At 35.4% G+C, this 57,671-nt stretch carries 37 protein-coding genes and 1 pseudogene (2 of these 38 cut by a window edge); 22 read left to right on the top strand and 16 right to left on the bottom strand.

Going from position 1 to position 57,671, the window contains the following annotated elements; all coding sequences use genetic code 11:
• Both B5X55_RS03265 and B5X55_RS03260 read left to right on the top strand, forming a co-directional pair.
• Positions 1-38, top strand: partial view of a LysE family transporter gene (locus B5X55_RS03265; protein WP_079511179.1) — the 3' end only. 589 nt of this gene lie to the left of the window's left edge; only the last 38 of its 627 coding nucleotides appear in the window; the start codon falls outside the window, past its left edge; it ends in the stop codon at positions 36-38.
• 13 nt (positions 39-51) lie between these two features.
• Entirely contained in the window at positions 52-396 is a 345-nt protein-coding gene (locus B5X55_RS03260; protein WP_079511178.1) for an MGMT family protein, read from the top strand.
• 2 nt (positions 397-398) lie between these two features.
• Here B5X55_RS03260 and B5X55_RS03255 read toward each other — a convergent pair whose 3' ends face one another.
• Together B5X55_RS03255 and B5X55_RS03250 are read right to left on the bottom strand one after the other, a co-directional pair.
• Positions 399-1,610: a sensor histidine kinase gene (locus B5X55_RS03255; protein WP_234999653.1), complete on the bottom strand. Its 1,212-nt coding sequence runs from the start codon at positions 1,608-1,610 to the stop codon at positions 399-401.
• Positions 1,611-1,744: 134 nt separating this feature from the next.
• Positions 1,745-3,109, bottom strand: a complete 1,365-nt coding sequence (locus B5X55_RS03250; RefSeq protein WP_079511176.1) for a sigma-54-dependent transcriptional regulator — start codon at positions 3,107-3,109, stop codon at positions 1,745-1,747.
• 201 nt (positions 3,110-3,310) lie between these two features.
• On the opposite strand from B5X55_RS03250, the gene B5X55_RS03245 reads away from it, so the two are divergent.
• From B5X55_RS03245 to B5X55_RS03205, 9 genes are all read left to right on the top strand, one after another.
• Entirely contained in the window at positions 3,311-4,660 is a 1,350-nt protein-coding gene (locus B5X55_RS03245) for a TolC family protein (protein WP_079511175.1), read from the top strand.
• A gap of 84 nt (positions 4,661-4,744) precedes the next feature.
• Positions 4,745-5,995: an efflux RND transporter periplasmic adaptor subunit gene (locus tag B5X55_RS03240; RefSeq protein ID WP_079511174.1), complete on the top strand. Its 1,251-nt coding sequence runs from the start codon at positions 4,745-4,747 to the stop codon at positions 5,993-5,995.
• A 64-nt stretch (positions 5,996-6,059) separates the two neighbouring features.
• Complete coding sequence (locus tag B5X55_RS03235; RefSeq protein ID WP_079511173.1) at positions 6,060-6,755, top strand: ABC transporter ATP-binding protein; 696 nt, start codon at positions 6,060-6,062, stop codon at positions 6,753-6,755.
• 94 nt (positions 6,756-6,849) lie between these two features.
• Positions 6,850-9,198, top strand: coding sequence for an ABC transporter permease (locus tag B5X55_RS03230; RefSeq protein ID WP_079511172.1), 2,349 nt, complete (start codon positions 6,850-6,852; stop codon positions 9,196-9,198).
• Positions 9,199-9,256: 58 nt separating this feature from the next.
• Positions 9,257-11,692 (top strand): ABC transporter permease, encoded by a 2,436-nt coding sequence (locus B5X55_RS03225; protein WP_079511171.1) that lies wholly within the window; start codon positions 9,257-9,259, stop codon positions 11,690-11,692.
• Between the two features lie 57 nt (positions 11,693-11,749).
• Positions 11,750-14,182, top strand: coding sequence for an ABC transporter permease (locus tag B5X55_RS03220; RefSeq protein ID WP_079511170.1), 2,433 nt, complete (start codon positions 11,750-11,752; stop codon positions 14,180-14,182).
• A gap of 76 nt (positions 14,183-14,258) precedes the next feature.
• Positions 14,259-16,658 carry an ABC transporter permease gene (locus B5X55_RS03215; protein WP_079511169.1) on the top strand — a complete coding sequence of 800 codons (2,400 nt, stop codon included), beginning with the start codon at positions 14,259-14,261 and terminating at the stop codon, positions 16,656-16,658.
• 12 nt (positions 16,659-16,670) lie between these two features.
• On the top strand, positions 16,671-19,121 hold the full coding sequence (locus B5X55_RS03210) for an ABC transporter permease (protein ID WP_079511168.1): 2,451 nt from the start codon (positions 16,671-16,673) through the stop codon (positions 19,119-19,121).
• 38 nt (positions 19,122-19,159) lie between these two features.
• Entirely contained in the window at positions 19,160-19,825 is a 666-nt protein-coding gene (locus tag B5X55_RS03205; protein WP_079511167.1) for an ABC transporter ATP-binding protein, read from the top strand.
• Between the two features lie 124 nt (positions 19,826-19,949).
• Here B5X55_RS03205 and B5X55_RS03200 read toward each other — a convergent pair whose 3' ends face one another.
• Entirely contained in the window at positions 19,950-21,623 is a 1,674-nt protein-coding gene (locus tag B5X55_RS03200; protein WP_079511166.1) for an amidase, read from the bottom strand.
• A 196-nt stretch (positions 21,624-21,819) separates the two neighbouring features.
• On the opposite strand from B5X55_RS03200, the gene B5X55_RS03195 reads away from it, so the two are divergent.
• From B5X55_RS03195 to B5X55_RS03180, 4 genes are all read left to right on the top strand, one after another.
• Complete coding sequence (locus tag B5X55_RS03195) at positions 21,820-22,965, top strand: Mrp/NBP35 family ATP-binding protein (protein WP_079511165.1); 1,146 nt, start codon at positions 21,820-21,822, stop codon at positions 22,963-22,965.
• A 2-nt stretch (positions 22,966-22,967) separates the two neighbouring features.
• Positions 22,968-23,213: a NifU family protein gene (locus tag B5X55_RS03190; protein ID WP_079511164.1), complete on the top strand. Its 246-nt coding sequence runs from the start codon at positions 22,968-22,970 to the stop codon at positions 23,211-23,213.
• A 71-nt stretch (positions 23,214-23,284) separates the two neighbouring features.
• A complete protein-coding gene (locus B5X55_RS03185) occupies positions 23,285-24,343 on the top strand; it encodes an NAD(P)/FAD-dependent oxidoreductase (RefSeq protein WP_079511163.1) in 1,059 nt (352 codons plus the stop codon).
• A gap of 71 nt (positions 24,344-24,414) precedes the next feature.
• Positions 24,415-24,747 (top strand): 2Fe-2S iron-sulfur cluster-binding family protein, encoded by a 333-nt coding sequence (locus B5X55_RS03180; protein WP_079511162.1) that lies wholly within the window; start codon positions 24,415-24,417, stop codon positions 24,745-24,747.
• Positions 24,748-25,203: 456 nt separating this feature from the next.
• Here B5X55_RS03180 and B5X55_RS03170 read toward each other — a convergent pair whose 3' ends face one another.
• Positions 25,204-26,940 (bottom strand): ABC transporter ATP-binding protein, encoded by a 1,737-nt coding sequence (locus B5X55_RS03170; RefSeq protein ID WP_079511160.1) that lies wholly within the window; start codon positions 26,938-26,940, stop codon positions 25,204-25,206.
• Between the two features lie 129 nt (positions 26,941-27,069).
• Between B5X55_RS03170 and B5X55_RS03165 the strand changes: the two genes are divergently transcribed.
• Genes B5X55_RS03165 through B5X55_RS03150 form a run of 4 tightly spaced genes read left to right on the top strand, consistent with a single transcriptional unit; the run spans position 27,070 to position 34,961 of the window.
• Positions 27,070-28,113, top strand: a complete 1,044-nt coding sequence (locus B5X55_RS03165) for a TPM domain-containing protein (RefSeq protein ID WP_079511159.1) — start codon at positions 27,070-27,072, stop codon at positions 28,111-28,113.
• A gap of 48 nt (positions 28,114-28,161) precedes the next feature.
• Positions 28,162-30,342, top strand: a complete 2,181-nt coding sequence (locus B5X55_RS03160; protein WP_079511158.1) for an acylase — start codon at positions 28,162-28,164, stop codon at positions 30,340-30,342.
• A gap of 59 nt (positions 30,343-30,401) precedes the next feature.
• A complete protein-coding gene (locus B5X55_RS03155) occupies positions 30,402-31,289 on the top strand; it encodes an ABC transporter ATP-binding protein (RefSeq protein ID WP_079511157.1) in 888 nt (295 codons plus the stop codon).
• Positions 31,290-31,319: 30 nt separating this feature from the next.
• Entirely contained in the window at positions 31,320-34,961 is a 3,642-nt protein-coding gene (locus B5X55_RS03150) for an ABC transporter permease/M1 family aminopeptidase (RefSeq protein ID WP_079511156.1), read from the top strand.
• Between the two features lie 247 nt (positions 34,962-35,208).
• On the opposite strand, the gene B5X55_RS03145 is transcribed toward B5X55_RS03150, so the two are convergent.
• The 7 genes and pseudogenes from B5X55_RS03145 to B5X55_RS03115 form a co-directional block, all read right to left on the bottom strand.
• Positions 35,209-35,856 (bottom strand): hypothetical protein, encoded by a 648-nt coding sequence (locus B5X55_RS03145; protein ID WP_079511155.1) that lies wholly within the window; start codon positions 35,854-35,856, stop codon positions 35,209-35,211.
• 105 nt (positions 35,857-35,961) lie between these two features.
• Positions 35,962-37,029, bottom strand: coding sequence for a dipeptidase (locus B5X55_RS03140; protein WP_079511154.1), 1,068 nt, complete (start codon positions 37,027-37,029; stop codon positions 35,962-35,964).
• Between the two features lie 2 nt (positions 37,030-37,031).
• Positions 37,032-38,144, bottom strand: coding sequence for a D-TA family PLP-dependent enzyme (locus tag B5X55_RS03135; protein WP_079511153.1), 1,113 nt, complete (start codon positions 38,142-38,144; stop codon positions 37,032-37,034).
• A gap of 6 nt (positions 38,145-38,150) precedes the next feature.
• Entirely contained in the window at positions 38,151-38,618 is a 468-nt protein-coding gene (locus tag B5X55_RS03130; protein ID WP_079511152.1) for a RidA family protein, read from the bottom strand.
• Between the two features lie 11 nt (positions 38,619-38,629).
• The gene (locus B5X55_RS03125) at positions 38,630-39,946 is read right to left on the bottom strand and encodes a gluconate:H+ symporter (protein ID WP_079511151.1); all 1,317 of its coding nucleotides are present in this window, start codon (positions 39,944-39,946) and stop codon (positions 38,630-38,632) included.
• 103 nt (positions 39,947-40,049) lie between these two features.
• Positions 40,050-40,738 (bottom strand): annotated as a pseudogene (gene aqpZ / locus B5X55_RS03120) (aquaporin Z).
• Between the two features lie 217 nt (positions 40,739-40,955).
• Complete coding sequence (locus tag B5X55_RS03115; protein ID WP_079511150.1) at positions 40,956-41,855, bottom strand: metallophosphoesterase family protein; 900 nt, start codon at positions 41,853-41,855, stop codon at positions 40,956-40,958.
• A 112-nt stretch (positions 41,856-41,967) separates the two neighbouring features.
• On the opposite strand from B5X55_RS03115, the gene B5X55_RS03110 reads away from it, so the two are divergent.
• Complete coding sequence (locus B5X55_RS03110; protein WP_079511149.1) at positions 41,968-44,340, top strand: GAF domain-containing protein; 2,373 nt, start codon at positions 41,968-41,970, stop codon at positions 44,338-44,340.
• Here B5X55_RS03110 and B5X55_RS03105 read toward each other — a convergent pair.
• Entirely contained in the window at positions 44,329-45,546 is a 1,218-nt protein-coding gene (locus B5X55_RS03105; protein WP_079511148.1) for a Pycsar system effector family protein, read from the bottom strand. The genes B5X55_RS03110 and B5X55_RS03105 overlap by 12 nt on opposite strands.
• A gap of 57 nt (positions 45,547-45,603) precedes the next feature.
• On the opposite strand from B5X55_RS03105, the gene B5X55_RS03100 reads away from it, so the two are divergent.
• Positions 45,604-49,320, top strand: coding sequence for a metallophosphoesterase (locus B5X55_RS03100; RefSeq protein WP_079511147.1), 3,717 nt, complete (start codon positions 45,604-45,606; stop codon positions 49,318-49,320).
• 9 nt (positions 49,321-49,329) lie between these two features.
• Here the strand turns inward: B5X55_RS03100 and B5X55_RS03095 are convergent, their stop codons facing one another.
• Positions 49,330-50,181, bottom strand: coding sequence for a YjiK family protein (locus B5X55_RS03095; protein ID WP_079511146.1), 852 nt, complete (start codon positions 50,179-50,181; stop codon positions 49,330-49,332).
• Positions 50,182-50,248: 67 nt separating this feature from the next.
• Positions 50,249-51,619 carry a vanadium-dependent haloperoxidase gene (locus B5X55_RS03090; RefSeq protein WP_079511145.1) on the bottom strand — a complete coding sequence of 457 codons (1,371 nt, stop codon included), beginning with the start codon at positions 51,617-51,619 and terminating at the stop codon, positions 50,249-50,251.
• A gap of 213 nt (positions 51,620-51,832) precedes the next feature.
• Between B5X55_RS03090 and B5X55_RS03085 the strand changes: the two genes are divergently transcribed.
• Positions 51,833-53,485, top strand: coding sequence for a solute:sodium symporter family transporter (locus tag B5X55_RS03085; protein WP_079511144.1), 1,653 nt, complete (start codon positions 51,833-51,835; stop codon positions 53,483-53,485).
• Between the two features lie 37 nt (positions 53,486-53,522).
• On the opposite strand, the gene B5X55_RS03080 is transcribed toward B5X55_RS03085, so the two are convergent.
• Complete coding sequence (locus B5X55_RS03080; protein WP_079511143.1) at positions 53,523-54,422, bottom strand: GyrI-like domain-containing protein; 900 nt, start codon at positions 54,420-54,422, stop codon at positions 53,523-53,525.
• Between the two features lie 79 nt (positions 54,423-54,501).
• A protein-coding gene (locus B5X55_RS03075; protein WP_079511142.1) for a VCBS repeat-containing protein crosses the window boundary here: on the bottom strand, positions 54,502-57,671 show its 3' portion. Its footprint extends 85 nt past the window's final position; the window shows 3,170 of its 3,255 coding nt (coding positions 86-3,255); its start codon lies off the right edge, out of view — the gene reads right to left on this strand; the stop codon is at positions 54,502-54,504.

Raw genomic sequence — 57,671 nt, 5'->3', positions numbered from 1 at the left:
TCTTGTTTATTATTACATGCTTTAGATTATTTAATTAAAGCTGAAGTAAACATGAAACCTGAAAATGAAAATTTCTTTGAAAAAGTGTATCAAGTAGCTCGATTGATACCTGAGGGTCGAGTAACTTCTTATGGGGCAATCGCAAAATATTTAGGTGCTGCTCGAAGTGCACGAATGGTGGGTTGGGCAATGAACGCTTCGCATAATATGGAAGATATACCAGCACATAGAGTGGTTAATAAAGCCGGACTTCTTACCGGAAAACATCATTTTGACGGCACCAATCTTATGCAACAGCTATTAGAAGGTGAGGGTGTTATTATAAAAAATCTTCAAATAGTAAACCTTGAAAAATATTTTTGGGACCCTTTTATTGAACTACAAGCAGATATGTAGTTTTATTCAAAGGTTAAGGTAAAGGTGGTCATTTCATTAGAAATTACCCGAATAGAACCACCATGCAGCCGCATAATTTGTTTGCTAAGGCTTAAGCCTATTCCTGTCCCTGTGTTTTTGGTGGTGAAAAAAGGAACAAAAATTTCATCTAAAAGTTCAGGTGAAATTCCAGGGCCATTGTCGGTAACCGTAATATATTTTTTTTCTTGCTGGTCAATACCTGCCTTTATGATGATGCTACCCTCGTCTTGTTCTTCAATAGCTTGCTGTGCGTTTTTACCTAAATTCAATAATATTTGGGTTAGCTGTTTCTCATCAATATAAAGCTCTAAATCTTCTGGCTCACAAATAACCTCTAAAGTAATATTGTGAACATTGGTATACTCTTGTATAAGTAACCTCACTTTTTCTAGAATTTTTTTAGCAGGAATCAATTCCCTATCAGGTTCAGGAACACTTAAAAAAGTTCGGTACGACTGTACAAAACTCATTAAATCATTACCCTGTTCTTTTATCACCTCTAAACCTTTAGCAGAATTTTTAATCTGTATTTCACCAAACTCTTCTGGCGTTGATAGTTGATTTCCCTTCTTAAAATATTTTAGAATAGATTCTGATATAGAGGTAATGGGCGTTATTGTGTTCATGATTTCATGGGTGAGAACACGTATCAATTTCACCCAAGAATCCGTTTCTTTATCATCCAATTCCTTTTGTATATCGTGCACAATTACCAGCAAAAGTTTCTTTCCTTCAATGGTAATGGGCGTACATTTTAAGGTAAGCTCTTTTTTACCCCGTTCGTTACCTAATGAATATAAAGTGCTTTGAAAAGGTTCTAGAGATTCAAAAAGCCCATATAGAATAGGGTCAATTTGTTTTAGCTGTTTAATATGATTTAGAGGTCTATAATTTAAGAGATTCTGTACCGTAGGATTAGCATAAAGTATATGACCTTTTTCATTTACGGTAAAAATACCAATATCTGCCTGCCTTAGAATTTCTTGGTAATACTGTTCTTGTGCTTGCTTTTTTAAGTGAATATCTTGAATCATACTGTTCAACATATTCAAGCTATGATTAAGTTCCTCCATCGATTTCACACTTAGCTTTTCAGGAAAACGTAAGGTGAAATCTTCATTTTTAATGGCATCAAAGAAATAAGCAATCTTTCTGTTGGTTTGGTTTACATAAAATACTAAGCTATATGACAATCCAAAAAATACTAAACTAAAAATTCCGCAAAGAATATAGTGTTCTTTAAAAAAGAGGAAAGCCACTAGAAGAGCACAAATTGCAATTAGAACTATTCTAAAAATAAGTTGGTAGTATATATTTTTGCTGACCATTACTTACCTGATTTTTTTAATTTATTATAGAGTGTCTGTCTAGAAATTCCTAATTGTTCTGCTGCCGCACTATAATTACCTTCATTTTCATTCAATGCTTTTGTAATCATAATCAACTCCATTTCCTCTAAAGTTTTTGGTCCGTCTTCAACAGAAAAAGATGTTTTGGTTTCCAAAAGAAAATCCATGGGTTTTAGCACGTTCGCTTCTGAAAGAATTACAGCACGTTCCATAGTATGTAATAACTCTCTAACGTTGCCTGGCCAAGCATATTCCATTAATTTTTCTTGTGCAGATTGATTAATTTTCAAACTCGATTTACCGTATTTATGTGCAAATTTTTTCAAGAAGAAGTCAGATAAAGTTAAAACATCTCCATCTCGGTCTCTTAGTGCTGGCACTTCTATTTGAATAGTGTTGATTCTGTATAAAAGATCTTCTCGAAATAAGCCATCTGCTACCATTTGATCCAAATTACAATTGGTGGCACATATAAGCCTAATATCTACAGCGATTGTTTTGTTGGAGCCTACACGAACGACGACCCTGTTTTGAATAACAGATAATAACTTCGCTTGCATTTGTAAAGAGAGGTTTCCTATTTCATCTAAAAATAAAGTACCTCCGTTGGCTGCTTCAAACTTACCCGCTCGATCCTCTTTTGCATCGGTAAAGGATCCCTTTACATGTCCGAAAAGTTCACTTTCAAATAAATTTTCAGAAATAGAACCCATATCCACAGATATAAAGACTTCATTATTTCGAGCAGATGATTTGTGTAGTTCTCTCGCGATTAACTCTTTTCCAGTGCCATTTTCACCAGTAACCAAAATATTGACATCGGTTTTAGCAACTTTTTGAACAAGACTTAGCACACTGTTAAGGGCTTTTGAATTCCCAATGATATAATTTTTATTCTGATTAATAACCTGCTTAAGATTGTTCTCTTTCTGTTTTAAGTGTTGTACTTCTTTCTGTGATTTACGAAGTTCATAGGCCGATTTTACTGTAGTTAACAGGCGTTCATTATTCCAAGGCTTTAAAACGAAATCTGTAGCACCTTCTTTCAACGCTTCTACAGCAAGCTCTATAGCACCGTAGGCAGTCATCATAATTACCGATATATGTGGTGCTTTCTTTTTAATTTCTCGTAACCAATAAAGACCCTCATTGCCAGTATTGACACCTGCCGAAAAATTCATATCTAATAATATGATATCTATTTCTGCGAGATTGGGAAATGAGGAAAGTAGATTTGGATTTGAAATAGTTTGAACACTCTTATATTCGAACTGCAATAATATTTCTAAAGCGCTTAGTACACTTTTGGTATCATCAACTACTAAGATTTTGGCTTCGTTCATTTTAGAAATCAATTAACTTATTTAAAACTACATATAGAAGATTGTATTTTCACTGTAGTGTCAAAATATTTTACAATATCTGTACAACATTTTTACAGTCATTAGAAATAATTTAATAGTATTTTTATTTATAAGACTGATTATCAATATCTTATGGTTATGGCACGCATATAGTATATAGAATGGCATACCAATATAGAAATGAATCAAAAAATTAAAATAACAACCATTTTACTCTTCTCCATTTGGGGTTCTATTATTGCCCAAGAAACTTGGACATTAGATGAGTGTGTGTCCTTTGCTTTAGAGCATAATTTACAGCTTAATGATTTTGAATATACAGACCAATCTAATAGAGAGACGTACAGACAATCGATTCGCAATTTATTGCCTTCGGTGAACGCCAATGCCAATTATAATATCAGTTTTGGTAGAGCAGAAGATCCGAATACAGGTACATTCGTTAATCAAGATTTTTATTCGAATAACTATTCTCTTGAATCGTCGATTGATTTATTTCAAGGATTTCAGAAAATTAATTCCATTAAAGCATCAAAGTTTTTATATCAGGCTACACAAGAAGAAGTGTTGCAGCAAAAATATTTGTTGGCATTTAGGGTGATGCAAGCTTTTTATGACATCCAGTTTTTTAAAGGCTTAGTTGAAATTTCAAACGAGCAATTGAATGTTTCTCAATCGAACTATGATTTAGTAGGAAAGCAGATAGAATTGGGCTTAAAGGCAGGCGCTGATTTATATGAAGCTGAGTCTCTGTTATTGACAGATAAGTTGAATGTAACGCAGAGTAAGAATCAATTAGCTGCAGCTAAGCTAGCCTTAATACAAGAAATGAATTTAGAGAATGTTTCCGATATTTTAATACAGGAAGATTTGGCAGAAATCACCAATGATTTAGACCATGAAGAGATTGCATCCGACTCTATATATAGTGAAGCACGTGAATTTTTACCTATGATTAAAGCTCAAGAATTGAGAGCTAAAGCAGCCAAAAAGCAGGTAGCAGTTTCAAGAGGCAGACTTTATCCATCACTATCATTATTTGCAGGTATTGGCACAGGTTATTTTGAAACTACAAGAGATACCTTGGGCAATACATTACCTTTTAGAGAGCAGTTTAGAGATAACACTTCACAATATGTAGGTATAAATATAAATGTTCCTATTAGTAATGGCTGGTCTGCAAGATCTAGAGTAAAGCAATCTAAAATAGAACGTCTAAGAGCAGAGAATAATTTAAAGACACAAGAACAAGTACTTTTTCAGGCTATTCAGCAATTGGTGCAAGATTATAATTCACTTTTAGTAGAATTGGTACAAAGTAACCAAAAAATGGAGGCTCAAAACTTAGCATTCACGATTGCTCAAAAACGCTATGAAAAAGGGATGATAAATGCGCTGGAATTATTCACAGCAAAAAATTTATTCGCAAGTGCACAGAATGAAAATTTACAAGTTAAACTGCGTTCAGAAATCAATAAAAGTACTTTAGATTTTTACAGAGGATTACCCGTTTTTAATATAGGCTCTTAGACTATAAAAAGGAATGTAAAGTTCTAGGAAAAAATAGAATAACATAATACGAATTACCAACAACTATCAAAGAACAACGAAATAATGGATATAAAACTAGAAAAGAAAAAAGGACTTAAACCCAAGCATTACGGGTACATCGCAATTGGTATTTTAGTACTATTTGTAGGGTATCAACTTTTATTCTCAAGTTCTGTTTCAACCTTTAGAACAGAAAAAGATAAGTTGTCAATTGCAGAAGTATCGGCTGGTAAATTTGATGACTATATTACTATTAATGGTAATGTAGCTCCCATCGCTACTATTTATATGGATGCTTATGAAGGTGGTCGTGTGAGCGAAAAACTAATAGAAGAAGGTGCAATTGTCAAAAAAGGAGACATCATTCTAAAATTAGAAAACATGAACCTATATGAACAGATTCTAGCGAGCGAAAGTAATTTGGCATTGAAACAAAACGATCTAAGGTCTACAAAAATGAATTTTGATTCAAGACAGGTAGAAGGTAGAAGATCATTGGCAACGGCATCAACAGATTTACAGCGACTTAAAAGAAACTATGAGCAGAACAAAGCGTTGTATGATGATGAACTAATATCAAAAGAAGCGTATCAACTGTCAAAAGAAAATTACGAATTATCTCAAAAGCAGCATGAAATCATTAAGGTGCAAACCATACAAGATGATGAATTACGCGAAACTTCTCTTAAAGGATTAGATACTGATTTAGACCGTATGCAGAAAACTTTGGGTATGGTGTACCAACGTTTAGATCATTTAAATGTTCGTGCCCCGGCAGATGGCCAATTGGGCTTTTTAGATGCTGAAATAGGTCAGAATATTGCACAAGGGCAGCGAATAGGACAGATAAATGTGTTAACCGATTATAAAATTGAAGCTGATATTGACGAGCATTATATAGATCGTGTAAAAAGAGATTTGGTTGCAGTATTGGAGCGTAACGGCACTGAATTTCCGTTACGATTAAGAAAAGTCTATCCAGAAGTTAGAAATGGCCGTTTTAAAGTTGATTTGGTATTTACAGATAACAAACCAGAAACGATACGTTCAGGTCAGAGTTATAACATCAAATTACAATTAGGTGAATCTAATGACGCATTATTATTACCAAAAGGAAGCTTTTTTCAAAGTACTGGCGGACAATGGATTTTTGTAGTAGGACCTGATGGAGGAGAGGCGATAAAAAGAAATATAAGAATCGGTAAACAAAATTCTAGATACTACGAAGTATTAGAAGGTTTACAAGCCGGAGAAAAAGTAATTACCAGTAACTATGATAATTTCGGTGAGGCTGAAAGAATCATATTAAAATAGAAATAAACTGTCACATCTAGCATAGTTGAGGTGTCTTTTAAATAACAATTAAAATCAATCGAAAATGATAACCATTACGAATCTTAAAAAAAGTTTTAGAACAGAAGAAGTAGAAACATTGGCATTGAACAATGTCAACTTAAAAGTAGAGGATGGTGAATTTGTCGCTATAATGGGGCCTTCAGGCTGTGGTAAATCAACACTTTTGAATATCATAGGTATGTTAGATAACCCTACCGATGGCAGTTATAATTTTGCCGGAAATGAGGTAGGTGGTTTAAAAGAAAGCCAACGTACACAATTGCGTAAAGGAAATCTTGGCTTCGTATTTCAAAGCTTTAATCTAATAGATGAACTTACCGTATTTGAAAATGTAGAGCTGCCGTTAATCTATTTGAAAATGGGCAAGGCAGAGCGTAAAGAAAAGGTAATGAAAGTACTTGAACGTATGAAAATTGCACATAGAGAAAAACATTTTCCACAGCAATTATCAGGTGGTCAACAGCAACGTGTTGCCATTTCAAGAGCAGTTGTTACGAATCCGAAATTAATATTAGCCGATGAGCCTACGGGTAATTTAGATTCTAAAAATGGTTTGGAAGTAATGAACTTATTAACAGAATTAAACCAGGAAGGAACCACAATAGTAATGGTAACACACTCAGACCACGATTCTCATTTTGCTCATAGAATAGTTAATCTTTTCGATGGACAAATAGTTACCGAAAGTCAAAATAGGGCTATCGGCGCAATGATTTAATAGGTAGAGTTTATTCATCAATCAACACCAAACCAACCAAACTTATCCCTTAATCACGGATTTTATTTTAGAAATCAATCAAAAAACGAGCACCATGTTCAAAAACTATATCAAAATCGCTTGGCGAAATCTTTGGAAGAATAAAGGATATAGCCTGCTAAATATTTTTGGCCTGGCCATTGGTATTACCTGTGCCGCAATGATTTTACTTTGGGTAGAGGATGAGGTAAGTTTTGATAGTAATTTTTCGAAGCAAGATGTAGTTTATTATGTGCCTACCAACCAACAATATGATGGAGAATGGAGAACATTTTTTCAAGCAACACCTGGGCCGTTAGCACAAGTATTAAAAGACGAAGTTCCCGGTGTCATAGGTGCGGCTAGAACCAAAGGGGAAGATTTAATGTTTCAAGTAGATGATAAATCTATTAGTAAGCAAGGTCGATATGCCGACCCTGATTTTTTAAACATGTTCAGTCTTTCGTTTGTTGAAGGTAGTTTAGAGACGGCTTTCAAAGATGTAGATGCCATTATTATTTCACAGAAAACGGCCACACAACTTTACGGAGAAAATGGTTCGGCGATTGGTAAGGTTATTAAAGTAAATAATGATACAAACTATACCATTTCTGGGGTTTTTGAAGATTTGCCCAATAATGCAACTTATAATTTTGATTGGGTTGCTCCATTTGAGCGATACGCGGTAGGTAAAGATTGGATGCTAGAGTATGGTTCCCTTTTCTCAGATACATTTGTTGAGCTTTCGCCAGAGACAGATTTTAACTCTGTAAATGATAAGGTAAAAAAAATACTCCCTCAAAAAACTGAAGATGCTGAGGTCTATGCATTTCTACATTCGATGAAAGATTGGCATTTAAGGTCAACCTTTGAAGGTGGTAAAAAAGTTGGAGGGCAAATTATATATGTAAGACTCTTTAGTCTCATTGCCATCATTATATTATTGATTGCCTGCGTAAATTTTATGAATCTTGCTACGGCAAGAAGCGAAAAGAGAGCCAATGAAGTCGGAGTTCGAAAAGTATTAGGTTCTGGTAGAAAAGGACTGATATCTCAGTTTATGGCAGAAGCAGTGATTACTGCAGCTTTTTCGGCAGTGTTGAGCGTAGTACTATTGAAGCTTCTTATTCCGAAATTCAACCTACTCATTGATAAACAATTAGATTTTAGTTTAGTGAACCCGGTACATATTTTAACCTTATTGGGTATAATGTTGTTTTGTGGCCTTATTGCTGGTTGGTATCCAGCATTCTATTTATCTTCTTTTAAGCCTGTAGAAGTGCTAAAGGGTGCGCCCAGAGCAAAGGGTAGTGCATCATTAATTCGAAAAGGACTGGTAGCTACCCAATTCGTGGTTTCCATTGTATTTATCATCAGTACCATAATTGTCTATCAACAAGTTCAGCATGTTAAAGGAAGAGATTTAGGGTATGATAAAGAAAATCTGGTCAAGATACCTGTTAAGGGAGATATGATTAAAAATTTCAATCCTATAGAGCAAGAAATGATTGCATCGGGTATGATTGAAAGTGTAGGATTGAATAATTCAGATATTTTATCAGGGGGCAATAATACATCAGGTTTAGAATGGCAGGGTGGTGTAGATACAGAAAATGTGCTAGTATCCACGAGGTATATAAGTTCAAATTTCTTTGATACAGCCGGAATGAAAATTCTTGAGGGTAGAGGTTTTAGTACGAATCCTGCACAAGACAGTACAAATCTAATAGTAAGTGAGTCTTTTGCAAAATTAATGGGAACCGGCAGCGCAATTGGAAAAACAATTGAGAATGACTATGCTGTAATCGGTGTAGTCAAAGACTATTTATATGACGATATGTATGGGTCTAGTGATCCAGTAATATTTTTCAATTACCATGGCGAAGCACGTTTTCTATATGTGAAAGCAAAGGTAGGAATGGCAACCACTACTGCATTGTCAGCTATGGAAACGGTATTAAAAAAGTATAACCCAGCTTTTCCTTTCGAATATGAGTTTGTAGATGACGCTTATAATGCCAAGTTCACAAGTGAAAAATTAATAGGTAGTCTTTCTCAAATCTTTGCCTTGCTTGCCATTCTTATTTCTTGCTTAGGTTTATTTGGGTTGTCAGCATTTACTGCAGACCAGCGCCGAAAAGAGATTGGCGTACGAAAGGTTTTAGGTTCTAGTATATCAAGTATTGTAGGCTTGTTGTCAAAAGATTTTATGAACCTGGTTTTGATAGCCATTTTAATTGCCAGCCCAATTGCATGGTTATTAATGCAAAATTGGCTTGAAGGTTATGCATACCGTATTTCTATAAACGCTTGGACTTTTGTTATAGCTGGTACAATTGCTATAGCCATTGCATTGTTAACCATAAGCTTTCAAGCTTTAAAAGCAGCTAAAGCTAACCCTGTAAAAAGTTTACGTACCGAATGAAGTAAAAAAATATAAGGTGAATTTCACCGCATCAATCAATCATCAAAAAACGAGAATCATGTTTAAAAACTATATTAAAATCGCTTGGAGAAGTCTAAAAAAGCAACCTTTTTTTACATTTCTAAATACATTCGGTCTAGCTATTGGTATGGCTGGGGCACTACTTATAGCATTGTACATCTATGATGAAATGAGTTATGATAAAATGTTCGCTGATGCCAATAGCATTCATAGAATACATGCAGATATTAAATTTGGAGGCGATGCACGTGAATTTGCCGTAACTCCAGCACCTATGGCAGAAGCATTAAAAAATGATTTTTCTGAAATTGAATTGGTCACTAGGTTTAGAACACGGGGTAGTGCATTGGTTCGCAAAGCAGATGATCAAGCTAATGTAAAAGAAGAGCAGACCACTTTTGTAGACGCTAGCTTTTTTGAAATGTTTGGTTTAGAATTATTGGCAGGCGATGTAAAAACTGCATTAAAAAATCCAAATACGTTAGTACTAACTAAAACGGCTGCTGAAAAACATTTTGAAATCGGCAATGCCGTAGGACAAAATTTAGTTCTTAATAATGAGGAAACGTATACCGTAGTCGGGGTTATTGATGATTTTCCGCAGAATTCTTTCTTGAGAGACCATTCTGTTTTTGAATCAATGGAAGGGAATGGTGATGCCAAAGAGATTAATTGGGGCAGTAATAACTATCAGACTTTTATTAAGCTAATACCCACGGTCAATGCTGCTGATATACAAGAACAATTACGTGGATTTTTAGGTAAATATGTGATTCCTGGTGTACAACAGTATATGCCAGGTATAACTGAAGAACAGTTAAAAAAATCTGGCAGCTACTTGGTTTATAGCACGATGCCATTGACCGATATTCATTTGAAATCGCATAGAGTGGCCGAGATTAGTGCTAACAATGATATTCAAAGTATTTATATTCTGTCATTTATAGCAGTTTTTCTAATTGTCTTGGCCAGTGTTAATTTTATGAACCTTTCTACGGCGCACTCTCTAAAACGAGCTAAAGAAGTTGGGGTACGAAAAACATTAGGTTCTAATAAAATAGATTTGGTGCGGCAGTTTTTGGTAGAGTCTGGGTTAATATCTTTTCTGTCCTTACTACTCGCCCTTATTTTTGCCGTTATTGCATTACCTTTTTTTAATACACTAGCGAATAAGGACGTTTCCATACCATTTACTAGTCCGGTTTTTTGGGTCACACTTTTAGGTTCGGTAGTAATTTTAGGTTTATTTTCAGGAAGTTATCCCGCATTTTTCATGTCAAGATTTATGCCTATTAAAGTGTTAAAAGGGGGTGGCGGAAGTAGTGTTGGTGGTGGAACGATAAGAAATTCCCTAGTTGTTTTTCAGTTCGCCATTTCAGTCTTTTTAATCGTGAGTACTTTGGTTGTTTACCAACAATTAAAGTATATACAAGGTAAGGATCTAGGATTCTCCAAAGACCAGGTCTTGATTATTAATGATGTATATACAGCAGGTGACAAGGTCACCTCCTTTAAAGAACAGGTAAAACAATTGGGCTTTGTAAAAGACGCTACATTAAGTAGTTTTTTTCCAACACCATCTAGCCGAAGTGATTCTACTTTTAGTCCTGAAGAAGGAGGAACTGATCAAGAAAATGCGGTAAGCATGCAGACATGGGCAGTTGACTATGATTATGTTTCTACGATGGATTTTGAACTGGTAGCTGGCCGTGATTTTGATAAAAATTTTGGAAATGATTCTACTACAATTATTGTCAATGAAGCGGCGGTAAGAATAATGAAATTAAGTCCGAAAGAAGCCATCGGTAAAAGGTACACACCCGGTTTTGATTCAAATAATCCAGAATATTTTACCATAATAGGGGTTGTTAAAGACTTTCATATCGCTTCTTTGAAAGAAGATATAGATGCAGTAAGTCTTCATTTAGGAGACAGAGCATATGCTTTAGCTGTAAAAATACAGCCAGGTGATTTCACTAACGCCATTGCACGAATAGAAGGTGTTTGGAATACCATAGTGCCTGGTGAACCATTTGATTACTATTTTATGGAGGATGCCTTTAATAACACGTATCAAAGTGAGCGAAGGTTAGGTAATATTTTCATCATTTTCACAGTCCTTTCCCTGTTAATTGCCTGTTTGGGTCTCTTTGGTTTGGCTGCATTTAACGCAGAAAAGCGAATTAAAGAAATTGGGGTGCGCAAGGTTTTGGGTGCCAGTGTAAGTCAAATATCTATGAGGCTTACGATAGATTTCTTAAAGCTGGTAGGTATTGCCATATTAATTTCTTTACCATTGGGTTGGTATGTCATGAATAAGTGGTTAGAAGATTTTACATATCGTATAAACATTCCTTGGTGGGTTTTTCTACTGGCTGCATTCTTGGCGGTTTTAATTTCTGTGCTAACGGTAAGCTATCAAAGTATAAAAGCCGCTATAGTAAACCCTGTTAAAAGTTTACGTTCAGAATGAAATAAAATTTGAGGTGAATTTCATCTGGTCATCAATCAATCATCAAAAACGAGAATCATGTTTAAGAATCACATTAAAATCGCATGGAGAAGCTTAAAGAAGCAAGCCTTTTTTACCTTCTTGAATACATTTGGCCTTGCAATAGGTATGGCCGGTGCTCTAATAATTTCATTATACATTTATGATGAGCTGAGTTATGATAAAATGTTTGCCGATGCAGACCGTATTCATAGAATAGATGCCGATATAAAATTTGGAGGTGCAGAAATTAAAGCTGCAGAATCTGCCCCGCCAATGGCAGGAGCCTTGAAAAGAGATTACTCACAAGTAGAGTCTACGGTGCGTTTTAGAACTTTGGGTAGCATGTACGTGAAAAAAGTAGGTGGAGAAACAAGTTCTAAAGAAAATAAAGTAACCTATGCCGATTCAACTTTCTTTGAATTCTTCGGTATTGATTTATTGGTGGGGAATTCAAAAACAGCTTTAACAGGAACAAACTCTTTAGTGCTAACAAAAACAGCCGCAGAAAAATATTTCGGATCAACAGATGTTCTAGGACAAGACTTACTTCTAAATAATTCCGATACCTATACGGTAACAGGGGTAATAGAAGATATGCCCAAAAACTCTTATTTTAATGAGTACAGTGTTTTTTTGGCAATGGCAGGGAATGTTGCATCTAGAGAAGAATTATGGGGCAGTAATAACTATTTTACATTCATAAAATTAATACCAGAAGCAAGGGTTGAAGATTTTCAAGCACCGTTACAAGGCATGCTAGAAAGATATATGTTGCCATGGGCACAAAAGTATTTTCCGGGAATGACGGCAGAATCCTTTGCGGCATCAGGTAATTATATACGCTACCACACCATGGCGTTGACAGATATTCATTTACATTCCGATAGAAACTCGGAAATGAATGCAACCAGCAGCATACAAAATATTTATATACTTTCATTCATTGGGCTATTTTTAATTATTCTGGCAAGTGTCAATTTCATGAACCTGTCTACGGCACATTCATTAAAAAGAGCCAAAGAAGTGGGTGTGCGAAAAACTTTGGGTTCTAATAAATTGAATTTGATTTTTCAATTTTTGACAGAATCTGGCTTAATAGCTTTTATTTCATTGATAGCGGCGTTGTTGATCACAATGATCACACTGCCATTTTTTAACGGATTTACCGGAAAGGTCATTACAATTCCATTTACACAGCCTTTGTTCTGGCTAATACTATTGGCTGCTACTATTGTGTTGGGTCTTTTTTCTGGATGCTATCCTGCCTTTTTCATGTCTAGATTTACTCCCGTTAAAACTCTTAAAGGCGGAGCATCAGAAAGTGTAGGCAATGGCAGGGTAAGAAATGCCTTGGTGATATTTCAATTTTCAATTTCCGTTTTTCTTATAGTAAGTACGCTGGTGGTATTTCAGCAATTAAATTATATACAGAGTAAAGATTTAGGCTTTACAAAAGACCAAGTGTTGCTGATTAATGAGATTAGTCCGTTGGGGTCTAAAACAAATGCATTTAAAGAGGAAATTCTTAAAATGGGCAATGTTGAAAATGTCACCTTAAGTGATTTTTATCCTACTCCATCATGGCGATCGGATAGTTCCTTCTTTCAAGAAGGTGCTAGCAGTCAAGAAAGTGCAATTCAAATGCAGACCTGGGGTGTAGACACGGATTATTTAAAAACGTTACAGATGAATATTGTAGCTGGGCGCGATTTCAACAAACAGTATGCTACAGATTCAACAGCGGTAATTATAAATGAAGCCACCTTGCCAATTTTGAACGTTACTGCCGAAGAAGCTTTGGGTATGAGAATTTCAGAGGAAATAGAATTGGAGAATCCTACCTACTACACCGTTATCGGGGTGGTAAAGGATTTTCATTTTAAATCGCTTCGGGAAAATATAGGTGCATTAGGATTGCATGTAAACAAAACTGCTGAAAATATGGCGGTAAGATTAAGTGGCGGGGACTATTCAAATTCAATTGCGGAGATCGAAAACAAATGGAACGAAATGGCACCCGGTCAACCATTTGATTATCAGTTTATGGATGAGGCTTTTAATACCACCTACGAAGCGGAACTAAAGCTGAGTCAAATATTTTTCATTTTTACTATTCTATCCATTTTCATTGCTTGTTTGGGATTATTTGGATTAGCTGCCTTCAATGCTGAAAAGCGAACCAAAGAAATTGGCGTTAGAAAAGTGTTGGGAGCTACTGTAAGTCAGATTTCGTATCGACTTACGGTAGACTTTCTAAAATTGGTAGGGATAGCAATATTGGTTTCTTTGCCATTGGGTTGGTTTGCCATGAATAAATGGTTAGAAGATTTTTCATACCGAATAGATATGGGTGTTGGTGTATTTGTACTTGCAGCCGTTTTGTCAATTGTGGTAGCTATTGTAACGGTAAGTTATCAAAGCATAAAAGCGGCAATTGTAAACCCGGTTAAAAGTTTACGTTCAGAATGAAACATTTAAATATTAAATCACTCTTTATACTAGAATGAATTAATAAGAAATATCAATCAATCAAATAACGAGAATCATGTTCAAGAACTATTTAAAAATCGCTTGGCGAAATCTTTGGAAGAACAAAGGGTATACCATTATAAATGTGGGCGGTCTCGCTTTGGGTATGGCGGTTACGCTGATTATAGGACTTTGGATTTTAGATGAGCTTTCCTATAACAGTTATTTCAAGAATAAGGATAAAATAGCCCAAGTCTTTCAATCTCAGACATTCAATGGAGAAACAGGAACCGGACCAGCGATTCCTAGACCTTTAGAAAAAGGCTTGCGCGATGGATACAGCGATAACTTTAAACATTTGATTATGTGTTCTTGGACAAATAATCATTACTTAAAATATGGAGACAAGAGTATATCTAGGCCAGGTAATTATATGCAGCAAGTAGGGCCAGAGCTTTTTGGTCTAGAAATTATAAAAGGGGAGAAAGACGGACTTCGAGAAATCAACTCCATCATGTTATCTGAATCTACGGCCAATGCCTTATTTGGAAACGAAGATCCAATCGGTAAAACGGTTACCGTAAGTAACGAGCACAAGTTAAATGTAAGTTCGGTTTATAAGGATATTCCCGTAAATAATTCCTTCAACGACACTGACTTTATAATTCCTTGGGAAAAATATTTGGCGAATAACGAATGGATAAGAAATGCAGAAGACCAATGGGGCAACAATTCTTTTCAAATGTTTGTGCAAATTTCCGACAATACATCTTTCGAGAAAATCACCAATACTATTAAAGATGTAAAGAAAAATCTTAATCCCGATTCATCTGAATTTAATCCCCAGCTTTTTCTTTTTCCAATGGAAGACTGGTACCTACGTAGTAGTTTTGAGAATGGTAAGCAAAACGGGGGACGCATAAAATATGTTTGGCTTTTCGGTATAATCGGTGCATTTGTTCTGCTTTTGGCGTGTATTAATTTTATGAACTTAAGTACAGCTAGGTCAGAAAAACGCGGTAAAGAAGTTGGTATTCGAAAATCAATAGGATCACAAAGAGGACAATTGATCTATCAATTTTTAAGTGAATCTTTCTTAGTAGTTCTTTTTGCTTTTTTCTTAGCAATGTTATTGGTGGTATTATCTTTAAACGGATTTAATGAATTGTCAAAAAAGGAAATTACTTTCCCTTGGGATAATGGTATATTTTGGTTGATTTCTTTGGCATTTATTTTATTCACTTCATTGTTAGCAGGTAGTTATCCCGCTCTTTATCTATCTTCATTTAAACCGGTAGACGTTTTAAAGGGAACTTTTAAGTCAGGTAAATATGCTGGCTTGCCAAGAAAAATATTAGTTGTGGTACAGTTTACTGTTTCGGTAGCTTTCATTATAGGTACAGTAATAGTGATGCAACAAATAAATCATGCCAAGAATCGTCCTGTAGGGTATGACAAAGAGGGGTTGATACAGATACCCACGTTTAGTCAAGATTTTGTAGGTAAATATGATTTGATGCGTTCTGAATTTTTAGGGTCAAATGCAGTGGTAGAAATGTCTACTTCTAGTAGTCCTACTACGCAAATTTGGTCAAACAGAAGTGGCTTTACTTGGGAAGGTAAGCCAGAAGGATTTCAAGAAGATTTGGCATGGACAGAGGTTTCATCAGAGTACGCAAAATCATTGAACCTTAAAATTTTAGAAGGTAGAGATTTTTCTAGAGAATTTGCAACAGATTCTTTAGGTGTATTGATTAATGAATCTGCAAAGAAATATTTGGGATTGGAAAATCCGGTAGGTATGTTATTGAAAGATGATAATGATGAAGACCCAGGACCACCTTTGAAAATTATTGGAGTAGTACAAGATATGATAACCCAATCACCTTACGAACCTGTAAAACAAGGTGTTTATGTATATGATAGGCAAAATAACGCTAGCTATTATAATTTGAGATTAAACCCAAATGAGAGTGCCAGTAAAAACATTGTTACAATCGAGAGGGTTTTTAAAGAGCATTTTCCAGATATACCGTTTGAGTATGAATTTATAGATAGTGAATATGGCCAAAAATTTGCTTCAGAAGAACGAATCGGTACGCTTTCAGGTGTTTTTACAGCACTTGCCATATTAATTAGTTGTTTAGGACTATTTGGACTTACCTCATTTGTGGCAGAACAACGAAAGAAAGAAATAGGCGTAAGAAAGGTATTGGGAGCATCAATTTTTAATGTATGGAATATGCTATCAAAAGACTTTTTAAAGCTAGTAATCATCTCTTGTTTTATAGCAGTGCCCATAGCATACTTCATTATGAACGGATGGTTACAGGAGTATCCTTACCGGGTAATCCTAAAATGGTGGATATTCGCCTTGGCCATGGTTGGTGCGATGTTGGTGACAATTTTAACTGTTAGTTTTCAGGCAATTAAAGCAGCAAAAGCTAATCCTGTAAAGAGTTTGAGAACAGAGTAAAACTAAACTAATATGCTACGTAATTATTTAAAAACTGCTTTTCGTAATGTTTGGAAAAACAAGGTGTTTTCATTGATAAACATCTTGGGTCTTTCCATTGGTCTAAGTGCTGCTTTTGTAATTGGGGCTATGGTTTTTTATGACCTTTCTTTTGATAAGTTTCACCCAGATGGCGATAGAATCTATAGAGTTACTACAGCTTTTAAAAGTCCGGATGGTGATTTTTACAATGCAGGGGTAACGGTACCTCTGGCGCAAGCACTCGTGGATCTTAACATGGAAGAATTGGAAACGGTAGCGCCATTTTTCACCACGTATCCTTTACATGTTGAAAATCAGGAAACAGGCGATCGATTTAAAAATCCTGAATTTGTAATCTATACCGAGCCATCCTATTTTAAGACTTTTGAATATAATTGGTTAGCAGGAAATAAGGAAAGTGCGTTGGAGGAACCTAATAAGGTAGTTTTATCTGAAGAACGTGCTAGAAAATATTTCCCTAATAAAGAGTTAGAGGGCATTTTAGGGAAGTCTGTAATGTATAATGATACAATACCAGCAACAGTATCTGGCATTGTAGCCAATTTTAATAAAAGAACAGATATTGTTTTTGAAGAATTTATCTCTTTAAAAACTGCAGCGACTCAAGATATGACCAATGCTGTAAACGAAGCAAATTGGAACAACACCAACTCTGCCTCTCAATTATTCATTAAACTTTCACAGAATGCAGACCCTATAAAAGTTCAGGAAACACTTGCCCAAATTGCAATAGAACATGATGAGCCAGAAATGGTTGCCATTGGTAGAAGTAATACATATGCCATACAGCCGCTTACTGATATTCATTTGAATCCTGATTATGGCACGTTCGATTTTAATGATAGTCGAACAACAATGTCAGCGCTAAAAAGTTTATTGTTTTTGGCTGCCATCTTAGTTCTTCTAGGATGTATAAATTTCATCAATTTAAATACTGCCCAAGCTATACAACGAGCAAAGGAAATTGGTATTAGAAAAACCTTAGGCAGTTCAAGAAAACAATTGATATTTCAGTTCTTAGGAGAAACATTTATATTGACTTTGGCTGCCGCTATTCTTTCTTTTTTTCTTTCGAAATGGTTACTCATATTATTTTCTGATTTTATTCCAACAGGACTCACCTTTGAGCTTTTTTGGAATCCTTGGATTATGGTAGGTATAGCTGTATTGCTAATTTTAGTAACGGTTTTATCAGGTTTTTATCCTGCTTTGGTCATGTCGAAATACAAACCAGTTTCAGTGCTTAAGCAGCAGATTCTACCCAATTCTAATAAAGGCTCTTTAAGAAAGTATTTAACCGTATTTCAATTTGTAATTGCTCAAGTATTTATAATAGCTACGCTGATGGTAGGTAAGCAGTTGAACTATATTATGAAAAAGGACATGGGCTTTAAGACAGAGGCCATTGCGTATTTACGAACTCCTTGGCGAGACACATCAGCTATTAAACGAGCAAGGTTTGTACGTCAAATGGAAGAATTGCCAGGAATTAAACAGGTTGTTCTTTCTGGAAATCCACCAGCATCATTTTCAACAATGAGTATGGGCGCTTTGTTTGTAGATGGAGAAAAGGAAGTAAATTCAGATTTACAATTAATGTATGGTAATGCTAACTATTTTGATTTATACAATTTAAAATTAGTTGCAGGTCGAATGCCTTTAAATGATTCAATAAGAGAATTTGTAGTCAACAAATCGTATTTAAAAGTAATTGGAATTGAGAACCCTGGAGATGTAGTTGGTAAAATTTTAAAGAATGACAATGAGAATTTACCCATTGTTGGTGTGATGGAAGATTTTAACCAACACTCCCTAAAATATGGAGTAGCTCCAATGGCATTTACAGGAGGTTCTTACAGTGGAAAATGGACGCAATTTAGAACCATTCATTTTAAATTGAATAGTTTGGATACTGTTGATTGGCCAACTACTATTTCTCGTGTAGAAACCATATGGAAAGACCTATATCCAGAATCTGATTTTGAGTATAGTTTTATGGATGATACCGTAAAAAAGTTTTATGAAAGTGAGCAAAAAACCTCTATTCTTTTACAATGGGCTACTGGTCTTGCGATTCTTATAAGTTGTTTAGGATTGTTTGGGTTGGTTATACATACTACAGAGCGTAGAACAAAGGAAATAGGAATTCGTAAAATACTTGGTGCAAACCTATTTCAATTAAATTTTTTACTATCGAAAGATTTTTTAAAATTAGTGTTGATAGCTTTTTTAATCGCTACTCCTATCGCATGGTATGGGCTTAATAATTGGTTAGAGGGTTTTGCTAACAAAACGACTTTAAGTTGGTGGATCTTTGCCTTAAGTGGTTTGTCAATGATTGTGATTTCACTTTTAACAATGACGATTAAAACTATAAACTCTGCTAATACAAACCCAGTAAAAAGTTTACGAACAGAGTAATAGCTCAAATTTTAACGAACAACCAAAAACTAAAAATAATGTTACTACAATTAAATAATATTTTCAAATGGGTACAACAAGGCGGTCAGCGCATATTCTTACTTAAAGATGTTAATCTTGAAGTAGAAGAAGGAGAGTTTATTTCCATAATGGGGCCATCAGGTTCGGGGAAATCAACATTACTTAATGTAATTGGCATGTTAGATACTTTTAATGAAGGAGAGTATGAATTTTTGAGTGAATCGGTTCATACCTTAAAAGAGAAATACCGTTCTAATTTGTACAAAGAATATATTGGTTTTGTTTTTCAATCCTATCATTTATTAGATGAGCTTACAGTAGAAGAAAATTTAGAAATGCCCTTATTGTATAAAAAAGTAAAGGGCTCGGAACGAAAAGCGTTGGTTGCAGATATGCTAGATAGGTTCAATATTGTTGGGAAGAAAGATTTGTTTCCAACTCAATTGAGCGGTGGTCAGCAACAGTTAGTCGGCGTAGCTCGAGCACTGATAGGAAAACCTAAGTTGATTTTAGCAGATGAACCTACAGGGAATCTAAACTCTCAACAGAGTGAGGAAATTATGCAACTTTTTCAAAAATTGAATAAAGAAGATGGCGTTACCATTATTCAAGTTACACATTCAGAAAAGAATGCAGAATATGGCTCAAGAATCATCAACCTTTTAGATGGTAGGAAGATTTGATTTTTAGTAATGGCTGAATGTCAGTTCTAGTGATTTGTCTCCAATTTTTTATTGGATAAAAATTGTATCGAGAACATTTGTTTGGTAAATAACATAAATCTAGATTGCCCACTATTCAATAAAACTAATCAGTATATCCTTCAGGGTGCATTTCATCAAAATCGGTATTTTCCTGAAAAGCTTTTGCCAATAAAAGAATACTGGCCTCATCATATAGATTGCCAACAAGAGTAATACTGGTTGGGTGTTTTTCTTTATCCAATCCCGTAGGAATAGAAATCACGGGGTGACCAGTAAGGTTTGTAATAATCAATTGTCTATTACCGAAAGTTGGAGAAATAAGAATGTCATAATCTTTCATGATTACTTCCATTTTTTCAATAAGAACTTGTCGATGTCTATTGGCCTGTAAATATTCTACAGCTGGTATAAAACGTGCTTGGCGTAATGAATTGGCTCTTGAACTTTGGTCTTGCTCTACCATTTTATCAACATTTCTGGAGCGAACTAAGTCGTCAAAGAATGCACCTGCTTCTGCTCTTAAAATCACATCAAAACTTGAGTAGGGCACATCTTCTGGTAATTCAACTTCATTTAGTGTTATTCCCATTTTCTTAAAAGTTTCCAATGCTTTTTCCAAATTGGCTTTGCTTAGCGAAGTATCTTTTTCAATGTCCTTTTTTAGATAGGCTACCCGAAGAGATTTGTAATCTTTTTTCGGTTCAAAACCATCAGGGTAATCAGTTGTCGTACCATCTTTTAAGTCCTTTCCGGTAATAATGCTATAAACTATCGCGCAATCTTCTGCACTTCTTGCCATAGGGCCAACTTTATCCATAGACCAACTCAAACTCATTACCCCATGTCTACTTACTCTTCCGTAGGTGGGCCGTAAACCTGTAATTCCGTTTCTAGTACTTGGCGAGGTTATAGAGCCTAATGTTTCTGTTCCAAGCGCAAAAGGTACTAACCCGGCAGAGGTGGCAGATCCAGAACCCGCAGAAGACCCTGTCGCTCCTTGTGCAGTATCCCACGGATTTTTTGTTTTTCCATCGAACCAAACATCACCACGTGCCAAAGAACCAGAAACCAGTTTAGCAATTAAAACGCCACCGGCATTTTGTAATTTTTCAACTACGGTTGCAGTCATTTCAATTTGTTGGTTTCGATAAGGTTCAGCACCCCAAGTAGTTTTGTATCCTTCAACCGCCATTAAATCTTTAACTCCGTAAGGTATACCATGTAAAATGCCTCGGTAATTACCGGTGGCGAGTTCATTATCTAATTTCTTTGCCTGGTCCAAAGCCATTTGTTCGGTAATGGTAATGGTACATTGTAAAACAGGATTATATTTTTTTAAACGTTCTATGAAAAATTCAGTCAATTTTAAAGAACTTATTTTTTTATTCTTAATTAATGAAGCAAGTTGAGGGATGGAATAAAAAGCTAAATCAGCTTCTTTTTCTGGTAATTGTACATTTTCCGGAATTTCCCAATCTGGAAATCCAGCTTGGGGTTTTGGTGAAAAATTTGTTGGTAAAGGATTGAATTGAATCGCTGGAAAAACGTCATTGTCCAACGTATATTTTCGTAAAGAATCGAAGCCTTCTTTATTACGTTTTAGATAAGGGTAAAGTGTGTCGATATATTTTTTGTCAAAATCGAGGCCTAATAATTTTTGTGACCGAACAACATCTTTTTTAGAAAACTCAGATTTTGAACTTGAGCAAGCTAAGGTCATTATTACGATTGAACTTAAAACTAATAGTTGAATTGTTTTTTTGGTTGGTAGGGACATGGTTGATACAATTTTTAATAGTGTTCTAAATTACGATTTTTGTTTAGTATCTATTCTTGTCTGAATTATAATTAAACAAGAAATGATTTTCTAGTAATAAGAGGTTCTATTTATAATGACATCTTCATTTTCAATACACGAACTTCATAATCTCCCATCTAAGGATTATCTTTGTTGTTTAGAATGAATTTATATAATGAAGATAGATAAAAAGGACATTTTGAAGGCTTTGGAACATATTACGGTTCCTGGTGAGGGTCAGAATATGGTAGATAGTGGTGCAGTTACCAATATTCAAATTTTTGGCGATGAGGTTGAAATTGATATTACCATTAAAAATCCTAGTCTACAAGCCCGAAAAAAGACAGAGGTCGAGATTTTAAAAATAATCCATAAAGAGGTTTATGCGAAAGCGAAAATTAAGATTAACGTAAAAGTAGAAGCTCCAGATACTAAGCCTAATAAAGTTAATGAAATAAAGGGGAAAGCTATTCCTGGTATTTCTAATATAATCGCGGTAGCTTCTGGTAAAGGTGGGGTTGGTAAATCAACTGTTACGGCAAACCTAGCGGTTACTTTGTCTAAAATGGGCTTTAAGGTAGGCTTATTAGATGCCGATATTTATGGTCCGTCAATGCCGATTATGTTTGATGTGCCAAATGAAAAACCCCTTGCTGTAAATATAGCTGGTAAATCTAAAATGAAACCTGTTGAAAGTTACGGGGTAAAACTATTATCAATAGGCTTTTTCACGCAAAGAGATCAAGCGGTGATTTGGAGAGGGCCAATGGCTTCTAAAGCACTAAATCAAATGATATTTGATGCACATTGGGGCGATTTAGATTTTATGTTAATCGATTTACCACCAGGTACGGGCGATATACATTTAAGTATTATGCAAGCTTTGCCAATTACCGGGGCAGTTGTGGTAAGTACACCACAAGAAGTTGCTCTTGCAGACGCTAGAAAGGGAGTAGCAATGTTTCAACAAGATTCTATAAATGTGCCGGTTTTAGGTATCATAGAAAATATGGCCTATTTTACACCAGCAGAGTTGCCAGAAAATAAATACTATATATTTGGTAAAGAAGGAGCGAAACATCTTGCAGAAGATTTAAAAGTACCTTTTCTTGGTGAAATACCTTTGGTTCAAAGTATACGAGAGGCAGGAGATGTAGGTAGACCTGCGGCATTACAAAGTGGCACACCGGTGGAGGCTGCTTTTGAAGAAATCACCAGGCAAGTAGTAAGTGAGGTTGTTGGAAGAAATAAGACACTGCCCCCGACCGAAGCAATAAAGATTACAACAATGGCAGGATGTTCTGCCGTTAAGAAAAAATAGATATGACTTCGGAAGAACTAATATTAAATGTTGAAAAAGCATTAGAGGAAATCAGACCTTTTTTACAAAGTGATGGAGGGGATATTACGTTGATTTCTATCGATGATGATAATTCTGTAAAAGTCAGATTGGAAGGCGCCTGTGTAGGATGTAGTGTTAATCAAATGACTCTTAAGAGTGGTGTGGAAATGACTATAAAAAAATACGCTCCGCAAATAGAGAAAGTGATTAATGTAGCAGGTATATAACCTGATGAATATCATTATTTTTAACTCAATAGATTGATAATTTTGAAGGGTTTTAAAAATAAATTTTTTTAATGATTAAGACCGATATACTAATAATTGGCGCGGGACCTACGGGTCTTTTCGCAGTTTTTGAAGCAGGACTATTAAAATTAAAATGCCATTTAATTGATGCGCTACCTCAAGCAGGTGGGCAGTGTTCTGAAATCTATCCTAAAAAACCTATTTACGATATTCCTGGTTTTCCAGAAGTCTTGGCAGGCGATTTGGTAGATAATCTTATGGAACAGATTAAGCCATTTCAACCCGGTTTTACCTTGGGTGAGCGTGCTGAAACTATTAAGAAATTAACCGATGGTTCTTTTGTGGTTACCACCAATAAAGGTACTGAGCACCATGCTCCAATAGTAGCAATTGCAGGTGGTTTAGGGAGTTTTGAACCCCGTAAACCATTATTGGAAAATTTGGCAAAATTTGAAGATAATGGCGTTGCTTATATGATTAAGGATCCTGAGGTGTATCGCGATAAAAAAGTAGTGATTGCAGGCGGAGGTGATTCTGCTCTCGATTGGAGTATTTTCTTAGCTAATGTTGCATCAGAAGTAACCTTGGTACATAGAAGAAATGAATTTAGAGGGGCATTAGATTCTGTTGAAAAAGTTCAAGAATTAAAAAATCAAGGGAAGATCAATCTAGTGACCCCAGGAGAAATTATAGGGTTAAATGGTATCAATTCACTGGAGTCTGTTTTAATTCGTAAGACTACTGATGCCAAAGAAGATATCACTTTAGCTGTAGATGCATTTATTCCTTTATTCGGACTTTCTCCTAAACTAGGGCCTATTGGTGACTGGGGTTTGGAGATAGAGAAAAATGCAATCAAAGTTGATACATTTGATTATCAAACCAATATACCCGGTATTTATGCAATTGGAGATGTCAACACATATCCGGGTAAATTAAAATTAATACTATGTGGCTTTCATGAAGCAACATTAATGTGCCAAAGTGCTTTTCAAAAAATATTCCCAGATAAGAAATATGTTATGAAGTATACTACCGTAGGTGGTGTCAGTGGTTTTGATGGAAGTAAAAAAGAAGCGCCTAAAGCAGTTGTAAAGGCAATAGAATAAAATAGTATGAAATGTCATTCTGAGCTAAGTCGAGCGACTTAGGAGATGGAAATTAAAAAATTGTTACTTAAATGACAGATGTAAAATTAAAAATCATAGATAGAGACGGAGTGTTACATGAAATAGACGCCCCGACCGATATGAACATGAACTTGATGGAGGTTGTTCGTTCTTATGAACTAGCTCCTGAAGGCACCATAGGTATCTGTGGCGGTATGGCAATGTGTGCTTCTTGTCAATGTTATATAAAGTCTAATCATGAACTACCAGAAATGTCTGATGATGAAGAAGCAATGCTTTCTGAAGCATTTAATGTAAAAGATAATTCAAGATTAGGATGCCAACTACATATTTCTGAAGATATGGATGGCTTAGAGGTAGAATTAGCTCCAGAAGAAGCTTAATACGCTTCATTGCGAGGAGCATTGTAGCAACGAAATAATCTGTTTAATTCGTGTTTAAAACTGCCAGTTAGACGTGCTGCGCTAACTAAGAAAATAAGAATTTTTACTCCGTCCTTGCGAGAAGTAACCTAGAAACCACTTTATAGAATGAAAGTTGCAAATAGGGTTGTATCGATTTTAATAATTACCATGAATCTTTACTTTTTCCCTTATACGATTATCATTATTAAAAATATTGAAGGTCCAATTGAATATGGATATTCAATTATTCCTATCACTATTTCAATTAATATTTTACTAATTACTGCCGTACTTACATTTAAACATAGGTTTAGTGAAAGTTTATTGTTGCTTGTAATTAATGGTTTAGGTTTAATCTGGGTATTGTTTGTGCTATGGCTATTATTGACTGTTCCATTAATGGATTGAGAAAATAGAATTTAACCATTAACCAAATTAAATTCTCGCTTGATATGTAAATAAATTATGGTACCTGCCCTCTGTAGCAATTAATTCATCATGCGTACCTTGCTCTGCAATGCGTCCGTTTTCTATGACTAAAATCTGATTTGCTTTTCTAATGGTACTCAAACGGTGAGCAATTACAAAAGTAGTTCTCCCTTTAGTAAGTTCTGCCAAACTTTTCTGAATCAGCGCTTCACTTTCTGTATCAAGGTTAGAAGTAGCTTCATCCAATATTAAAATTCTTGGGTTGGCCAAAACAGCTCGGGCAATTGCGATACGTTGTCGTTGTCCACCAGATAATTTAACGCCGCGTTCACCAATTAATGTTTCTAATCCGTCTTCAAACCGGTCTGTAAATTCATTTACATAAGCAGCATTTACTGCTGCGGTCAATTCTTCTTCGGTAGCATCTGGTCTAGGAAAAAGAATGTTCTGGCGAATTGTACCTTCAAAAAGAAATTCATCTTGTAAAACAACACCTAAATGTTTTCTGAAACTACCTAAGTTAACCTTTGCAATGTCTTCTCCATCAACGGTTATCATACCCGACTGCGGATTCAAAAAAGTAGCCGCCAAACCTGCAATGGTACTTTTTCCAGATCCGGAACTCCCTACAAGGGCTATGACTTCGCCAGATTTAGCTTCAAAACTAATATTGTGAAGCACTTCTTTATCCTCTTCATAAGCAAAAGAAACATCATCGAAAATAATATTGCCTTCCAAGTTTTTTAAGAATTTGGTTCGGTTCTCTTCATCAGACTCCGGGGTCATATTCATCAATTCTTCTGTACGGTCTAAACCGGCTAGGGCTTCGGTCAGTTGACTTCCAATATTACTCATTTGAACAATTGGAGCTACCATTAGCCCCAACAAAAATGTGAAGGTCAAGAAATTACCAATGGTCAATTCATCCATCATAATTTTATAACCACCTATACCCATAATACCCGTTGTTGCTAATCCCAATAAAAAAGTAGAGGAGCTAGTCATAAATGCGGTGGCTGTCAAACTCTTTTTTACATTTAAAAAAAGCCGCTCCACACCTTCCTCAAAGATTTTATTTTCTTGCTCCTCAGCGTTAAAACCCTTAATAACTCTAACGCCACCTAAAGTTTCGGTCAACCTGCCTGTTACCTCGGCATTGATTTTACCTCTATTTCTAAATATGGGGCGAATTATTTTAAAAGCTTTTAATGCAATCAAGGCAAAAATAGCGAGGGGCACTAAAGTGAAAATGGTCATTGTCCAACTAATACGTAAAAGTAAAATCAGCGAAACTACCGCTGTAATAGTACCACCTACCAATTGAACTAATCCTGTGCCAATTAGGTTTCTAACTCCTTCTACGTCGCTCATGATACGGGAAACCAAAGCTCCAGATTTTGTGTTATCGAAAAAACGAATAGGAAGGGAAAGCACTTTTTTCTGTACCTGAGCCCTTAATTCAGAAATTAAATATTGTGCTTGAACACTTAATATTTTGGTCAATAAAAATGAAGTTACCGATTGAACTAATATGGCTATTGCTACAGCACCAACCAATAATTTTAATAGTTCAATGTTTTTATTAGGAATAATATCATCCATTAAGTATTTAAGGGATAGAGGAGCAACAAAGCTCGCTGCTTTGCTAATAACTATTAATAGAAGACCTATAAATACTAGCTTTCGCCTGGGCCAAATTATTGTTTTGAATGCAGAAAGTATAGTTACTTTATTTTCGGACATGAAAAGTTGATTTTAAAAGTCTGCAAGTTACTTTAAATCTAAAGATTTGATGGTTTCTTAGCAAGGTTTTGAAATTGATGCCGAGTCTAGATAAAGGTTTTTATATTTGATAAACCCGACTATTTATTTATGCTCAAAAAAATACACGTACTTCTTTTATTATTTGCGTCCCTATTAGCTCATGCACAGCAACAATATTATGAGTTACATGAGTTTGTGACGGATAGTGCCCAAATATTTAATAATAATCAAGTTCAAGATTTAAACGAAAGACTTGTAGATTTTGAACAGAAAACTACAAATCAGATTGTAATTGTTACAATTGAGCAGTTAGGTTTTGAAACTATTGAAACCTATGCGAATGGCATTTTTAATCAAAATGGTATTGGTCAAAAAGATAAGGATAATGGCTTACTAATAGTATTCTCAGAATTAGACAGGGAAGTCCGTATTGAGGTTGGGTATGGTTTGGAGCCCTACATAACCGATGCCGTTTCTTCTAGAATTATTCGAAATACCATGATTCCCAATTTTAAGGAGGAACGCTATTTTGAAGGAATTAATGAGGCTATAAATCAAATTATTGAATTTTTAAATAATCCTGAGGCGCTCGCAGAATTCAAACAAGAAATTGAAGAGAGTGAACGTAAAGATGATATGATTGGCTTTGCTTTTTTGTGCCTTTTTCTATTAGTTTTTATTGTAGTAGGTGGTTTCTTCTTTTTCAGAAGTTATAGAAATATCATTGAGGTTTTTAGAGGTATTTTTATTGGAAAGCTTGGGGTGCTACCTGGGCTGTTTATGCTTATTAGCGGCTCTTTGTCCTCATTATTCGGTCTTCTTTTTATGATAATACCGTTAGCAGTGGCTTATAGTGTCTACGCATCAGACCATAACATAATGACTAACATTGTTGACCGCCCAATTGAATTGTTATGGGTGTTGGTACCATTTTTCGTGATTGCAGCATTCATTGCTTTCGTAAAGATTAGAATAATGGGTGAGGAAAATTTGAATATTTCATGGATTAAAAATGATAAAACCTATTATAGAAAAACTTTTTCATCATCGGGATCACACTCATTTGGCTCAGGTTCCTCTGGCGGAAGCTCAAGCTCATTTTCTGGTGGAGGTGGAAGTTCTGGTGGTGGTGGCTCTAGTGGAAGCTGGTAAAATTCAACTACTTTTATATACCTTCAAAAAATCGTTAATAGAACAATTATGAATAGAATTATTTACTTGTTAGTTTTTGTATTGATTATGGCCTGTAAGGCTGAGAACACGAAAGCCCCAGAGGTCGAGAAATGGGAAGCGCAAGCGGCAAATATTGAAATTATAAGAGATGATTACGGAGTGCCTCATATTTACGGTAAAACCGATGCTGATGCCGTTTTTGGGTTGTTATATGCACAATGTGAAGATGATTTTAATCGGGTAGAGCAAAACTATATTTGGGCTATTGGTCGGTTGGCAGAAGTGGAAGGTGAAGAAGCGTTGTACAGTGATTTGCGTGCAAAATTGTTCATGAGCGAAGAAGAAGCAAAGGCAAATTATGAGAGGAGTCCCGCTTGGTTAAAGAAATTGTGTGATGCTTTTGCTGACGGTGTAAATTATTACCTGTATACCCATCCTGAGGTAAAACCAAAATTACTAACACATTTTGAGCCGTGGATGCCTATGTACTTTAGTGAAGGTTCTATAGGTGGTGATATAGAGCGAATTTCTACAAAGAAGATTGCTGCTTTTTATGAAAGTGATATGGCGCTTCCAGAAATGGAACAATTGCAATTAAAAAAGGAAAAAGAAGCTGAAGAGCCGCAAGGTTCAAATGGTATTGCTATCTCTGGAAAATTGACACAGTCTGGGAATTCGATGTTATTGATTAATCCGCATACCTCATTTTATTTTAGGGGAGAAGTTCATGTGGTTTCAGAGGAAGGATTGAATGCGTATGGCGCAGTAACCTGGGGACAATTTTTTGTATACCAAGGGTTCAATGAAAAAACTGGATGGATGCATACATCAACCTATACCGATGTGATGGATGAATTCAAGGAAACGATTGTTAAGAATGATGAGAATTTGTTTTATCAATATGGGGAAGAGCTAAGAGAGGTGAAATCTGATGAGATTAGTTTGAAATATTTGGTTGGAGACCAATTAAAAGAAAAAACCTATCCCGCTTATCGAACACACCACGGACCTATAACTCATGTAGCTGATGGCCAATGGACAGCTTCAGCTATGATGTGGGAACCTATAAAGGCACTTGAGCAATCTTTTATTAGAACTAAGCAAAGTGGGTATAAAGGATTTCGCGAGATGATGGATATCCGCACCAATTCAAGTAACAATACGGTGTACGCCGATGCAGAAGGGAATATTGCTTATTTCCACGGAAATTTTGTTCCTAAAAGAGATGTAACGTTTAATTATGAAGTACCTGTAGATGGGAGTAATCCTAAAACAGATTGGCAAGGGTTGCATACTGTCGATGAAAATATTTTGGTCTTGAATCCAGAAAATGGATGGATTCAGAATTGTAACTCCACACCCTATACTTCAGCATTGGAGTTTAGTCCGAAAAAGGAAGATTACCCTAATTATATGTCGAAAGACCAAGAGAATTTTAGAGGAGTGCATGCCATTGAATTGTTGACAGATAAAAAGGGGTATACCATTGATAGTTTAATTCAATTAGCGCATGACCCATATTTACCTGCTTTTAAGGCTTTGATTCCTGGGTTGGTAAAAGCATATGACGCTAGCCCAAAAGAAGAATTAAAAGAAGCGATTGAGGTGATTCGCAATTGGGACTATAAAACTTCAAAAGAATCTGTAGCGATGACGTTAGCAAATTTTTATGGTACTTTATGTTACCAAAAAGCAGTTCGACCAACGGGACTTAATAGTATGGAGTTGGTAGAATATTGGGGAAGTGATTCTCCAAATACAGAAAAGCTAGCGGTATTTGAAGAAGCTATAAAAATTTTAAATGATGATTTTGGAACATGGAAAATGCCATGGGGTGAAGTCAATCGATACCAACGTTTAACAGGAGATGTTATGCAACCTTTTAATGATAGTTTGCCAAGTGTTGGGGTAGGATTTGCATCAGGAACTTGGGGTGCGCTTGCAGCTTATGGTGCTAGATATACGGCGCCAGGTGCTAAGAAAATATACGGTACACGAGGTAATAGTTTTGTGGCTGTAGTTGAATTTGGGGATAAAGTACAAGCAAAAACAATATTAGCCGGGGGGCAAAGTGGCGACCCAACTTCACCACATTTTAACGACCAAATCGAAAAGTATTTGAATATAGATTGGAAAGATGTGGCTTTTTATCGCGAAGATGTATTAAAAAGAGCGCAAGAAACATATTTACCTGGAAAAAGAAAGTAGTATATTTAGCTAGTAGTCAGTATAGTAAGTGTATTAATCCTAAAACCAACCAACCAAGCATGGAACTAAAAATTGAAAATCTAAGCAAAACCTATTCAAACGGTGTTAATGCTTTAAAGGATATAACATTGACTATTCCTCAAGGAATGTTTGGTCTTTTAGGACCAAATGGTGCAGGAAAATCTTCGCTTATGCGTACAATGGCTACATTACAGCAGGCTGATTCTGGGTCTATTACCATGGGTGATATAGATATCCTTAAGGATACAGATAAAGTAAGGGAGATGTTAGGATATTTACCACAAGAATTTGGGGTCTACCCTAAAGTTACATCCTATAAAATGCTAGATCATATAGCATCTCTAAAAGGAGTTTCCAATAAAGGTGAACGGAAAGAACTAGTAGAGGCCCTCTTGAACAAAACAAATTTATGGCATGTTCGCAATAAGAGTCTAGGTACGTATTCTGGTGGTATGAAACAACGCTTTGGTATCGCCCAGGCTTTGATAGGATCACCTAAATTAATTATAGTAGATGAACCCACTGCAGGTTTAGATCCCGCAGAACGAGTTCGGTTCCACAACTTATTAAGCGAAATAGGTGAGAATACGATTATTATTCTATCCACACATATTGTAGATGATGTTGCCAACCTATGTAAGAATATGGCAATTATCTGTTTAGGTGAAGTGGTGGCCCAAGGAAACCCAACTGAACTGATACAACGTGTTCAAGGCAAGATTTGGAAGAAAATGATTGACAAGAAAGAGTTAGATAATTATAAATCTAATTTTCAGGTTATATCGACTCATTTAAAAGCTGGTAGTACGGTAATTCATGTATATAATGAGACTAGGCCCGATGAAACTTTTGAACCAAGTCCGGCTAATTTAGAAGATGTGTATTTCACTGAAATAGCAGCACGTCTAAATGAAGTAACGGTATAATTCAATTTCACCAACCTAAAACCATCTGCCATGTTCATTGAAATATTTTTATTTGAATTAAATTACCGACTTAGAAGGCCTGCTACTTGGGCTTATTTTGGAATACTTTTTATTTACGCATTAATTCTTTCTATTGGAGGGCTTAGCGGTGGATCCGAAAAGGTCTTTTTAAATTCGCCTGCATCCTTGGCTTCAACGTTGAATGTTATAAGCATATTTGGTATTATGCTTGCGAGTGCAATTATGGGAGTGCCTGTTTATAGAGATATTGAACATGGAACCCAAAACTATTTGTTCAGTTATCCAATTAGTGAAAAGGGCTATATTTTAGGTCGATTTGCGGGCTCTATGGCTACTTTGTTTTTAGTAAGTTTAGGCCTTATTCTTGGTTTTATGATTGGTTATGCAATTGGGCCATATGCTGGGTATGAGCCAGCCGAGCGCTATGCGAGTTTTAATTTATGGCATTATTTACAACCTTCCTTAATATTCTACTGGTCTAATTTTTTCTTTACAGGTTGTATATTTTTCGCCCTAGTTGCCCTTACAAAACGTATCATGTTAGCCTACGCTGGTGGTGCAATATTATTTATTATTTATTTGGTAACCTTGACCTTGACCCAGGATATTGAAAATAAGGAATTGGTAAGTTTGTTAGACCCATTTGGTTTTGGAGCACTAAATAATACCATCCAATATTGGACACCAGAAGAACAAAATACACTAACCATACCTTTTAAAGATACAGTTCTATGGAATCGCATATTATGGTTAGGTATAGGTATTTTGATTTTTCTGTTTACGGTTTTTAGATTCGATTTTCAACGCTTTCTAAATAAAAAACTGGGTTCAAAAAAGAAGAGTATGGTAGACGAAAAGGAAATTTCCACTGCTGCTGTATTTACCAAAATACCCAAAGTTTCCCAAGTTTTTAGTGGAACCCATTATCTCAAATTACTTTTCAGTTTGTCTTGGATGGAGTTTAGAAATATCACAAAAGATCTATTCTTTAAGGCAATTCTAATAGCGGCTGTGGCATTTCTGTTTTTTGATGGATGGTTTGGCAACCCTACATATGGTACGCCAATGTTACCTATGACGTATTATATGTTAGAGATAAAGGACTTTACCTATGTTATCCTCATTTTTATCCTTATTGTTTTTATGACAGGTGAAGTACTACACAGAGAAAGAGGTGTAAAATATGAACAGATTTATGGGGCGCTTCCATTACCAAATTGGGTAATCTATGGTTCTAAATTTTTGGCATTAGTGTTTATCTGTTTCATTTTGGTAAATATGATTCTCGTTAGTGGTGTACTTAACCAAGTACTCCAAGGATATTTCAATTTTCAATTTGATATGTACTTTACGGATCTCTACTTAATTGAGTTTCCGAAGTATATTACCTACGTTATGTTGGCATTTTTTGTTCATGCCCTTATAGCGAAAAAGTTTTTAGGCCATGTAATTACAATTGCTATTTGGGCCGGACTCTTTGCTATAAATAGCTTAGCCGATATTGATTATAACATGGCATTATATGGGTATGCACCAGGCTATACCATTTCTGATATGAATGGTTTTGGTCATTTTTTAGCTGCACAAAATTGGTTTCGATTGTATTGGTTAGGATTTGGGGTACTTCTAACGGTAATAGGACTCCTGTTCTGGAAACGTGGAACGGATTCTGGTATGAAAGCCAGGTGGAAAGAAGCGCGACAACGTTTAGGGGGCAAGGTTAAAATTGCAATGGTATTTGGTGCATTGATATGGATAGGTGCGGGAGCGTATGTTTATAATAACGTAAGTGTTATAAACTCATATAGAACAGTCAAGGAAGGAAGGGTATTGTCGGCTAATTATGAGAAGGAACTGAGCAAATACAATTATATAAATCAACCAAAATTTACTGATATAAAGGTAGACGTAGATTTGGTTCCTGAAGAGCGCTATGCTACAATGTCTGGAACTTTTGAAATGGTCAATAAAGGTGATACGCCAATAGATTCTCTACATATTAATTGGGGGAATAATGAGTTGTTACAGACCGAGCTAATGAAATTGGCCGTTAATGATATAGAATTAAAAGAAGGTAAGGTGTTTGTAAATTTTGGATATAAAATTTATAAGCTCCCTAATAGAATGATGCCTGGCGATACGGTCACAATGAAATTGGCTCTTAAGCGAGGGTATAAGGGTTTTCCAAATGAGGGTAGTGGTTCTGATATTGTTTATAATGGTACGTTTTTAAATGATAGCTTTTTCCCATCATTTGGGTATAACCTTCAAGGAGAAATCACTAGTGATAAATATAGAAAGGAGTATGATTTACCAGAAAAGGAATATGTTGCACCACCTCAAGATGATAAATGGGGACTCAGTAATCTATTGTTCAATGATGATGCAGATTATGTGACTTTTGAAGGAACTGTAAGTACGGCTCCTGACCAAATTGCTATTATGCCAGGGTACCTGCAAAAGGAATGGGAGGATAATGGCAGAAAGTTCTACCATTATAAAATGGAAGGTGAGATGGATTACTTCTTCAACGTCTCATCTGCCCGATATGATATCTATAAAGAAGATTGGAAGGATAAAGATGGTAATAACGTAGCAATTGAGATTTTCCATCATCCTAGTCATAGTTATAATGTAGAACGTTTTGCCAAGGCCGTCAGACATTCATTTGATTATTTTTCTGAAAATTATGGACCATATCAATATCGTCAAATGCGAATCATTGAATTTCCAAGATACCAATCATTTGCCCAGTCTTTTCCAAATACGGTTCCATATGCTGAAAGTTTTGGTTGGACCGCCGATTTTAGCGATCCCGAAGATTTGGATTATGCCTATATGGTAACATCTCATGAGGTAGCCCATCAATGGTGGGGACATCAGATAACACCTTCAGCTACAAGGGGCGCAAACCAAATTTCAGAGTCCATGGCAGAATATTCTTCATTAATGGTAATGAAAAAGGAATATGGTGTTGATGCTATGCAAGATTTTTTAAAGCGTGAACTAGACAGTTATCTTAGAGGTAGGGCCGGTGAAAATAAATTTGAAAAGACATTGCTTGATAATGATACACAGGCTTATGTATGGTACAGAAAAGGGGGGTTGGTTTTATATGGTCTTCAAGACTATATAGGTGAGAAAACCTTAAACCAAGGATTCAAAAAATTTATTGATAATGCGGCTTTTAGACCGAAAGCTCCTTTTGCAACTTCTAATGAATGGTATGGCTATATAAAGGAAGTAACCCCAGATTCATTGCAATACTATTTAGAAGATAGTTTTGAGAAAATCACTTTATATACCAACAAGGTAAGTGAAGCAACATTTAAAAAACTTGACAATAATACGTTTGAAGTTCAACTTACTGTTGAAAGTGCGAAGAATTATTATGATGGTAATGGCAAAGAATTAAGTGCTCCTACACAATCTAATTTATTGGATATCGCTGTATTTCAGAATGATACCATCATCGATGGGAAAACAAAAAAAGTTCCGTTGATTTTAGAGAAAAAGTGGATCAAACCAGGGAAAAGCACTTTTACGTTTGTAACTAATAAAGAACCGATTAAGGCAGGGATCGACCCTTATAATAAAATGATTGATAGGATACCAGATGATAATTTGAAAAGTTTGGACGAGTTAGAATGAAATAAGTCGAAATAAAAAAACCCTAATTATATATAATTAGGGTTTTTTTGTTTCGGTGCCTTCTTAGATTGATATGCTGAATATCACTTTAAGATAATAGTTGGCTACTTTATTCAATCCAAGCATATTCATTAATTATCTGCAGTAGTAGTAACGAACTATAACTATATTAAGCAATTATAAGAAGAGAGTTGTAAATTGAAATATAGACTTTTGGATAAAAAGAAAAAATTGAATTACAGTACTGTTATTCTTTCGTCACAATCAACGTAGCTTTAGATCCTGCAGATAAAAGCCATTTGTTCGAATATATTAATTGGCCCTTATCATTATAAACATCTACTTGTGCTGTATTAGGTGCAGAAGACCCATGATTTAAAGCTTCAAAATCTAGACGGTTAAAGCCTTCTTGTAAATCAACATTAACACCTTTAAATGCTCCTGTTAACAGCAAGTTCGGTTCAACAACCATATCGTTCATGTAAATTTTAACACGATCCCCATCTACATATTCATGATCTCTACAAACAATACCTATAAACTTACCACTGCTTTTCACATCACCTAAATACTGGTCAGCAAAGAATTGTCCAGAACCTCCCAAACGCTCACCTGGCCCAATACGAGGGTCAATTTTCATACCTGTGCCAGCTTGAACCAATTCCTCATCGCGTAACATCTTTACGGTATTAGGATCTCTCATATTAAGATTGGGCTGTTCTTTAATTAAAGAGGGCATGTTTAAAACAGGTCCTGCGCTAGGCGTACCTTTTGGTTCTATCGGATTTGCCGCTTCTATCTTTATTGGTTTAGGGGTGGGGAATTCTGTCTGGGCATGAATTGTAGCCACAGTAGAAAAGCATAAGGCAATAAAAAGAAAAAAATGTTTCCTCATTTGGTTATCAATAATGATGAAATAAAGATAACAAATACCCTGCCATGCGTACTTAAGGCTTCGTTAAATTAATTTCGATACTGTATTTATTCGACGAATGGAGTGCTACTTCTTAAGATTTCTCTGTAGAAAGTTGATAAAATTACCATTCATTATTTTTTCAATATCAGCTTGAGCGTATCCTCTATTTTTCAACAAACCTACTATTTTTTGCAGGTCGGCAATAGTGTCAACATCTGCCGGCCCTTGTTCTTTACCAAAACCACCATCTAAATCAGAACCGATGCCAACATGGTCGGCGTTGCCTGCCAATTGGCATATATGGTCAATATTATCAAGTATTTGCTGTAAACTTACTTTAGCAGATTCTGGTGTCGAAACTCCTCTTTCCCAGGTTGGGGTCATCATCCAAGCATCTAAAACGACACCAACTACACCTTTTCGAGCGATAATTTCTTTTAGCTGCTCATCAGTAAATTGCCTATGATGGTCAACCAATGCTCTACAATTATTATGACTTGCCCAAAGAGGTCCGTCATAATTCACCATAGTTTCCCAAAAGCTAAGGTCACATAAATGGGTAACATCTAAAATAATTCCTAATCGTTGAATTTCCTTTAGTAGTTCTCTTCCTTTTGTGCCTATACCACCAACAGAATTTGTGCCGTGAGCGTATGTGCCGGGTCCATAATGTGCTGGCCCAATAGCACGAAGGCCAAGGTCGTAAGATTTTTGTAGGTACGAGATATCGACTATAGAATCGGCGCCTTCTAGACTTAGTACATAACCAATTGGCTTTTTTTCTTCATCAGACTTCCAAAGTTCTAGGTGTGCATATAGTTGAGTTCTGTTGGTAATCTGTACCATTTCACCTAAATCTTCCATGCTCTTGTACCAAGCAAGTTGACCTTGGGTTTGTGCCCAAGCCTGTTGTGGTGACTTCCATCCCGGTAGGGTATTGTCCTTATGCACATATCGTGCAATTTGGGTAGCCATGCATAGTCCAACATTACCTTTTCGCATAGCATCTAAAGTAACAGTATTGTTGCCACGGCCTGGTTTATCGGTTAAACCTTGTTCACTTTTTCTTATTTCTTCTATAGACCAAGTAAGGTCTCGATTCCATTCCATAGCATTCATGGAAAGGTCTAAATGGGCATCAAATATGAACATGACTAAATAGTTAATTTATGGGTTCTGGCAGTTACTTTCCAATGGTCGATAATAGCTCCATCTTTTACAACCGTTAAGGTGTCATACTTTGCGACGGTTGGGCAAATATGTTTTGGTATTGCATAATGAACATCACCAACCTCTGGTATCGTCAAATCATCATATTCTACTACTAAATGCTCTTCTGACTGACTAATTTGGTTACTGTGCTCAAGGTCTAAAAATTCAATTCGTGGAAAAGGCATTTCTGGCGCTATTGATTTGTGACCTAAATCGAAACAAAGAATACCTGTGGTAGGTTTACTTACTATTCTAGTAATTAAAATGGCAGCAGGTAAAAAATTCATTTCAGGAAATTGGGCACCATAACCTATATCCCATAATAAGGTTGTGCCTGGACTCGATTCTACATTTTTGCGTTTGCAGTGAAATGGAAAAGTCGGAGACCCACCAGCAACAATTTTTGGGCTAGGGATGTCTTGATCTTCAATAGATTTTTTTAATAATTCGACCTCTTCAAAAGCAGTATTGCATTCTGCCTCTCTTATTTTTGAGTTGGTATTTCTTAAATGACCATCATAAACATGTAGGCCTTCTGCTACTAAATGGGGATGGTTATATAATTGTATATACAGCTCTAAGGCTTTTTTATCTGGAGCAATACCAGTTCTATTCATGCCGTTGTTAATATCAACCCAAAGATGAATTTTGATATCATTGACCTCTGCTAATTCTCCTAAAATAGAAAGCATTGTCTCGTTATCGACTATAGTAGAGAATTTTGAATTCGGGTATTTTTTTGTCAATTCAATATACCGTTGAGCATTTGGACCTATAGGTTGCATTGCCAACAAAATATCTGGAGCATTACAATTACCAAGTAATTCTGCTTCAGCGATGGTAGCGCATTTGAATTTCTTAATTCCGCGTGCCATCTGCATATTTATGATATTCGCGTTCTTATATGTTTTCACATGTGGACGCAGACGATTTACATCGCCAATCATAGAAATCATTAATTCAATATTATGTTGAATTCTATCTGGATAGACCAACAAAGAGGGAGATATAACTTCCTCATGATTTTTTAAAGAATACCAACTTTCGTTTTGCATATTTGCTTAGTGATGTAGTTCGAAATGAGCTTCTATTTCAACAGGGATGCCACCTGGTAGAATCATACCAACTGCACTCCGCACACCTACACCATTTTCTGCACCAAAAATATCGGCCATCAATTCACTAAAACCATTTATGACAAGTGGTTGCTGACCAAAATCTGGGGTAGAGTTCACCATGCCCAAAGTTTTTACAATTCGCTTGATTTTATCGATATCGCCGAAATGAGTTTGTATAGTAGATAGCATAGTCAAGGCAACTTGCCTTGCGGCTATTTTAGCCTCTTCCATGGTCATATCATGACCTGCACGACCAATAATCAATGAGCCATCATTCTGCATAGGACCTTGACCGGAAATGTATAAAAAGTGGTCAACAACTAAAATAGGTTTGTAAAGGCCTGCAGGAGGTGGTGCTGGTGGTAAAATCAGTCCTAACTCCTTAATTCTTTCAGAAGGTTTCTTTTGCATATTTTTTAATTTTAAATAAAAACATTAATTATCAAAACACCTAATAAGCCCATTACACCAACGGTAGTTTCCATAACGGTCCAACTTTTTAGGGTGTCTTTAACTGAAAGGTTGAAATATTCTTTGAATAACCAAAATCCGCTGTCATTTACATGAGATAACATTAAGCTACCGGATCCTATGGCTAAAACCATTAATTCTGGACTTACTCCCGTTCCTTGGGTAAGGGGTAAAACAATTCCTGCAGCGGTTAAACCTGCAACAGTGGCAGAACCAACGCAAACTCGAATAACAGTTGCAATTAACCAAGCTAATATTAAAGGAGAAATAGATGATTCTTGTAGCATGGCACCGATGTACTCACTTACGCCACTATCGATAAGAACTTGTTTTAATGCGCCAGAACCGGCAATGATTAATAAAACCATGGTAATACCTGTAATGGCACTACCTACAGAATCCATAACCTCTTTCATTTTTTTACCACGACCTAAGCCTAGCGTGTAAATTGCTACCAAGACAGAAATTAACATAGCAATCGCCGGATTTCCTATAAAAATTAAAGTCTTCTTTAGGAAGAATGAATCTGGTAATGCAAACTCGGCTAAAGCAGCAATGGCAATTAGAATTACAGGTAGAAGTGCACTTATGATGCTGTTGGCCATACTAGGCATTTCTTCTTCCTTTAAAATAACAGGATTTATAAATTCTTTAAGTGGCGTTGCATTTATGCCTTTAAGTGTTCTGGAGAGAAGGGGTCCTGCAACAATAATCGCCGGTATTGCTACAACTATTCCGTACAATAATGTTTTGCCGATATCGGCATTAAAGGTTGCTGCAATTGCCGTTGGCGCAGGGTGTGGTGGTAAATATCCATGCGTTACAGAAAGGGATGCCAACATAGGTAAGCCAACATATAAAAGAGGTAGTCCGGTTGCGGCTGCAATAGTAAATACTAATGGCACTAAGATTACGAATCCAACAGAATAAAACATAGGAATACCTACGATGAAACCTGTAAGTACAACGGCCCATTGAATATTCTTCTTCCCAAATTTATCGACCAATTTGGTAGTGATACGTTGTGCCGCACCACTATCGGCGACGAGTTTACCTAACATGGCTCCTAGACCCAGTATTATCACTAGAAACCCAAGTATACTGCCAATTCCTTTTTGAATAGAGTCTACCACTGATAAAGGTTCCATTCCTTCTGCGATACCAACGAATAGCGATACAATTATGAAAGTAATAAAGGCATTGAGTTTAAACTTAGCGATGAGAATAAATAGGAGTAAGATTCCTAAAATAACAATGAATAAAGGCATAGGTTGGTTTTATATGATACGTTTAAAACCTAAATATACCATAAAAAATAGGCTCAACGTATTTTATCTAAACACGTTGAGCCTATTCCATATAAATACCAAATTAATCGGTTATTTCTGGTGAGATAATTTTATAAAGGAGTCCTGCTAAAATGGCGCCAACAATCGGTGCTAACCAAAACAACCAAAGTTGATCTATTGCCCAATCGCCTACAAATAGCGCTTGACTAGTACTTCTTGCAGGGTTTACAGAAGTATTTGTAACCGGTATACTTATAAATGTATTAGCGTTAAACAAAGGCCTATTGCCAAGCCTGCGAAACCTCTTGGTGCCTTTGTGTAGGTTGATCCTAAAATAACGAATAGGAAAATGAAAGTCATAGCAACCTCAATAATTAAAGCTGATGTCATACTGAATCCGCCTGGGGAGTGTTCGGCATATCCGTTTGCGGCAAAACCACCAAGGGCAAAATCTGGTTTACCAGATGCAATAAGGAAAAGTATACCGGCCCCTGCAATACCACCAATCACTTGTGCAATAATATATGGTAACACATCTTTGCCGTCAAAACGACCACCTACCCAAAGGCCTATAGAGACTGCGGGATTTAAGTGACAACCATAGATATGGCCAATGGCATAAGCCATTGTAATTACAGTTAAACCGAAGGCAAGGGAAACCCCAACAAAGCCAATTCCTAATTCAGGAAATCCAGCGGCAAGTACGGCACTACCGCAGCCACCTAGCACCAACCAAAGGGTGCCAATAAATTCTGCTATTAATTTTTTCATTTTAAAAAGGTTATTTTGTTTCTATTTATTTAGAAACGGAATAACCAAAAAAGTCACAATTATTTTAGATAATGTTTAAAAAACATATAGATTTCATTAATTTATCACTAATAAATTGTATGAATTTATAGAGAATCACCATTTATCGATAATAAAATCTAAAATGATAGAATACTTACTGTAGAGGCTAAACTTTGAAAATAGTAATGTTTAGTACCTATAACTTTTCTAAGTAATCTTCTAATTTTTGTGGCCCTTCTAAAAGAATACGAACAACACGAAGTGTACCATCGTCGGTGGTATTTATCTGCCATTTAATCAAAGAAATATTGCCTTTTTCTATTTCAATACCTGTAATACTTCTTGGGTGCACACAACTACCATCGTTGAAAAGAGGAATATCGCCTGGTTCGGGAAAACGGGGCCTATGGGTATGGCCAACCACCGTTACTTTTAAGCTATTTTTAAGAATCCATTTTTTTATACGACGTTCAACTTTTATGAGTTCAGTATAGTTTTTTGCCGGTGAAGTTGGGTCAGCAATACCCCAAACCTGTAATGGTTTCCAGAGTACCCTCACTAAAAATCTACCCCAACGCCAAAAGGTATAATTCCACCAATCTGCTTGGTGGCCGTGGGTTAGAAAAACTTCTTGCTGAGTGTCTGAATGTTTTAAAATTAGGGCTTCATGGTATTTTATGCCTTCAAAAAGTGATTTGTCTTTGTCTTCTATGGGTTCAAAATAACTTGACAAGTGTTTCTTTACGTAGTCTTCATCTTTATAGACCATATCATGGTTTCCCCAAATCATATGTAGTCTATGTTCTAAATGAAATTGCTTTAAAAGTTTATAAATATTTTTATGGGCTTCAAATATGGATGCAAAATTAATATTCTCCCAAAGTTCATCACCATCACCAAGCTCGCAATATTGAAATCCTTCTGAAAAGTAAAATTTTAGCGCGTGAAAATAGATGTTTCTATTATTGGCGAATTCATCGGCAAAACTGTTGTCACCTCTGTGACAATCACTAAAAAGTATAAATTTAGAGTTGTTGTCAAACGGAATAATCTTGGCATTTTCATAAGCTCTATTTAGTCTACTATCCGATGACATGGGCTATTTTTCGTTAAATATCCGAAAATCCAGTTAACCATAGGGGGTGAGTCCCACAAAAAAAATTGTATTGTTTTGTAACTTTACATCGAATTAGTAGACTAAATAATTCATGAATCAGCACGAGAGAAAGATAATGCCGGTAAAGCACCTCATTAGTTTTGAAGAACTTCTGAAGAAGTACGATGAACATTTAGAAGGTGATGATCCATTTTTAGCCGCTACTGCCGAGAGAATATTAAATGCTCAAATCGATTATCCAGAACTACGTGACGGATTTTCAGATTTTACATTATTAGAAAAATATAAAGAAGTAATTGATCGTATTTTACAAGATACATTTACCGAAGCCTTAAGTACTAATGAAATAAAGGTGGCTACGTTACCTTATCAAGATACTATCATAAAATCTTCGAAACGCTTTCAGAAAATTATTAGTGAAGCGGGTAAGGAGTATGAGCCAGAATTGCGAAGTCTTGGCGACGATATGGATTATATTATGAGCTGTGTGGTCATATTAAATTTCTATTATGGTTTTCACTTAGACTTTAGTCGTCCATACTTTTATGATATACCAGATGCTAATGGAGTAATGCGTCACTATCGCGTTTTATATAATGCTGATTTTATAAAGATAATTCCTACCGAAAAATCTAAAAAGATAACACAAGAAAATATCAATGAATTGTTAGAAAATCCAAATGATGTTAAACTTTGGATGGATAAAATTCCACCTGAAAGTTTTATATCTAAAGGGTTTGTAATTGCGAACTTGTTCGATGTTACTATGGAACAGGCAATTTCTGACATAAAGTCAAAATTGATTTCTAAGGACCATTTAGCTCCAGATAATTTTACGGAAGAACTTCAAGAGACTTTTAAGTCGTTCTTTAAGTTGCCAAATATTAGAGTGGGGTTCGCAACGTTCAACGCTAGAAAAGATCAGTTCGAAGCAGTTGCAGGCATGGGGTTTGAAAGTTATCTTTTAAACGGAGAGGTAATAGTAGGTTGTAAGAGTGCGCTTTGTGAAGAGTCTTATAGAAAATTAATTAAGGAAAATTCATATTTTGCGATTACCGATGTTAATCGCATGGCCGATTTAGCTGGTGGTATGGAACCTTATGAAGGGTTGAAAAGGCAAGGAGTTCAAAGTGCAATTTTCGCACCTATTGCCTATGAAAATAAACTCTTAGGGATTTTGGAAATAGTTTCTGAGAAAAAGGGGGTTCTTAATGGAGTAAATGCTCAAAAGCTTGATGATGTTTTGCCATATATTGTATCGGCATTAGTACGAAATAGTAATGAAGAGAATAATAGAATAGACGCTATAATTCAAAATGAATGTACTTCTGTACACTCATCTGTTTATTGGAAATTTCAAGAGGAAGCCAAACGATTTATGAACGACCAGCTAGAAGGTAAATCACCTACTTTTAGGGAAATTGTTTTTAAGGATGTATACCCATTATTTGGACAAATTGATATTAAAGACTCCTCTAAGGCTAGAAATTTGGCTATTCAAAGAGATTTGATGATTCAACTTTCTGAAATTAATGACATATTGGTAATTGCATTGAAAAAATGGAATTTACCTATCTATGAAGAATTAATTTTTAGAGTGAACAATCATCTTGAAAGTATTAAGGAAATGCTGTACACAAATAGTGAGCAATCCATTTTCGACTTTGTTAAAGATGAGATTTTTCCAATTTTTGAGCACCTTAAAAAGTCAGATGTCGTTTTAGAAAAACATATTTTGACCTATGAGGCTAAAATTGATATAGGTACTGATTCCTATTACGATCATAGAAAGAATTACGACGAAAGTGTTACGTTAATTAATAAAAAGTTGTCTTCAGTAATTGATAAAAGGCAAGAAAGTGCCCAAGCTATGTTTCCTCATTATTATGAGCGCTACAAAACCGATGGAGTAGAGCATAATATGTATATAGGTGCTTCTATTTCAGAAAATACAGACTACAATAATTTATATCTAAACAATCTTAGATTGTGGCAATTGCAGGTGATGTGTGAAATGGAGAATGTGCATTACGCATTAAAACCAAAATTACCTGTACCACTAGATGCCACATCATTGATTTTGGTTTATAATACATCATTATCTATCCGTTTTAGAATGGATGAAAAACAATTTGATGTTGATGGCACATATAATGCCCGTTACGAGGTTATTAAAAAGCGAATTGATAAGTCTTTTATAAAAGGGACTAATCAACGTCTTACTCAAAAAGGATTGCTTTCAATAGTTTATTCTCAGAAAAAAGATGAGTTAGAATATTTAAGATACATCAAATTCTTAAGGTCAAAAGGCTGTTTCACCGATAAGATTGAAATTGTAGAATTAGAAGGATTACAAGGCGTTTCTGGTTTAAAAGCGATACGTGCCGAAATTCTATATAAAAGAGATCAAGAACCTGAAAAGACATATACTTATGAGGATTTGATGGAGGCTTTAAAAGAATAACACCTGACTTAATAACTCTAATTTACGATCTGGGCCATAGAATTTAAAGGATATTGCAAATGCAATTACCGATAATATCATACCAATCATGAAGATAGTATAAGTCCATCGTAAGAGTGTATATTTTCTGTTCAATACAACACCGAGAAAATAAAGGTCTTTGGTCAAAGAATTATAAATGTAGTCTTTATCCTTTAGCATTTCTTGTATTGCCGACTCATATTCTCCTAACTTCATTTTATGAAAATTACCAAAGAACAATAAGTTGACATTTTTGTTCTCAACATCTTCTTTGGTAAATTCACCACTGGTTACATTGGGCCTAGTTGCCAAAACAGCAAGAATCATTGAAACAACAGCAAATAATACGAATATTACCGTAGGGTAAATTAAATAGTCATTTGAAGGATTATCTAATTTAGGAATAAGATTAGATAGTGCCAATGAGATTATAATTGCATTTACAGACAATAAAATGTTTGCCTTTGTATCTGCTATATCACTTAGTGCTATGTGATTTTTTAAAGTTACACGATATAGTGTCTGTATACCTCGATCCGGACTTTCGCTTTTAAATTTGGCTTTCAGCCTTTCTTTTTTGGCTATCTTTTTTTCAGACTTTTTATCCTTGATTAATTTTCTTAAGTTTTTATCCTTCTTTTCAAGCCAATACTTTTTTGCGTAATCTGTGTAGTACTGATGATCGGTTCTAAAAACTTGTATATTTACCTGTAACCATTCTTTTTGGCTGTAATTTTTAACACCTAAAAGCTTTAGTTCTTCTCGTAATAATTCTGTGGTTTCGATATAACTGGTTTGTGCAAAATGAGAAGAATCGGCATCTCTAATTATTTCTTCCATTAAATTAGTCGGCTTGGTATTCCATTTTGTGGCCCTAATGCATTCTTTAATTTTTTCGATTCCTTTAGGGTCATAACTTTCTTTTGTTAAAAACTCTTCAGCTATTTCACAACTACTCTCTTCATGGTCTTTATTTCCTTTGGTATAACCCGTGTCATGAAACCAAGCAACAAGTTCTAATAACTCTCTTTCTTGATCTGATAGAGAACATGATTCCGATAATTCTTTAGTACTTTTAACTACTCGTTGAGTATGTCTTAAGTTGTGGTATAAAAAGTTTTTATCCAATTGATTGGTAAGTAATTCGACCACAAACTGTTGTGTCTTATCTAATATATATGACATAGAAATTATTGGTTAGGATTACCCAAATTACGAAAATTTAAAGCGGGTTACATTGCTATGAAAAAATATTATGCATATCTATTGATTTTATTGTTTGCTACTGGTTGTGCTACTTATGGTACAAAGTATTTAGATGAAAAATATGCCGTAGATGTTAAAGAGTTAAAAGAGATTTCACATACCTTTTATTTAATAGGGGATGCCGGCTTATCCCCAATGGACGGTATGAACCCAGCGCTTAAAATTTTCAAGAATAAATTAGATGTTGCAGATAAAAATAGTACTGCTATTTTTCTAGGTGATAATATCTATCCGGCAGGTTTGCCGGATCCAAAGGATTCAACAGTGGCCTATTTGACCGCTAAAAATCATTTAGATGCACAGTTAAAAACACTCGACAATTTTAAAGGAAGACCACTTTTTATTCCAGGTAATCACGATTGGTATACAGAAGGTTTGATAGGGTTGGAGCGAGAGGAAGATTATATCAAAAATTTATTAAAGGAAAAAAATCCTTTTCTACCAGAAAATGGATGTCCTCTCGATGTGGTAGAAATAGGAGATGATGTGGCAATTATAACCATAGATACAGAGTGGTATTTGACCAATTGGGATAAGCTGGCGGACATAAATGACAAATGCGATATTAAAAGCAGGGAAAAGTTTTTATTAGAACTTGAAGATGCCATAAAAGGTTACCGAGATAGAACCACTGTAATTGCTATGCACCATCCAACAATTAGTTATGGCGAACATGGTGGGCAATATTCATTAAAAAAGCAATTCTATCCTAAATCCTTACCCTTTCCAATTCCTGTTTTGGGTACGTTCATTAATGTATTAAGAAATACATCTGGTGCATCAATCGAAGATTTGAATAATAAACGGTATAGAGAACTAATGAAGAGGGTAACTACGTTGGCCCAATTTTCTGACCGAGTGATATTTGCATCGGGTCACGAGCATACATTACAGTACATAGTTGAAAATAATACGCCCCAAATTGTTAGTGGTTCTGGAGCAAAAGAAGGTACAACTAAGCTATTGAACGGATCACGATTTAATACAGGTAAAATGGGATACGCTACTTTAGAAGTGTATACTGATGGCTCTTCTAGAGTTCGGTTTTATGGTGTAGGTGAAGATGAAAAGGAAGAATTTTTATTTACCAATGTAGTATTACCTCCAACTCAAATTGATTATGCAGGTGATTTTACTACAAATTTTACCGATTCGGTAAAAGCATCGGTCTACACTAAAAAAGAAATTGATAAAAGTGGTTTTTTTAAAGGAGTTTGGGGCGAACGTTATCGTAAATATTATGGCGCTGAGGTGAAGGTGCCAACCGTAAATCTTGATACGTTAAAGGGAGGCTTAGTGCCTGTGAAAAAAGGAGGTGGGCACCAATCTAAATCATTGCGGCTTCGGCATAAAGACGGCAAAGAATATGTAATGAGGGCTTTGAAAAAAAGTGCTGAGCTTTATTTGCAGTCTATGGCATTTCAAGATCAATATGTACTTGAGGATTTAAAAGAAACCTATACCCAAGAAATATTACAAGATTTTTATACCGGGTCACATCCGTACGGTCCTTTTACCATAGGTATTCTCTCAGATGCAGTGGGTATTTACCATACAAATCCTGTTTTGTATTATGTGCCTAAACAACCTGCATTAAAAGAATTTAATGAGTCATTTGGTGATGAATTATATATGATAGAAGAACATACGGGAGACGGTCATGGTAATTTGGCTAGTTTCGGTTATGCAAATGAATTAAAAAGTACCGATGGTATGCTTGAAGATTTGCGTGATGATGAAAAGTATGAAGTCGATAAAGATTTATATCTAAGGTCTAGGCTATTTGATATGGTCTTGGGAGATTGGGATAGGCACGTAGACCAATGGCGATGGGCAGAATTTAAAGATAAGGAAACGGGAAAAATAGTTTATAGACCAATACCTAGAGATCGTGACCAAGTATATTCTAAAATGGGAGACGGAGCTTTAATGAACATTGCTACACGTATTATACCTGGTTTAAGACTTATGGAAGGTTTTAAAGAAGATATTAGAAGCGTAAAAGGTTTCAATTCTTCACCAATGACTTATGTTTTAGATTTGACATTACTAGGGGAGACTGAAAAAAGTCAATGGTTGGCTCAAGCAAAGTATTTGCAAGAAAATTTGACTGCTAGTGCCATTGACAAGGCATTTAAAGCCTTTCCTAAAGAGGTTCACGATGAAACCGTCGTAGAGATAAAGAATATTTTGTTAGCACGTTTAAGTCATATTCAAGAAACTGCTGAAGAATATTATAAAATATTGAATAAGTATGCTATTGTCGCAGGTACCGATAAGGACGATTGGTTTGAAATAAACAGACTTAATGACAAAGAAGTTGAAGTAAAAGTCTTTAGAAACATTAATGATAAGAAAGACAATCTATTCTTTTATAAAGTTTTTACAAAGGAGGATACGAAAGAAATATGGGTATTTGGTTTGGATGATGATGACATCTTTGAAGTTAATAATCCATCAAATTTCAATGGGGTGAAAGTTAGAATTATAGGTGGACATAATAATGATATCTACAGAGTTGAAAATGGTAAGAATATTACGCTGTATGATTACAAAAGCAAAAAAAATACATTTGAAAAAAGGGGAGGGGCAAAAGTTAAATTGTCTGATGATTATCAGCTAAACACCTATCAGCCGCTTAAACTTAGAAATAGTTTTAATCAAATTATCCCAACTTTTGGCTTCAATCCTGATGATGGCATGCGAATTGGTTTTTTGAATACATATACCTATAACGGTTTTAGACAGAATCCATTTACCCAACAGCATACTTTTGGTGCATCTTATTATTTTGCTACCAGTGGTTTTGATTTTAAATACCAAGGTGAGTTTGCACATTTGTTTGAGAATTGGAACGGAGAATTAACCGCTCTATTTACTAGTCCTAATTTTGCCGTCAACTTTTTTGGATATGGTAATAACACGATAAATTTAGATGATGACCTAGAACTTGATTACAATCGAGTAAAACTTAGGCAAATGGAATTTTCGCCTTCTTTGGTTTGGAGAGGAGAGTTAGGGGCAAAAGTAAAGTTAGGTCTATCATATCAAGATATTAGTGTTGAAGAAACAGACGATAGATTTATAAATACATTTTACCAACAAAATGGGGAAGAGACCAATAGCGATTTTATCGGTGCTCATGCAGGATATTCATATGAAAATAGAGATAATGAAGCTTTCCCTACCTTAGGTATGGCAACCTCTTTACAAGTAGGTTTTAAAGACAATATTTCGACAAATGGAGGTAATTATGGATACATTATTCCTTCAATAAGTTTTGATTATAAATTGATTCCTAGCGGACGATTAGTGTTCGCTACCAAATGGAAAGCCCATTTTAATATGGGTAATGGTTATGAGTTTTACCAAGCAGCTAGTATTGGTGGCTTAGATGGTTTACGAGGTTTTAGAAATCAACGATTTACGGGTAAAACATCATACTATCAAAATACGGATATCAGATTTAGCCTAAATAAAAAGCGGACGAGATTACTACCAATGGCCTTGGGTCTATTTGGAGGGTTTGATTATGGTAGAGTTTGGTATCCAGGGTTGAGTTCTGAAAGATGGCATACGTCATATGGCGGCGGATTCTTTTTGAATGCCTCTGATATTATATCTATCAATACAGCCCTATTTGCAAGTGAAGATGGCCCTAGATTTACCTTTGGGTTAGGTTTCGGTTTTTAAAAGCGAAAATTACTTTAAAGAATAGGAGTAGAGATTGCCACCAGTACCATGTGAGCGTTCATCGGAAATAAGTAGTGTGTTGTCATTTAGAAAACATACAGATTCTAACTGCGTTCTGGCGCCTAAATCAATTTCCTGAAGCTTGCCTTTAGAGAAATCATTCCACGTAAAATCAGTAAACACAAAAAGTTTACCATAACTAAGAGCTACTATTTTATCTCCATTGGGAGAAAGATCAATTGAGGTAATTTGACATGTTTTCCAATCTGTACAAGGTGTAAATGACCCAACTAAATTAGCTTCATATTTGCCAGCAGTATCTGGAACAGAATAAATATGAGCCTCTCCTTTAAATGGTTTAGACCTATTTTTTGTAACTATATAAAGGGAATTTCCATGATGGAATAGTGCTTCAGCATCGAATAAAAGTCCGTCTTCATTAGGCGGAAATTCTGTTTGATCAGGATAGTTAAATTCAATATGTTCAGCATCTACTTTGTCACCAGGTTCAATAGTTGGGTTTGGAATTTTATAAATGACTAAGTTTTTTCGAGAATTATCATTGTTGCCTATATCGGCAATGTAGAGGTTACCTGCCTGGTCCATCGCCATATCTTCCCAATCATCATTATCCCCATTTTTAACTTTAAGGCTTTTCACAATATCGCCTTTAAAGTTAACTTGGTAAATTTCATCTTTGTTCCCGTTGTCTTCAAGTGCCCAAATAGTAGAATCGTTATAGGAGGCCATACCAGAAATTTCTTCTAAACTTGATGGTAAGTCAGTAACTACCTTTAATTGTCCATAATTAGTGCAAGAAGTAAAAATGATAGGTAAACAGTAGAAAAAAATTTTTAACATGGAGGGCTTATCTCAATTTTGAGTTAATCATTGATTTTTATGTGGTTAAGGAAATTTTTTAAGCTACCTATTTTATTTTTTCTGCCATTTTAATTTTTGAATTCAAAAGGGCACCTATTTTTCTACCTTGTCCAACTCCTACTTCTACAGCAGCTCTATAATGAATACCTCCATACATTCTACTTATCGCGGCTTCATCTGCTGCTTTATTAAAGGAAGTATATTTTCTAATTGGGAGTCCGTATGGCGTTTCAGTATCATCAGAAAAGCTGAAATCTTCTCCGAAAATACTCGTTAAAGCAGTAGCTGCAGCTCCCGAAACTACACTATGCCCACTGGTATATTCAGGAAATGGTGGAGTTTGTAAAATTGGTTTCCAATTTTCGTCTATATGTTGGTTGATCAGAGTTTCTGGTCTAATTAAATTACTTCGATACTTTTCATCCCAACAACTTATAAAGGCATCTGCTATGGCTAAAGAAGTTTTGGTGTAAGCAAATACAGTGTCATCAAAATTAAGATTTGTTTGTTTACAGGCTATTTTAGTAATACCAATCCAATGTGCGCCAGGGGTAATTTTTTTGGTAGCAAACATTAAATGGCCCCGTGTAACCGATACATACGGATTACAATCCCAAAATTTTGCTATCGCAACTTCTTCAGACTCGTCTCCGTTCTCGGTTATCTTGTTACTTATATCATATACCTCTATCAGCTCTTTATAAAAATCTGAATCTTTTTCCATTGAGAAAGGTGGTGGTGGTATTGGCTTGAATTGTGATGCTGAATCTAATACAAATGGGCGTATTTTGCTCCAATGTGGTTCAATACCATCCATATATGCAGGTGGTGTAGGTTGCCATCTAGAAGCTTCATCGGTGTTTACCGTAAACTTTGGCATGGTACGAGTTTGGCTATAATTATCCTTACTCATCCATCCTTTTATATGTTCTGCCACTTTTAATCCATAAGCTTTAGAAGCTTCGAATTCAGTTTCATTTTTAGTTTTCCATACATTGAATAAACTGTCTTGCAAAACATCGAATTTATCTTCTGAGAAAATTAACTGTCGACTGATGTTCATGTGTGCAATTAAAGCGGCTAGCTGCGGATTGACCCCTTGAACAGTATCTAATTTTGGTACAGGTTTTAAGTCTGTAATTTGACCTGATAATGATTGATAATCAGGGTTCACCTGTGCTATTATTTCATACGCAGCAATATTCGGGTAAGCGAATATTCTACTAGCCACAGGAGGGGAGAAAATATCATGAATCATGATTTCCACAATTTTGTCAATTGAATTGTGTAATACCTCTGAGGAAATAACAATAGGTTCCTCCTTTTTTTCTTTCGTACAAGAGATTAGAAAGGCAATAAATAGAAAGCCAAAAAATTTGTTCAAAAATGCTTTGGGCTTTGTAATAAGATTTTTCATGTGACTTCTGGTAAAGGAACAAAACTAAATAAATTTGAGACTATTATGTGTTCATCAAGCCTTTAAGATTAGTATTAATACAATATTTTGATGATATTTCACTTATTCTTGCTTTTTTCATGAATAATTTTAAGATAAATCTAACATTTGATTGTTGTAATCTTAAAATATCCAATATATTTATCGACTATATATTTTTTCAATTTTCAGATAATGATAGGGATACTCTCTTTTTTAGGATTTACAATTTTGGTGGCGGTGATATCGTATTTAGCAACACGTAAAACGGATGAAAAATCTTCTGACGGATATTTTTTAGGAGGGCGGAGTCTCACTGCAGGTGTTATTGCCGGATCCCTGTTGTTGACCAACTTGTCTACAGAGCAGATTGTTGGACTAAATGGTAGTGCCTATACAGATGGGTTGTCTGTAATGGCATGGGAAACATTGGCCGCTATAGCGATTGTTGTAGCTGCAATATTTTTACTTCCAAGATATTTAAAAGGTGGTTTGACGACTGTTCCACAATTCTTGGCGAAACGGTTTGATGTAGCGACCAAAACAATTACATCGGGCCTTTTTTTAACGGGATATGTAGTAGTATTGTTACCGGTTATTTTATACTCTGGCTCCGTCGCAATCAGTGGAATGTTCGATGTTCCCACATTGTTGGATGTATCGGATAAAACAGCTTTAATTATTTGTATTTGGGGAATTGGAATTATAGGTTCTATATATGCTGTTTTTGGAGGTTTAAAGGCAGTAGCAGTTTCAGATTCGATAAATGCTATTGGCTTGTTGATAGGAGGTTTGTTAATTCCAGTATTCGGCTTAATGGCTATTGGGGATGGTAGTGTTTTTGAAGGATTGGAGAATTTGATAAGTGCAAATCCAGAACGTTTTGATTCAACGGGCAATCCAGGACAGGAAGTGCCGTTTTCTACCATTTTTACTGGTATGATGTTGGTTCAGTTGTTCTATTGGGGAACCAATCAACAAATTATACAAAGGGCATTAGGGGCCAAGAATTTGGCAGAGGGCCAAAAGGGATTGTTATTGGCTTCATTTCTTAAAATATTGGGGCCATTAATTTTAGTGTTACCTGGTATGATAGCATATCATTATTTTGAAGGAGGATTGGATTCTAGTGATTTAGCGTATCCAGAATTGGTTCGTGCTGTTCTGCCTAAGCCTTTGGTCGGTTTTTTTGCAGCTGTACTTTTTGGTGCAATATTAAGTTCTTTTAATAGTGTTCTTAATAGTTCAGTAACACTTTTTGGAATAGATATATATAAGCAACATATTAATAAGGAAGCTTCTGAAACTACCGTTGTTAAATATGGTAAAATTTTTGGTATCTGTTTGGCTTTGGCAGCAATGTTTATTGCTCCATTAATAGCAAATGCAGGCAGTTTGTTTAATTACCTGCAAGAAATAAACGGAATTTATAGTATTCCGATCTTCACAATTATTGTAATTGGTTATCTAACTAAAAGGGTACCTGCAATTGCTGCGAAAATTGGAATCTTTTCAGGGTCAGTATTATATTGCGTTAGTCAATTTTGGTTAAAAGGTAGGTTTGTAAGCGATGCATTGGCCGAAGCAAAAAGTGCTGGAATTACGGATGCAAATAATCTTAAGTTGATTGAAGCAGAGGCTTACCCACATTACTTGCATATTATGGCAATTCTCTTTGTGACCAATATTGTAATCATGTTGGTTATTGGTGCTGTAAAGCCTCGTAAAGAGCCATTCGTTTTAGAATATACAAATCAAGTATCTATTACTCCTTACAAATATGTAAATCAAGCGGGAATAGGAATTTGCGCTATCGTAATAGGAATTTATATTTACTTTGCTAGGTAGTATTTACTTTATAATAGGTAAAAAAAAATAAGTAATATCACTCGTCGATTAGAGGTAAATAAACTTCGGTTTTCCAATTAAGTGAGTTACCACCCATGTCTGGGTTGTTGTAAAATATCTCAATTGGATTTGGTGCGACGTTTAGCCCATTTGTTTTGGCGTAGCGCAATAAAGCATACCATGCTCTATCTGAGGTGATATAATTGCCATTATAAATAGCTTTGATTCCTTTTGTAGTTTCAAGCTTTTTATACTGTATTTCGGTCGTGGTAGGTAAATTTTGTTGAGGTAAAATAGGATAACCGAAATTATAGGAAATACTATCTTTAGAACGATTCCATTCGGTAACCTCCAACATGGGTGGTCCATTTAATTCAACTCCATTTTTAAGTAGAATTTCGCCTATAAAGCTCGAGTTTTCCATCATTCCTCTTGCTTTTTCGACTTGTGTTTTCTTAATAGGTATGAAAGCGAGAAATTTTTCAGGAATCTCTTCGATGCCAATTATCGTAATCTTAAAATTATCAACATGGTCTTTGAGAACTGTCATAAAATTAAAAACTCTTTTTTCAGAACCATTAGAGAAATCTGTTTTTAAAAATGGAACCAGAAGTTTATTTTTAAGACTATTGATTAGGTTTTGGTCTGATACACCAACTGTAACTTGTGAAGAGGTGTCTGTTAATGATTTGATTTGCCAGTTATAAATATGCGTAGAGTCTGTTATATGGATAGTCTGTTGTACATAATTATCAACTTTACCAAGTTCTACTGAATTATCCAAACCATTATTCCATAATTTTAAGGATTGAATAATCGTTTCAGGAAACGTGTTTGATTTAAAATTAATGGTGTAATCTGCAGACTTTACAAAAAAGTACCAAACCAAGAAAATTACTACTAATATTGAAAAAATATAAATTCCTCTTTTGATCATATTATTTATAATGTGAAGTATGTGATATAATATTTACCATTAGTTTATTCTTTTTTATCTTCGGTAAGAATAGCACTAATTATCGTCTAATTTTATATACTTGAGCTGAACCATTGTTCATTGTCACCAATAAATATGGTATTTGTTTTAAATGAAAAATGCTAGTATGACGAACAGATTTGAACATGAAATTCAATCCTAGTTGATTTCCTAAGAGTATGTCATTAGATTTTTTAAGTAATGCCCCCGGAAAAGAATCAAATCTACCATGGTAAGGTTTTACACCAAAATAATTACCTGCAATTAGCACTTCATCGGTACCATTGTTATCAAAATCGTATTTTAAAAAGGTGGTTAGTGGAGCTGTTTGAAGTTCATAACCAAATGGAATAAATGATAATTTACCGTTATCATTTTTTAAGTAGCCAGATGCTAATTCAGAAATATTTAATATCTCGGCATTGTTTAGCTGTTCATTATCGAGAATTTCAGTAATTGATTTACCTGCAAATGAGCTGTATGAGGTGAACTTTTTACGAAGTGATACTATTTGGCTCGACAGTTCATTAAAACTTGCTAAGGGATAATAAGAGCCTTTTTTATATGTGCAAACAATAGTTTCAGTGTCCCCATTTTTATCAAAATCACCATAATACATTCTCATTGGATTGTCTTTAGAGGCAGTGTATTTTGAGTTCATGCCCCAATTACCCAGAAGGTAATCTTGATCACCGTCTCCATCTATATCAAAACTTTCAACGCTTTGCCATAGACCATTTAAATCATCTTCTTTAAATTGCTCTGTGTAAACAAAATTAGATTCTTCATTTCTATAAAATTTCGGGGCCATCCATTCACCGACAATGATTAAATCTTGCGAACCATCATTATTGAAATCTGTAGCGATAGCATCAGTTACCATGCCTAGCGATTCAAAGGGATTTTTAGAAGACAATGTAAACTTACCATTAGTATTAATAAGCAAATGTGAAGTAGCAGGTTTGCCAAAATCTGAGGAAACGGCCTGGTTGCCAATAAAAAGGTCCATATCATTATCTCCATCAACATCAATAGGTACTATTACTGATGCATTGTCGTAAAACTCTGGTAACGAATTAGTTTCGAAATCTGTTTTATTGAAACTGTAGTAACTATCTGTAAGTGGTTTTGAATTTCCATAAAAATCTGCACCACCGCTACCAATGACTAAATCAACAGCACCATCCTTATTAAAATCTGCAAGTATTGAAGTTACATCTTCCTTAATTGAATCTTTTGCCAAATTCGGGTATCTCACCCTAATATAAGAACTGTCTTGTTGAATAAAGGTTTCAGATGGAATAAACTTAGATCCACCGAAGAAAATATCTTCTTTTCCATCATTATTGATATCTGCAATACTTGTTGCCGGACCACGGTCAGACAATTGGTAAGGAATAAGTTTTTGACGATTGAAGTCTGTATAGCCATCCTCTTTATGGGTAAAATTTATGCCTAGATTGTCTTCTACACGTTCAAAAAATGGGTCTACTTTAGCATGCAGACTTTTATAATCATATGCTCTTGTTTCATTGGGTTCTATGACCAAGGTTTGATTTATACCAACGTTTTTTAAAACCTGATATGTAGCATTGGGCCAGATAATTTTCAATGAATCTATAGTATTCAAACTTCCATATCCAAAATGTATAATGGGCTCAGAGGAAGCTTGAAAACCCCTAACGGTGTATAATTCTTTGAATTGGGTTTTGCCGCCTGCAAAAGAAACTACTTTCGTTCCTAAACCAAAGTTGTTGCCCTTTGTATAATTCAATCTAACTTTTAAATAGTTCGATTTTAAATTGGTTAAATTTTCGTAAACTGTTGGCTTACTATTTAGGTTATTGGTTACAATATCTAAATCGCCATCATTATCTAAATCACCGTATGCAGTGGCACCCGAAACAAGAGTGTCATTAGGAATCCAGCTATTAGACTTATCCGTGAACAATAAGCTTTTGTTCCCTTGAAAAACTCTATTTCCTACATTGCCCGATGGCATCAGATTAAGTGCTTTTTGGTCTATTAGGTTTGTGTTGTTTATTTTTTTTTCAATATTTTCATTGGAAAGAAAATTGATATAATCTAAGTCATTGGGACGTTTAGGAATACCATTACTAATAAACAAATCTTGTTCGCCATCTTGGTCATAATCTCCAAAAAGCGCGCTCCAACTCCAATCGGTAGCAGAAACGCCACTTTGCAGAGCAGTTTCTATGAAAGTGCCGTCTGGTTGATTTAAAAACAGCATGTTTCTAGTGAATTGGTAGTGGTACCCGTAATCATTTATTCTTATTTTTTGAATTTGAATATTATCATCTCCTTCTGAAGCCTTTAGTACAGATTCGTCATCAGGTAGCATGTCTAACGAAATCAAATCTGGTCTACCATCGTGATTAATATCTGTAGCATCACTTCCCATTGAAAACCTGGAAGTGTGCCCGAAATAAGCTCTCAAACTTTCTGTAAATGTACCATCGCCATTATTCAAATAGTAGTAATCATCTTCATGAAAATCATTTCCAATGTAAAGGTCTGGAAATCCATCCGTATTAAAATCAGCAACAGAGACTCCTAATCCATAGCCATTAATACCTCCAAAAATACCCGCTTGCTCACTTACATCTACAAATTCGCCATTATCATTTCGAAGCAGTTTATCGCCCGATTCATAATTACGTTGATTTCTTAATTCCATTTTGCCATACGTTTCTTGAGTGTGAACAGCATGGTTTAAAAGGTACATATCTAGATCACCATCTAAATCATAATCTAAAAATGCGGCATTTGAGCTATAAGAATCGAAATCAAGTCCATATTGGGCAGCGCTTTCTATGAATTCGCCATTACCCTTATTAATGTAAAGTTCGTTATGGCCGTTAAATCCATTAAGGCCAACGACGGCACAAACATAAATATCTAAAAGTCCATCACCATTTACATCACCCATTACAGCACCTGTATTCCATGAACTATTTCCTGAAATTCCGGCTTTATCTGAAATATCCTCAAAAGTCATATTTCCTTTATTAAGATAAAGCTGATTCGCTGTTTGATTAGCGGAAAGAAAAATATCAGGTAGACTATCATTGTTGATATCACCTATGGCAACACCACCACCATTATAAAAATAGAGATAGTCCAGAATATTCAAATCATCAGATTCGGTAAGATTATTCTCAAAGTGGATTCCTGTATCTTTAGATGAAA

The sequence above is a fragment of the Maribacter arcticus genome (genome assembly GCF_900167935.1).
In the GTDB taxonomy this organism is placed as follows: domain Bacteria; phylum Bacteroidota; class Bacteroidia; order Flavobacteriales; family Flavobacteriaceae; genus Maribacter; species Maribacter arcticus.
The sequence above is the reverse complement of the archived record's forward strand: the minus strand, read 5'-3'. Positions and strand labels throughout refer to the sequence as shown.

What these genes read in the sequence shown, in the direction of transcription:
- B5X55_RS03145 (WP_079511155.1), bottom strand. Translation starts at nt 35,856, where the DNA reads ATGAGGAAACATTTTTTTCTTTTTATTGCCTTATGCTTTTCTACTGTG.
- B5X55_RS03130 (WP_079511152.1), bottom strand. Translation starts at nt 38,618, where the DNA reads ATGCAAAAGAAACCTTCTGAAAGAATTAAGGAGTTAGGACTGATTTTA.
- B5X55_RS03230 (WP_079511172.1), top strand. Translation starts at nt 6,850, where the DNA reads ATGTTCAAAAACTATATCAAAATCGCTTGGCGAAATCTTTGGAAGAAT.
- B5X55_RS03135 (WP_079511153.1), bottom strand. Translation starts at nt 38,144, where the DNA reads ATGCAAAACGAAAGTTGGTATTCTTTAAAAAATCATGAGGAAGTTATA.
- B5X55_RS03140 (WP_079511154.1), bottom strand. Translation starts at nt 37,029, where the DNA reads ATGTTCATATTTGATGCCCATTTAGACCTTTCCATGAATGCTATGGAA.
- B5X55_RS03260 (WP_079511178.1), top strand. Translation starts at nt 52, where the DNA reads ATGAAACCTGAAAATGAAAATTTCTTTGAAAAAGTGTATCAAGTAGCT.
- B5X55_RS03155 (WP_079511157.1), top strand. Translation starts at nt 30,402, where the DNA reads ATGGAACTAAAAATTGAAAATCTAAGCAAAACCTATTCAAACGGTGTT.
- B5X55_RS03220 (WP_079511170.1), top strand. Translation starts at nt 11,750, where the DNA reads ATGTTTAAGAATCACATTAAAATCGCATGGAGAAGCTTAAAGAAGCAA.
- B5X55_RS03105 (WP_079511148.1), bottom strand. Translation starts at nt 45,546, where the DNA reads ATGTCATATATATTAGATAAGACACAACAGTTTGTGGTCGAATTACTT.
- B5X55_RS03250 (WP_079511176.1), bottom strand. Translation starts at nt 3,109, where the DNA reads ATGAACGAAGCCAAAATCTTAGTAGTTGATGATACCAAAAGTGTACTA.
- B5X55_RS03180 (WP_079511162.1), top strand. Translation starts at nt 24,415, where the DNA reads ATGACAGATGTAAAATTAAAAATCATAGATAGAGACGGAGTGTTACAT.
- B5X55_RS03185 (WP_079511163.1), top strand. Translation starts at nt 23,285, where the DNA reads ATGATTAAGACCGATATACTAATAATTGGCGCGGGACCTACGGGTCTT.
- B5X55_RS03170 (WP_079511160.1), bottom strand. Translation starts at nt 26,940, where the DNA reads ATGTCCGAAAATAAAGTAACTATACTTTCTGCATTCAAAACAATAATT.
- B5X55_RS03225 (WP_079511171.1), top strand. Translation starts at nt 9,257, where the DNA reads ATGTTTAAAAACTATATTAAAATCGCTTGGAGAAGTCTAAAAAAGCAA.
- B5X55_RS03080 (WP_079511143.1), bottom strand. Translation starts at nt 54,422, where the DNA reads ATGATCAAAAGAGGAATTTATATTTTTTCAATATTAGTAGTAATTTTC.
- B5X55_RS03200 (WP_079511166.1), bottom strand. Translation starts at nt 21,623, where the DNA reads ATGTCCCTACCAACCAAAAAAACAATTCAACTATTAGTTTTAAGTTCA.
- B5X55_RS03110 (WP_079511149.1), top strand. Translation starts at nt 41,968, where the DNA reads ATGAATCAGCACGAGAGAAAGATAATGCCGGTAAAGCACCTCATTAGT.
- B5X55_RS03165 (WP_079511159.1), top strand. Translation starts at nt 27,070, where the DNA reads ATGCTCAAAAAAATACACGTACTTCTTTTATTATTTGCGTCCCTATTA.
- B5X55_RS03235 (WP_079511173.1), top strand. Translation starts at nt 6,060, where the DNA reads ATGATAACCATTACGAATCTTAAAAAAAGTTTTAGAACAGAAGAAGTA.
- B5X55_RS03210 (WP_079511168.1), top strand. Translation starts at nt 16,671, where the DNA reads ATGCTACGTAATTATTTAAAAACTGCTTTTCGTAATGTTTGGAAAAAC.
- B5X55_RS03240 (WP_079511174.1), top strand. Translation starts at nt 4,745, where the DNA reads ATGGATATAAAACTAGAAAAGAAAAAAGGACTTAAACCCAAGCATTAC.
- B5X55_RS03215 (WP_079511169.1), top strand. Translation starts at nt 14,259, where the DNA reads ATGTTCAAGAACTATTTAAAAATCGCTTGGCGAAATCTTTGGAAGAAC.
- B5X55_RS03115 (WP_079511150.1), bottom strand. Translation starts at nt 41,855, where the DNA reads ATGTCATCGGATAGTAGACTAAATAGAGCTTATGAAAATGCCAAGATT.
- B5X55_RS03100 (WP_079511147.1), top strand. Translation starts at nt 45,604, where the DNA reads ATGAAAAAATATTATGCATATCTATTGATTTTATTGTTTGCTACTGGT.
- B5X55_RS03095 (WP_079511146.1), bottom strand. Translation starts at nt 50,181, where the DNA reads ATGTTAAAAATTTTTTTCTACTGTTTACCTATCATTTTTACTTCTTGC.
- B5X55_RS03085 (WP_079511144.1), top strand. Translation starts at nt 51,833, where the DNA reads ATGATAGGGATACTCTCTTTTTTAGGATTTACAATTTTGGTGGCGGTG.
- B5X55_RS03090 (WP_079511145.1), bottom strand. Translation starts at nt 51,619, where the DNA reads ATGAAAAATCTTATTACAAAGCCCAAAGCATTTTTGAACAAATTTTTT.
- B5X55_RS03150 (WP_079511156.1), top strand. Translation starts at nt 31,320, where the DNA reads ATGTTCATTGAAATATTTTTATTTGAATTAAATTACCGACTTAGAAGG.
- B5X55_RS03125 (WP_079511151.1), bottom strand. Translation starts at nt 39,946, where the DNA reads ATGCCTTTATTCATTGTTATTTTAGGAATCTTACTCCTATTTATTCTC.
- B5X55_RS03195 (WP_079511165.1), top strand. Translation starts at nt 21,820, where the DNA reads ATGAAGATAGATAAAAAGGACATTTTGAAGGCTTTGGAACATATTACG.
- B5X55_RS03160 (WP_079511158.1), top strand. Translation starts at nt 28,162, where the DNA reads ATGAATAGAATTATTTACTTGTTAGTTTTTGTATTGATTATGGCCTGT.
- B5X55_RS03190 (WP_079511164.1), top strand. Translation starts at nt 22,968, where the DNA reads ATGACTTCGGAAGAACTAATATTAAATGTTGAAAAAGCATTAGAGGAA.
- B5X55_RS03205 (WP_079511167.1), top strand. Translation starts at nt 19,160, where the DNA reads ATGTTACTACAATTAAATAATATTTTCAAATGGGTACAACAAGGCGGT.
- B5X55_RS03245 (WP_079511175.1), top strand. Translation starts at nt 3,311, where the DNA reads ATGAATCAAAAAATTAAAATAACAACCATTTTACTCTTCTCCATTTGG.